This window comes from Paraburkholderia ginsengiterrae, assembly GCF_001645125.1.
Lineage (GTDB): Bacteria > Pseudomonadota > Gammaproteobacteria > Burkholderiales > Burkholderiaceae > Paraburkholderia > Paraburkholderia ginsengiterrae.
The window spans coordinates 1-57,671 of sequence record NZ_LXKA01000265.1 but is presented as its reverse complement, the minus strand read 5'-3'; the positions used below and the strand labels follow the sequence as shown (position 1 = coordinate 57,671).

General features: G+C 62.8%; 50 protein-coding genes (1 of these 50 running past the window's edge). 7 read left to right on the top strand and 43 right to left on the bottom strand.

Annotated features, from left to right (window positions below; genetic code table 11):
• The 12 genes from kynU to A6V37_RS19895 all read right to left on the bottom strand — a co-directional run.
• Positions 1 to 782: the 5' portion of a kynureninase gene (gene kynU, locus A6V37_RS19950; protein ID WP_064266433.1), read on the bottom strand. Its footprint begins 448 nt before the window's first position; 782 of the gene's 1,230 nt are visible here — the first part of the coding sequence; its start codon is at positions 780 to 782; its stop codon lies beyond the left edge, outside the window.
• 103 nt (positions 783 to 885) lie between these two features.
• Complete coding sequence (locus tag A6V37_RS19945) at positions 886 to 1,908, bottom strand: amidohydrolase family protein (RefSeq protein ID WP_064266431.1); 1,023 nt, start codon at positions 1,906 to 1,908, stop codon at positions 886 to 888.
• Positions 1,909 to 1,923: 15 nt separating this feature from the next.
• Positions 1,924 to 2,448, bottom strand: a complete 525-nt coding sequence (locus tag A6V37_RS19940) for a 3-hydroxyanthranilate 3,4-dioxygenase (protein WP_064266429.1) — start codon at positions 2,446 to 2,448, stop codon at positions 1,924 to 1,926.
• A 29-nt stretch (positions 2,449 to 2,477) separates the two neighbouring features.
• The gene (locus A6V37_RS19935; RefSeq protein ID WP_064266428.1) at positions 2,478 to 2,909 is read right to left on the bottom strand and encodes a RidA family protein; all 432 of its coding nucleotides are present in this window, start codon (positions 2,907 to 2,909) and stop codon (positions 2,478 to 2,480) included.
• Positions 2,906 to 3,679 carry a 2-keto-4-pentenoate hydratase gene (locus A6V37_RS19930; protein WP_064266426.1) on the bottom strand — a complete coding sequence of 258 codons (774 nt, stop codon included), beginning with the start codon at positions 3,677 to 3,679 and terminating at the stop codon, positions 2,906 to 2,908. The genes A6V37_RS19935 and A6V37_RS19930 overlap by 4 nt, the downstream gene beginning before the upstream one ends.
• On the bottom strand, positions 3,676 to 4,719 hold the full coding sequence (gene dmpG, locus A6V37_RS19925) for a 4-hydroxy-2-oxovalerate aldolase (protein WP_064266424.1): 1,044 nt from the start codon (positions 4,717 to 4,719) through the stop codon (positions 3,676 to 3,678). The genes A6V37_RS19930 and dmpG overlap by 4 nt, the downstream gene beginning before the upstream one ends.
• Positions 4,720 to 4,741: 22 nt before the next feature.
• The gene (locus A6V37_RS19920) at positions 4,742 to 5,686 is read right to left on the bottom strand and encodes an acetaldehyde dehydrogenase (acetylating) (RefSeq protein ID WP_064266422.1); all 945 of its coding nucleotides are present in this window, start codon (positions 5,684 to 5,686) and stop codon (positions 4,742 to 4,744) included.
• Between the two features lie 11 nt (positions 5,687 to 5,697).
• Positions 5,698 to 6,519, bottom strand: a complete 822-nt coding sequence (gene mhpD / locus A6V37_RS19915) for a 2-keto-4-pentenoate hydratase (protein ID WP_064266420.1) — start codon at positions 6,517 to 6,519, stop codon at positions 5,698 to 5,700.
• Positions 6,516 to 8,006, bottom strand: coding sequence for a 2-hydroxymuconic semialdehyde dehydrogenase (locus tag A6V37_RS19910; RefSeq protein WP_064266418.1), 1,491 nt, complete (start codon positions 8,004 to 8,006; stop codon positions 6,516 to 6,518). Before A6V37_RS19910 ends, mhpD begins: the two co-directional genes overlap by 4 nt.
• A gap of 109 nt (positions 8,007 to 8,115) precedes the next feature.
• Positions 8,116 to 9,093, bottom strand: coding sequence for a LysR family transcriptional regulator (locus A6V37_RS19905; protein WP_064286259.1), 978 nt, complete (start codon positions 9,091 to 9,093; stop codon positions 8,116 to 8,118).
• Positions 9,094 to 9,276: 183 nt separating this feature from the next.
• Positions 9,277 to 9,906: a GNAT family N-acetyltransferase gene (locus A6V37_RS19900; protein WP_064266511.1), complete on the bottom strand. Its 630-nt coding sequence runs from the start codon at positions 9,904 to 9,906 to the stop codon at positions 9,277 to 9,279.
• A 128-nt stretch (positions 9,907 to 10,034) separates the two neighbouring features.
• Positions 10,035 to 10,940, bottom strand: coding sequence for a LysR substrate-binding domain-containing protein (locus tag A6V37_RS19895; RefSeq protein ID WP_064266416.1), 906 nt, complete (start codon positions 10,938 to 10,940; stop codon positions 10,035 to 10,037).
• Positions 10,941 to 11,051: 111 nt separating this feature from the next.
• On the opposite strand from A6V37_RS19895, the gene A6V37_RS19890 reads away from it, so the two are divergent.
• Positions 11,052 to 11,957, top strand: a complete 906-nt coding sequence (locus A6V37_RS19890; RefSeq protein ID WP_064266415.1) for an EamA family transporter — start codon at positions 11,052 to 11,054, stop codon at positions 11,955 to 11,957.
• Between the two features lie 50 nt (positions 11,958 to 12,007).
• Here A6V37_RS19890 and rfbC read toward each other — a convergent pair whose 3' ends face one another.
• The 20 genes from rfbC to A6V37_RS40850 form a co-directional block, all read right to left on the bottom strand.
• Positions 12,008 to 12,559: a dTDP-4-dehydrorhamnose 3,5-epimerase gene (gene rfbC, locus A6V37_RS19885; protein ID WP_064286253.1), complete on the bottom strand. Its 552-nt coding sequence runs from the start codon at positions 12,557 to 12,559 to the stop codon at positions 12,008 to 12,010.
• A 110-nt stretch (positions 12,560 to 12,669) separates the two neighbouring features.
• Positions 12,670 to 13,665 carry a GlxA family transcriptional regulator gene (locus A6V37_RS19880; protein WP_064266411.1) on the bottom strand — a complete coding sequence of 332 codons (996 nt, stop codon included), beginning with the start codon at positions 13,663 to 13,665 and terminating at the stop codon, positions 12,670 to 12,672.
• Between the two features lie 701 nt (positions 13,666 to 14,366).
• On the bottom strand, positions 14,367 to 17,573 hold the full coding sequence (locus tag A6V37_RS19875; RefSeq protein WP_064286252.1) for a multidrug efflux RND transporter permease subunit: 3,207 nt from the start codon (positions 17,571 to 17,573) through the stop codon (positions 14,367 to 14,369).
• Positions 17,574 to 17,586: 13 nt separating this feature from the next.
• Complete coding sequence (locus A6V37_RS19870; protein ID WP_064266407.1) at positions 17,587 to 18,135, bottom strand: GNAT family N-acetyltransferase; 549 nt, start codon at positions 18,133 to 18,135, stop codon at positions 17,587 to 17,589.
• Positions 18,136 to 18,139: 4 nt separating this feature from the next.
• Complete coding sequence (locus A6V37_RS19865) at positions 18,140 to 18,721, bottom strand: GNAT family N-acetyltransferase (RefSeq protein ID WP_064266406.1); 582 nt, start codon at positions 18,719 to 18,721, stop codon at positions 18,140 to 18,142.
• A gap of 4 nt (positions 18,722 to 18,725) precedes the next feature.
• Complete coding sequence (locus tag A6V37_RS19860; protein ID WP_064266404.1) at positions 18,726 to 20,087, bottom strand: TldD/PmbA family protein; 1,362 nt, start codon at positions 20,085 to 20,087, stop codon at positions 18,726 to 18,728.
• Positions 20,087 to 21,523: a TldD/PmbA family protein gene (locus tag A6V37_RS19855; RefSeq protein WP_064266402.1), complete on the bottom strand. Its 1,437-nt coding sequence runs from the start codon at positions 21,521 to 21,523 to the stop codon at positions 20,087 to 20,089. Before A6V37_RS19855 ends, A6V37_RS19860 begins: the two co-directional genes overlap by 1 nt.
• A 17-nt stretch (positions 21,524 to 21,540) precedes the next feature.
• Positions 21,541 to 23,181 carry an ABC transporter ATP-binding protein gene (locus A6V37_RS19850; RefSeq protein ID WP_064266400.1) on the bottom strand — a complete coding sequence of 547 codons (1,641 nt, stop codon included), beginning with the start codon at positions 23,179 to 23,181 and terminating at the stop codon, positions 21,541 to 21,543.
• Positions 23,178 to 24,293: an ABC transporter permease gene (locus A6V37_RS19845; protein WP_064266399.1), complete on the bottom strand. Its 1,116-nt coding sequence runs from the start codon at positions 24,291 to 24,293 to the stop codon at positions 23,178 to 23,180. The genes A6V37_RS19850 and A6V37_RS19845 overlap by 4 nt, the downstream gene beginning before the upstream one ends.
• The gene (locus tag A6V37_RS19840) at positions 24,247 to 25,299 is read right to left on the bottom strand and encodes a microcin C ABC transporter permease YejB (RefSeq protein ID WP_064286251.1); all 1,053 of its coding nucleotides are present in this window, start codon (positions 25,297 to 25,299) and stop codon (positions 24,247 to 24,249) included. Before A6V37_RS19840 ends, A6V37_RS19845 begins: the two co-directional genes overlap by 47 nt.
• A gap of 8 nt (positions 25,300 to 25,307) precedes the next feature.
• A complete protein-coding gene (locus A6V37_RS19835) occupies positions 25,308 to 27,164 on the bottom strand; it encodes an extracellular solute-binding protein (protein ID WP_242665757.1) in 1,857 nt (618 codons plus the stop codon).
• A gap of 222 nt (positions 27,165 to 27,386) precedes the next feature.
• On the bottom strand, positions 27,387 to 30,134 hold the full coding sequence (locus A6V37_RS19830; RefSeq protein ID WP_064286250.1) for a TonB-dependent receptor domain-containing protein: 2,748 nt from the start codon (positions 30,132 to 30,134) through the stop codon (positions 27,387 to 27,389).
• A gap of 381 nt (positions 30,135 to 30,515) precedes the next feature.
• Positions 30,516 to 31,091, bottom strand: coding sequence for a helix-turn-helix domain-containing protein (locus A6V37_RS19825; protein ID WP_064266396.1), 576 nt, complete (start codon positions 31,089 to 31,091; stop codon positions 30,516 to 30,518).
• 146 nt (positions 31,092 to 31,237) lie between these two features.
• Complete coding sequence (locus A6V37_RS19820; protein WP_064266509.1) at positions 31,238 to 32,416, bottom strand: tetratricopeptide repeat protein; 1,179 nt, start codon at positions 32,414 to 32,416, stop codon at positions 31,238 to 31,240.
• 15 nt (positions 32,417 to 32,431) lie between these two features.
• Positions 32,432 to 32,860, bottom strand: a complete 429-nt coding sequence (locus tag A6V37_RS19815) for an ExbD/TolR family protein (RefSeq protein WP_064266395.1) — start codon at positions 32,858 to 32,860, stop codon at positions 32,432 to 32,434.
• A gap of 107 nt (positions 32,861 to 32,967) precedes the next feature.
• Positions 32,968 to 33,390 (bottom strand): ExbD/TolR family protein, encoded by a 423-nt coding sequence (locus A6V37_RS19810; RefSeq protein ID WP_064266394.1) that lies wholly within the window; start codon positions 33,388 to 33,390, stop codon positions 32,968 to 32,970.
• Between the two features lie 12 nt (positions 33,391 to 33,402).
• The gene (locus tag A6V37_RS19805; RefSeq protein ID WP_064286249.1) at positions 33,403 to 34,308 is read right to left on the bottom strand and encodes a MotA/TolQ/ExbB proton channel family protein; all 906 of its coding nucleotides are present in this window, start codon (positions 34,306 to 34,308) and stop codon (positions 33,403 to 33,405) included.
• A gap of 76 nt (positions 34,309 to 34,384) precedes the next feature.
• Positions 34,385 to 35,092, bottom strand: a complete 708-nt coding sequence (locus A6V37_RS19800; protein WP_075643524.1) for an energy transducer TonB — start codon at positions 35,090 to 35,092, stop codon at positions 34,385 to 34,387.
• 926 nt (positions 35,093 to 36,018) lie between these two features.
• The gene (gene uvrA / locus A6V37_RS19795) at positions 36,019 to 41,916 is read right to left on the bottom strand and encodes an excinuclease ABC subunit UvrA (RefSeq protein WP_064286248.1); all 5,898 of its coding nucleotides are present in this window, start codon (positions 41,914 to 41,916) and stop codon (positions 36,019 to 36,021) included.
• Positions 41,917 to 42,094: 178 nt separating this feature from the next.
• Positions 42,095 to 42,238 carry a hypothetical protein gene (locus A6V37_RS40850; RefSeq protein WP_242665760.1) on the bottom strand — a complete coding sequence of 48 codons (144 nt, stop codon included), beginning with the start codon at positions 42,236 to 42,238 and terminating at the stop codon, positions 42,095 to 42,097.
• A 97-nt stretch (positions 42,239 to 42,335) separates the two neighbouring features.
• On the opposite strand from A6V37_RS40850, the gene A6V37_RS19790 reads away from it, so the two are divergent.
• The 3 genes from A6V37_RS19790 (at position 42,336) to A6V37_RS19780 (ending at position 45,291) form a co-directional block, all read left to right on the top strand.
• A complete protein-coding gene (locus tag A6V37_RS19790) occupies positions 42,336 to 42,719 on the top strand; it encodes a cupin domain-containing protein (protein ID WP_423213098.1) in 384 nt (127 codons plus the stop codon).
• 216 nt (positions 42,720 to 42,935) lie between these two features.
• Complete coding sequence (locus A6V37_RS19785) at positions 42,936 to 44,705, top strand: ABC transporter ATP-binding protein/permease (RefSeq protein ID WP_064266391.1); 1,770 nt, start codon at positions 42,936 to 42,938, stop codon at positions 44,703 to 44,705.
• Between the two features lie 130 nt (positions 44,706 to 44,835).
• On the top strand, positions 44,836 to 45,291 hold the full coding sequence (locus A6V37_RS19780; RefSeq protein WP_064266390.1) for a hypothetical protein: 456 nt from the start codon (positions 44,836 to 44,838) through the stop codon (positions 45,289 to 45,291).
• Positions 45,292 to 45,409: 118 nt separating this feature from the next.
• Here A6V37_RS19780 and A6V37_RS19775 read toward each other — a convergent pair whose 3' ends face one another.
• From A6V37_RS19775 to A6V37_RS19755, 5 genes are all read right to left on the bottom strand, one after another.
• Positions 45,410 to 45,910, bottom strand: coding sequence for a DinB family protein (locus A6V37_RS19775; protein ID WP_064266389.1), 501 nt, complete (start codon positions 45,908 to 45,910; stop codon positions 45,410 to 45,412).
• Between the two features lie 175 nt (positions 45,911 to 46,085).
• Positions 46,086 to 46,802 (bottom strand): O-methyltransferase, encoded by a 717-nt coding sequence (locus A6V37_RS19770; protein WP_064266388.1) that lies wholly within the window; start codon positions 46,800 to 46,802, stop codon positions 46,086 to 46,088.
• Between the two features lie 106 nt (positions 46,803 to 46,908).
• The gene (locus tag A6V37_RS19765; protein ID WP_064266387.1) at positions 46,909 to 47,205 is read right to left on the bottom strand and encodes a 4Fe-4S dicluster domain-containing protein; all 297 of its coding nucleotides are present in this window, start codon (positions 47,203 to 47,205) and stop codon (positions 46,909 to 46,911) included.
• A gap of 2 nt (positions 47,206 to 47,207) precedes the next feature.
• Positions 47,208 to 47,516 (bottom strand): hypothetical protein, encoded by a 309-nt coding sequence (locus tag A6V37_RS19760; RefSeq protein WP_064286247.1) that lies wholly within the window; start codon positions 47,514 to 47,516, stop codon positions 47,208 to 47,210.
• Between the two features lie 16 nt (positions 47,517 to 47,532).
• Positions 47,533 to 48,114 carry an RNA polymerase sigma factor gene (locus A6V37_RS19755; protein ID WP_207547589.1) on the bottom strand — a complete coding sequence of 194 codons (582 nt, stop codon included), beginning with the start codon at positions 48,112 to 48,114 and terminating at the stop codon, positions 47,533 to 47,535.
• Positions 48,115 to 48,380: 266 nt separating this feature from the next.
• Here A6V37_RS19755 and A6V37_RS39290 point away from each other — a divergent pair, with 266 nt between their 5' ends.
• Positions 48,381 to 48,731: a response regulator gene (locus A6V37_RS39290; protein ID WP_075643523.1), complete on the top strand. Its 351-nt coding sequence runs from the start codon at positions 48,381 to 48,383 to the stop codon at positions 48,729 to 48,731.
• 152 nt (positions 48,732 to 48,883) lie between these two features.
• Here A6V37_RS39290 and cuyB read toward each other — a convergent pair whose 3' ends face one another.
• The 4 genes from cuyB to A6V37_RS19735 form a co-directional block, all read right to left on the bottom strand.
• Entirely contained in the window at positions 48,884 to 50,353 is a 1,470-nt protein-coding gene (cuyB, locus tag A6V37_RS19750) for a cysteate racemase (RefSeq protein ID WP_064286246.1), read from the bottom strand.
• Positions 50,354 to 50,513: 160 nt separating this feature from the next.
• Positions 50,514 to 50,831 carry a single-stranded DNA-binding protein gene (locus A6V37_RS19745; RefSeq protein WP_064266383.1) on the bottom strand — a complete coding sequence of 106 codons (318 nt, stop codon included), beginning with the start codon at positions 50,829 to 50,831 and terminating at the stop codon, positions 50,514 to 50,516.
• 11 nt (positions 50,832 to 50,842) lie between these two features.
• The gene (locus A6V37_RS19740) at positions 50,843 to 51,766 is read right to left on the bottom strand and encodes a LysR family transcriptional regulator (protein WP_064286245.1); all 924 of its coding nucleotides are present in this window, start codon (positions 51,764 to 51,766) and stop codon (positions 50,843 to 50,845) included.
• A gap of 70 nt (positions 51,767 to 51,836) precedes the next feature.
• Entirely contained in the window at positions 51,837 to 52,745 is a 909-nt protein-coding gene (locus A6V37_RS19735) for a LysR family transcriptional regulator (protein WP_064286244.1), read from the bottom strand.
• A 157-nt stretch (positions 52,746 to 52,902) separates the two neighbouring features.
• Here A6V37_RS19735 and A6V37_RS19730 point away from each other — a divergent pair, with 157 nt between their 5' ends.
• Positions 52,903 to 53,646, top strand: a complete 744-nt coding sequence (locus A6V37_RS19730) for an SDR family oxidoreductase (RefSeq protein WP_064286243.1) — start codon at positions 52,903 to 52,905, stop codon at positions 53,644 to 53,646.
• Positions 53,647 to 53,686: 40 nt separating this feature from the next.
• Here A6V37_RS19730 and A6V37_RS19725 read toward each other — a convergent pair whose 3' ends face one another.
• Both A6V37_RS19725 and A6V37_RS19720 read right to left on the bottom strand, forming a co-directional pair.
• Positions 53,687 to 55,423 (bottom strand): tetratricopeptide repeat protein, encoded by a 1,737-nt coding sequence (locus A6V37_RS19725; protein WP_064286242.1) that lies wholly within the window; start codon positions 55,421 to 55,423, stop codon positions 53,687 to 53,689.
• Positions 55,424 to 55,620: 197 nt separating this feature from the next.
• Complete coding sequence (locus tag A6V37_RS19720; protein WP_064266378.1) at positions 55,621 to 56,187, bottom strand: DUF4142 domain-containing protein; 567 nt, start codon at positions 56,185 to 56,187, stop codon at positions 55,621 to 55,623.
• A 423-nt stretch (positions 56,188 to 56,610) separates the two neighbouring features.
• Here A6V37_RS19720 and A6V37_RS19715 point away from each other — a divergent pair, with 423 nt between their 5' ends.
• Positions 56,611 to 57,567 (top strand): chemotaxis protein, encoded by a 957-nt coding sequence (locus A6V37_RS19715; protein WP_064266377.1) that lies wholly within the window; start codon positions 56,611 to 56,613, stop codon positions 57,565 to 57,567.
• Positions 57,568 to 57,671: the final 104 nt, after the last annotated feature.

Here is a 57,671-nt window from a genome sequence, read left to right as displayed (position 1 = left end):
TCGTGCGTGAAATCGAAGGGCTTCGCATGTCCGTGCCAACCCGTCAGCGGCTGGCGCACCGCCTCGATGTGCCGCGCTGCAACGAACACGAATGCCGGTGCGCCCGGCCCCCCATTCAGATACTTGTAGCCGCACCCCACCGCGAAGTCGGCGCCGCAGCGGTTCAGGTTCACCGGCATCGCGCCCGCCGAATGGCACAGGTCCCACACGATCAACGCGCCGGCCTCATGCGCCTGGCACGTCACGGCTTCCATGTCGTAGCGCTTGCCGGTTTTATAGTTGACGTGCGTGAGCGAGACGATGGCCACGCTATCGTCGATCGCCGCCACGATCTCGTCCGGGTCGACGCAACGCAGCTCGCAACCAGCCATCTCCGCGACGCTCGACGCGATATACACATCCGTCGGAAAGTTGGTGCGTTCGGCAAGAATCACTTTGCGGCCCGGGCGCATGCGCGTCGCCGCCACCAGCACCTTGAACAGATTCACCGAGGTCGAATCAGCGACGATCACTTCGTCCTGTCCGGCGCCGATCAGTTTGGCGATCTTGTTGCCGGTGCGCTGCGGCGCCGGATACCAGTCGGCATCGTTCCACGAACGGATCAGGCCATGTGCCCACTCCTGCTTCAAGGCCTGTTCGATGCGCGTGGGCACATTGGCGGGCATCGCGCCCAGCGAGTTGCCGTCGAGGTAAATCGTATCGGCAGGCAAATCGAAACGCGCGCGGCAATGGGCCAAGGTGTCGGCAGCGTCGAGCGCGGCGCAGTGTTCCCGGGTGATCATCTGAATTATTTTTCCCTGTGTTTTTTTGTTGAAATGACAACGACAACGACAACGAAAAAGCGGCACGCGGCAATGACACGTGACGCGCGTTGTCCGAGCCGGTTTAAGCCGCGCGTGCGACGTTCATCGGCAAATCGAAGAACCGTTGCGCATTGGCGCCGAGAATCTTCACTTTGGCCGTGTCGCTCAATTGCGGATGATGCGCAACGAGATCGCCGATCTTCAGTTCGCCAAGCGGGAACGGATAGTCGGAGCCGAGCAGCACATGGTCCTCGCCCATCGTTTCGACGAGTAACCGCAATGCGCCCTGGTCGAACACCGCGCTGTCCACGTGAAAGCGCTCGAGATACGACACCGGCGGATTCGGGCAGTCCTCGCGCACGATGTCGCGCTGCTCCCACGCGTTCTGCACGCGGCCGAGCAGGAACGCAAAACTGCCGCCGCCGTGCGCAAAACACAGCTTGAGCGACTTCGGAATCCGCTCGAATGCGCCGGACAGTATCAGCGACACCATGCTCAACTGCGTTTCCGCGGGCATCGCCACGAGCCACGGCAGCATCCATTTCTTCATGCGGCCGTCGGTCATCATGTCCCACGGGTGCACGAGCACCGGAATCCCTTCGTTCGCGCAGTGCGTGAGGAAAGTCACGAGGTGTTCATCGTCGAGATCGCGCGGGCCCAGGTGGTTGCCGATCTGCACGCCGCGATGGCCGGCGCGATGCGCGCGCGTCGCCTCGCGGCACGCCAGCTCGACGTCCTGCAGCGGCACCTGAGCGAGCGCCATCAGGCGCTGCGGCGCATAGGCGCAGAGTTCGAGCGCCTGGTCGTTCATGCGCGCGGCCCAATCGTGCGTGGTTGCGGCATCATGGCGATAGCCGAACATCACGGGTGTCGCGCACATCAGTTGAATGTCGACGCCGAGCGCGTCCATCTCGGCAATGCGTGCCGCCGGATCCCACAGCGCGCGATACACCGGCCGGAAGCTCTTGTCGCCGGTCATGATCATGCCGTGTACGCCGTCCGCGTCGATCTTCAGCCAGGGCGCGTGGTCCGCGTCGAGGCGCGCGGCTTCTTCCCGCGTGATGCGCGGAAAGAAGTGGGAATGCATGTCGATTCGAAGTGTCATACAGATTCTGTTGGTTTAAACAGCCTTGCCGGGATGGACATGCCCGCAATGCGCGCAGCGGCGTTTTCCTTCCGACGCATAGAACGCGTTGAATAGCGGTGGCAGATCGGTAACGATGCTCTTGAGTTGCACCTCGACGCGATAGACGAGATGCCCGCAGTCGTCGCAATACCATTCGAAGCCATCCACCACGCCCTCGGGGCGTTGCCGCTCGATCACGAGGCAGACACTGCCTGCTTCGGGCCGCTGCGGCGAGTGGCGTACATGCGGCGGCAACAGGAACACGTCCCCTTCTTTCAGCTCGACGCGTTCGCGCTTGCCGTCGATCCACAGATACAGATATGCGTTGCCGCGCAGCTGATAAAAGAATTCCTCGAGCGGATCGTCGTGAAAGTCGGTGCGATGATTCGGTCCACCCACCACCGTGACGATGAAATCGCTGTCCTGCCACACCTGCCGATTGCCGACCGGCGGCTTCAGCAGATGCGCGTGATCGTCGATCCAGCGCTGGAAATTGAACGGCTTGCCGTACGTGAGCATGGCTGTCTCTTCGTTTATCTGTTACGTGTCTATTGTCTGGGCGCGTATGCAATCGCCTTCATCTCGATCAGCAGATGCGGATGCGGCAATTGATGCACGGCGACGGTCGTGCGCGTCGGCCCGCTTTCATCGAAATACTCGCCATACACGGCGTTGTAGCCGCCGAAGTCGTTCATGTTGACGAGGAACGACGAGATCTCGACGAGGTTGGACAGATCCGCCCCTTCACTCTGAAGAATATCGCGAATGTTCTCGATGACCACGCGCGTCTGCTCACGAATGTCGAGCTGCACGGTGCCAAGTTCGTCCGCCGAGGCGCCCGCAATCGTATTGTCGGGACGGCGCGAGCTCGTCCCGGAGACGAACAGAAAGTCGCCTGCCCGCGTCACATGCGGAAAACGGCCGCGCGGTTTGGCTTTGCCGGGCACGATGCGCCCCTGAATGGTCGAATCGGTAGTCATGAGAGTCGATAGGTCGTGAATTCAGTACTGCCGAGGCCGTTGACGACGCACTGCACGTGCGCGCCGACGGGCAATGGTTGCGCTGCCGTCGCCGCGCCCGCCATGATCAGCGAGCCGGCCGGCAGCACCAGGCCGCTGTGCGAAATCAGGCGTGAGACCTGCACGATCGAGCGCAGCGGGTCGCCGAGAATCGCCGCGGTCGAGCCGGCTTGAACAAGCCGGCCGTCGATCCGCATCGTGACCCCGGCATTGCGCAAACCGTCGAAGCGCTTCGTCCACGGCCCGACCACGAGTCCAGCCGACGAACAGTTGTCGGCGACCACGTCTTCAAGCGTGAATTTGAAGTCGCGATAGCGCGAATCGATGATCTCCATCGCGGGCGCCACCGCTTCGAGATAGGACGCGGCCTCGAGCAGCGTCAGCGGACGATCGATCTCGCGGCTCGTCAGAAAGCAGACTTCAGGCTCCACGCGCGGATGAATGAAGCGATCGAGCGCAACGCGGCCACCGTCTTCATCGAGCATGGCATCGGTCAACCAACCCCAGATCAGGCTGTCCACGCCCATCTGTATCATCTTCGCGCGGCTGGTGAAACCGAGCTTCACGCCGACCGTGCTTTCGCCGCGATGAATGCGCCGCTCGATCGAAGCGCGTTGGATCGCATAGGCCTCATCCAGCGAAAACGGCGCGGACGTGGTGAGCTGTGCGATCGGTTCGGCGTGGCGCGCGGCGTCGTCGATACGCCCAGCAATGGCGTCGAGGGCGATCATGCGGCCGCCTTTTGCGCCAGCTCGCGCGCTTTCAGCATATCCAGCGCCACGTCGACGATCATGTCTTCCTGGCCGCCGACCATGCGGCGCTTGCCGAGTTCGACCATGATGTCGAACGCCGACAAACCATACTTCGCAGCGGCGGCTTCCGTGTGCCGCAGGAAGCTCGAATACACGCCGGCGTAACCGAGCGCGAGCGTTTCGCGATCCACGCGCACCGGCCGTTCCTGCAACGGGCGCACGATGTCTTCGGCAGCGTCGATCAGCTTCTTCACGTCGCAGCCATGTTCCGCCTTCATGCGGTCCACGGCGGCGATAAACACTTCGAGCGGTGCGTTGCCCGCACCCGCGCCCATGCCGGTCAGCGATGCGTCGATACGATCGCAGCCATGTTCGAGCGCGACAATCGAATTCGCCACTCCCAGCGACAGATTATGGTGGGCATGCATGCCCGTTTGCGTCGCAGGATCGAGCACCGCCTTGAACGCGTCGAAGCGTTCGGCGACGTCGCGCATGTTCAGCGCGCCGCCCGAATCGACCACATACACGCATTGCGCGCCGTAGCTTTCCATCAGCTTGGCCTGCCTGGCGAGTGCATCGGGCGATGTCATATGCGACATCATCAGGAAGCCGACCGTGTCCATGCCGAGCGAACGCGCGTACTCGATATGCTGCTTCGAGATATCGGCCTCCGTGCAGTGCGTGGCGATCCGCACCACGCGCGCGCCGGCGTCGTATGCCGCGCGCAGATCGTGAACCGTACCGATGCCGGGCAACAGCAGCGTGGCGACTTGCGCGCGCTTTACCGTGGCGGCGACCGCTTCGATCCATTCGAGATCGGTGTGCGCGCCGAAGCCGTAGTTGAAGCTCGACCCCGCAAGGCCGTCGCCGTGCGCGACTTCGATGCTGTCCACCCCGGCGTCGTCGAGTGCCCGCGCAATCGCTACCGCTTGCGCCAAAGAGTACTGATGGCGGATCGCGTGCATGCCATCGCGCAGCGTCACGTCCGATACGTAGATTTTCTTGTTGCTGCCGCTCATGGTGTTTGTCCTTGCGTCTTCGTCACGCTGTCACGCGGCTCGCCGCGATCTGCTCGGCCGCGGCCAGCGCCGCCGAGGTCATGATGTCGAGATTCCCCGCATACGAAGGCAGGTAGTGCGCGGCGCCTTCCACTTCGAGGAACACGCTCACCTTCAGGCCGGCACGGCGCTCGTTCGCATGCAGCGCGAGCGGGCTCGCCTCGGTATAGCGGTCGAACTGCACGGCCTGCTTCAGCCGGTAGCCAGGCACGTAGCTCGCCACGGCGTTGACCATCGCGTGAATCGAGCTTTCGATGGCATCGGTATCGGCATCTTCATCCGTGAAGCAGTAGACGGTGTCGCGCATCATCAACGGCGGCTCGGCCGGGTTCAGCACGATGATCGCCTTGCCGCGCGCCGCGCCGCCCACGGTCTCGATCGCCTTCGAGGTCGTCTCGGTGAACTCGTCGATATTGGCGCGGGTGCCGGGACCCGCCGAACGGCTGGCGATCGACGCAACGATTTCCGCGTAACGCACCGGCGCCACGCGCGACACCGCATGCACGATCGGAATCGTCGCCTGGCCGCCGCAGGTCACCATATTCAGGTTCGGTGCATCGAGATGCGCGAACAGATTCACGACCGGCACGACGAACGGCCCGATAGCGGCCGGCGTCAAGTCGATCACGGTAATGCCGTGTTCCCGCAGCACCGCCGCATGCCGATGATGCGCACCGGCCGACGTCGCATCGAACGCGATGCGGATCGAGCCGAAGTTCGGCATCCTGACGAGTCCTTCGATGCCTTGCGCCGTTGTCGGCACGCCGAGCCTTTCGGCGCGTGCGAGCCCGTCGGAGGCTGGGTCGATGCCAACCATCGCGCCCATTTCCAGGTGCTTGCCGTGGCGCAGCACCTTGATCATCAGATCGGTGCCGATGTTGCCAGAGCCGATAATGGCGACGGCCTGCTTGTCTTGTTGATCTTGCATGACGCTCCCGGTCACGACGTGGATTCGGATTGGTGGGCAAAACTCGCGCTCACGGAGCCGAGTCCTTCGATATGGGCGGTGAAGACGTCGCCGGCCTGCACGGCGGCCATGGGCCCGAGCGCGCCGGTCAGCACGATGTCGCCGGCCTTCAGTGGCGCGCCGACGCGCGTCATCGTGTTGGCGAGCCAGAGCGCCGCGTACAGCGGATTGCCGAGGCAGGCCGCGCCGACCCCCACGCTCACCTGCTCGCCGCGCCGCTCCATCACCATGCCGCATTGGATGACGTCGAACCCGTCGAGCTTGACGGGCCGGTTGCCAAGCACGAACAGACCGCTGGATGCGTTGTCGGCCACCGTGTCGCTCAGGCGGATATCCCAGTTGGCAATCCGGCTGCCGACAATTTCAATCGCCGGCAGCGCATATGCGGTCGCGCCGATCAGATCGGCGATCGTGTGGCGCTCATGCGGCAGATCGTGTGCGAGCACCAGCGCGATTTCCGCTTCTACCTTGGGTTGCTGCGTACGCGACAGGGCGATCTCCTCGCCGTCGGCGATCGACATGTCGTCGAACAGCATGCCGAAGTCCGGTTGATCGACGCCGAGCTGCGTCTGCACGGCTTTCGAGGTCAGGCCGATCTTGCGGCCCACCAGCCGGCGGCCCGCGGCCAGGTGACGCTCGGTGTTCAGGCGCTGCACCGCGTAAGCGGCTTCGAGCGCGTCACCGCCGAGTTCCGCGATCGCGGTGCGAACCGGTGCGATCGGCGCGCCATCGCGTTGCGCCTGCCACAGCGCGTCGGCAATGTCGCGCGCGGCATTCAGATCGATTCCGCTCATGCGATCCTCACGCAAACGTTGGTCAGCTCCGAATAGAAATCGAGCGAGTGACGCCCGCCTTCCCGGCCGATACCTGACAGCTTGGCGCCGCCGAACGGCGTGCGCAGATCGCGCACAAACCACGCATTGACCCACACGATGCCCGTTTCGATCTGACGCGCGACGCGATGCCCGCGCGCCAGCTGCGTCGTCCAGATGCTGGCGGCGAGGCCGTAGGCGCTGTCGTTCACCCGCCCGATCACTTCGTCTTCGCTGTCGAACGGTGCGATATGGCAGACAGGTCCGAAGATTTCTTCCTTTACGCAGCGCGCGCTGTCGGCAAGACCGGTCCAGATGGTCGGCATGACAAACGCGCCCTGATCGCGCTCGTCGCCGAACTGCGGGACGCGCCCGCCCGTCACGACCGTGGCGCCCTCGTCGACCGCGAGCCGGAAATACGACAGCACCTTCTCGCGATGCCCGCGCGAGATCAGCGGGCCCATCGTGGTGGCGGGATCATGCGGCGCACCGACTTGCAGCGCTTCGGTCTTGTCCTTCAGCGCGGCCACGAAGCGCTCGAAGATCGGCCGCTCGACGTACACGCGTTCGCTGCACAGACACACCTGTCCGGCATTCGTGAAGCTCGACTTCAATACGCCGGCCACCGCGGCGTCGAAGTCCGCATCGGCGAATACGACCGCGGCATTCTTGCCGCCGAGTTCGAACGAGATTTCCTTCACGCCGTCGGCAACGGTCTTCATGATCGTGCTGCCGGTGCGCGACTCGCCTGTAAACGTAATCGCGCTAATGTCCGGATGCCGCGTGAGGAACTCGCCCGCCGCGTTCGGGCCGTGACCGTGGATCAGATTGAACACGCCTGGCGGCAGGCCGATGTCATGCATCACTTCGGCAAGCAGCGTGGCCGAGCCCGGTGTTTCTTCCGAAGGCTTGGCGACCACGCAATTGCCCATGGCGAGTGCCGGGGCGACTTTCCAGGTGAACAGCAGCAGCGGCAGATTCCACGGCGAGATGATGCCGATCACGCCGAGCGGTTTGCGCGTCACGTAGTTGATCAGCTCACTGCCGTCGGCCGCGTGTGTTTCGAAGAACTCGCTGTTCGCGGTGCGGATCAGATCGCCAAAGGTGCGGAAGTTCGCAATGCCACGCGCGATATCGAGCGTGCGGGCCTGCTCGAGCGGGCGTCCGGTGTCGGCCACTTCCGCGGCGACGAACTCGTCGAAACGCGCTTCGATGCCGTCGGCGATCTTGTGCAGCCAGTCCGCGCGCTGCGCCGGCGTGGTGTTGCGCCAGCCGGCGCGCTGCGCGGCGGCGGCGGCACGCACGGCGGCGTCGACCGTGGCGGCGTCGGCCTCGCAAACCTGCGCGAGAACGCTGCCGTCAACCGGGCTGAGATTGGGGAAGGTGGTCGCCGTTGCGACGAATTCGCCGTTGACGTAATGGCGAAGTAACGGTTGAGCGCGCTGTGTCGCGGCCACGGTGGAAGTCACGATATCTCCTGCCCAATTGAAGTGTTGGAAGGAGTCTACGATCGGGACTTCGCACGGCGGTAATCAAAGATTGAGCGTTGGATATGCTAAAGGGGAATACCAGAATCCTTTACGCGGGGACGTCGTGCCCGGGCGCGGCCACCTTGACCGCCTCGCGCAGGCACTCGACAAACGCCTGGCACGCCGCGCTCTGCTCCTTATGCGAGCGCACGGAAAAGCCGACCGTGCCGAACGCCCCGCTCTCGGGCAAGTCCAGAATCCGCAGCAGGCCCGCTTCCTCGAACTGCCGGGCGGCGACGCGCGGCATTAGCGCAATGCGCGGCGTATCGAGCAGCAGGCCGATGTTCGTGAGCAGCGAGAGCGACTCCACGATGTCCGTCGGCAACGGCAATCCCGCCGCGCGAAACAGGTGTTCCGCCGAGAGCCGCGCGGGCGAATCGGGCGTGGGCAGGATCCAGGGCGAGCCCACCAGCTCCGACAGATGCGTCACACCCGCGGGCGCCGGCCCATAGCCTTTGCCGACCACCACGCACATCGATTCGTCGAAGAGCGCCTCGTGGGTCAGCGGAAATGCGCTGGCAATCGGCAGTTCGCGCTCGGGCAGGCGCCCGACGACGATATCGAGGTCGCCGGTGGCCAGCGCCGGAAAGAGATGGGCGGTCGTGCCCTCGCGCACCGTCACCAGCACGTTCGGCGTGCGCGCCTTCAGCATGCCGATCGCCTCGGGCAACAGCCGCGCCGATGCCGAGATGAGCGTGCCGACGATCACGTGCCCGCTGGTGCCGAGCCGGAAATCGTTGAGCTCGTCGGTCATATAGCGCAGCTCCGCCATCAGCGACTTGACGCGGCGGCCGAGCAGCAGCCCTAGATCCGTGGGCACGACGCCGCGATTCGAGCGGGCGAACAACGCGCCGTCGAAACAGGATTCGAGTTCGTGAATGACCTTGGTGACGGCCGGCTGGGTCAGCCGCATTTCATTGGCCGCGCGCACGACCGAGCGCGTTTCCAGCACGCGTTCGAAGATCATCAGCTGATTGAGCTTCAGCTTGCGGATGAGCGAAATCTCGCTGAGCGGATTGGCTTGCATGGCGAAGGAGGCGAAGATCGACAAGCCGCGATGGTAGCAGCACACGCCCCAGTGGCCGATCAGGGGCACCCCTTGGTAGCGATGCGCAGCCCCTGATTGCCGCACGCCACCGAGTGGCGAACGGCCTTGCATGATTTCCTGCGTAGCGCACGTCGGCCCTCCTTCGAGGCCCGTCGTTGCTTGTTACGCCGCCCGTGCAATCGGTGCGCGCACACTCAATCGACGCGACCAGTTGGCGAGCGTGCGCGTCGCCGTAGGCAGCTTGCTCAGGATCGCGCTGTCGTAGCGCTTGCCGTCGAAGCGCATGAAATCGACGATACGGAACCCCTGTCCGCGATAAAACGCGATCAGGTGCGTGGCGGGTTGCGGCGTATCGAGCGCAAGCTCCGCGTAGCCGCGCGTCGCGGCCCAGTGGTCGGCGAATGCGATCAGCAACGTGCCGATGCCGCGCGCCTGCCATACGGGCTCGACCGCGAATTGCCGCAAGGTGGCGATATCGTCGCGACGGTACAGCTCGCAAGCCGATTCACGGTCCGGCGCGTTGAGCGTCATCGTGCCGACGATGCGGCCATCACACGCCACCACGTAGCAATCGCCGCGCGCGGCCCGCAAGCGTGTCGTCTCGACCGTTTGATCCACACACGTGCAATTGAGGTCCATTGCGCCGAGCGGCGAGAATGCCCGATGCAACAACGCCGTCAACGCGACATACGAATCGCGCGCCGGATCGAAGCGGCGCAATTCGACACGGCCGAGGCCGTGGCATACATAGTCGATACGAGCGGGTAGTTGTGTCGTTGCACGTCGTTTCACGTTGAGCACGCCTCGAAGGAAATCCCTTGGGGACTTCGTGGTATCAAGATGCCCAAAGTGTAGATTTGGCGCGGGTGCGTCTCAAGAAAAAATGTCGTAAAAACTCACAGAGGATCGCAGCCCGCGCTTCATCCAAGGGCCGCCACAGACGGCGTATCGCTTTCACACCTGCCAAGATGCAACTCCTCGCAGAGAAACGTCTGCAAGGTGTGCACGGCCGCCGCCTGGCTGCCTGCCACCGGCCGCATGAAGAGCCCGAAATCGGCCGTGGGCGCGTCGGGCAAACCGTCGGCCTGACCGAGCACGCGCATCGACTCCGGGCGAATGTTGCCGTCGAGCAGCACCGACACGCCAAGACCCGCCTCCACCGCCGACTGCACGGCCGGCAAACTCGTGCTGGTGCAGACGATGCGCCAGGCAATGCCGGCGCGGCGCAACGCCGTCAGCACCTGCTGCTGCCACAGGCATGCGCCGCCGAACGCCACCACCGGCAGGGGCGCCTGCGCGTCGCGGCCGAACCCGCGCGCGCCGACCCAGAAGAGCGGCTGAGTCCACGTCAGGAGCGGCGCCGAATCGACCAGCGCGGGATCGCCGACCACCACGTCGAGGCTGCCGTCCGCGAGCCGGTTCGACAACGCCACGCTGGTATCGACGACGATCTCCAGCGCCACTTGCGGATACGCAATCGAAAAGCGCCGCAAGGCGCGCGGCAGGCGGCCGACCGCGATGTCCTCCAGCATGCCGAGCCGCACCGTGCCGGACACCTGCCCGGCGCTCAGCGCGCGGCGCGCGTCGGCGCCCGCGCCGAGAATCGCATGCGCATAGGGCAGCAGCAGATGGCCCGCTTCGGTCAACTGCACGCCACGCGGCGAGCGATCGAGCAAGCGCTGCCCAAGGTCTTCCTCGAGGCGGCGCAATTGCATGCTCACCGCAGCCTGGGTGCGCGCGAGGCGGGCCGCCGCCACGCCCACCGCACCGGTTTCCGCCACGGTGACGAAGGCGCGCAAGAGGCTGCTGTCGAGATCTCGGGTCATCAAGTTTCTTTAAACCGGCATAAGAAATATCAACTTATCTTAATACCGCCGGTGCGGATAAGATAGCTTCACCCAATCATCCAATCCAGATCGAACCGCGGCCAGACGACCATGCAGGACACCACCCTCGCCCCCAAGCTGAATCCGGCGCCAGCCCCTGTTAAAAACAGCCCCAATCCCGCCTCCCGAACCGCGGCCGGCGCCGTGCTGCTGTGCGTGCTGTCCATGTCGAGCGTGCAATTCGGCGCCGCGCTGTCCGCGCCGACCATGGACGCCTACGGCTCGCTCAGCACCACATGGCTGCGGCTGTGCTGGGCCGCCGTGGTGCTCGCCGTGCTGGTGCGGCCGCGCTTGTCCACCTACTCGCGTTCGCACTGGCTGGCCGCCGGCGCGCTCGGCGCGGCCATGGCCGGTATGACCTTGTGCTTTTTCACGGCGCTGCAGCGCATTCCGTTGGGACTTGCCGTCGCGATCGACTTTCTCGGACCGCTGGCAGTGGCGACCTTCGCTACGCGCCGCGCGCGAGCGCTGCTGTGGCCTGCCCTCGCGATTGCCGGCGTGGTGCTGCTCTCGCGCGATCGCGCCGGCTGGATCGGCGAGCCGCTCGGCGTGTTGCTCGCCTGCTGCGCGGCGCTCGGCTGGGGCAGCTATATCGTGTTGATGAAAAAGACCGGCACCCTGTTCGCGGGACTGGAAGGGCTGTCGGTGTCGCTGCTCGCCGCCGCGCTCGTCGCCACGCCGTTCGGGCTGGCACAAAGCGGCCCGCACATCGCCGCGGGACAGATCGCGGCAACGGCCGGGCTCGCGCTGCTCGTTCCGCTGCTGCCGTATGCACTGGAAATGGTGGCGTTGCGGCACATGCCCGCCGCATCGTTCGGCATCCTGATGAGTGTGGAGCCGGCGATCGGCGCACTGGCTGGCTTCATCGTTCTGCATCAGCCCATGAACGGCTTGCAGATCGCGGGCACGCTGCTGGTGGTGACCGCGAGCGTCGGCGCCGTGATGGCGAAGCGCTGAGCGGCATCGCGCCGCTAGGCGCAACGCGGCGGCGCCGCGAGTCATTACGCTCAGGCGAGGTTTTCCGCTTCATAGAGACGCCGCCCCGCGGCGTCCTTCGCGCCCAGAGAAGGCTCGAAATCGATCGGCCACTCAATGCCGATGTCGGGATCGCACCACAAGATGCAGCGCTCGAGTTCGGGAAACCAGTACTCCGTGGTCTTCCACAGGCACTCGGCAAAGTTGGACAGCACCACGAAGCCGTGCGCGAAGCCCGGCGGCACCCAGATCTGCTGATGATTGGCCGCGCTCAGATATGCGCCGCACCACTTGCCGAAATTCGGCGAGTTGAGCCGCACGTCCACGGCAACGCTGAACACCTCGCCCACCACGACCCGCATGAGCCGGCCCTGGGGACGCTGCACCTGATAGTGCAGCTCGCGCAGCACGCCGCGCACGGAACGCGAATGGCGGTCTTGCACGAACTGATAACTTTGCGCGATGTCGTCGACAAACTCGTCCGCGCTAAAGCTTTCGAAGCAGAAGCCAAATTCGTCGCAGAAGACCTCGGGCTCGATGAGCTTCACCTCCGGCAGCGCCGTCGCGATCACCTTGTTGCCCATTGCCGTCATGCTCGTATGAAGCCTGCCAGACGCCAACACGGCCGCCGCGGCGGCCGCTTCCAGCTGTCAAAAAAAGCGCGCCGCCGTCGCCACGGGCGCCCGCGCGGATGCTACGTCTGCGCGGCCTGCCGGCTGCGCGCGCGATATTCCGTGGGCGACTGCGCCATGTGCTTGCGGAAGATCTTCGCGAGACGATCGCCGTTACCCGTGCCGCTGCGGCGTGCGATCTTGTCCACCGGCAACTCGGTTTCGGTGAGGAAGTTGCAGGCCACACGCAGCCGGACCTGCAGCAGGTAATCCGACGGCGTGACCCGCATTTCATGCTTGAAGCGCCGCAGGAAATTGCGCTCGCTCATGGCCGCCACCTGCGCGGCGTCGGCTACCGAAATCGACCGGTCGCTGTTGACTTCCATCCAGTGAGCCGCGGCGCGGATCTTCTCGGCCACGCTGAGCGTGCCGCCTTCCGCCGGCAGCGGGACCCATGTGGCGGCCATGCCTGGCATCACGCGGTCGGCGACGCTACGGGCGATCTCGGCACCGAGATCGCGCTTGATGACCATCAGCGCGCTGCGTGCGCAATCGTTGCGCTCGTCGGCCGCACTCAGCGCGACTTCGTTCGCGACACTGCTGGGATAACGGCTGACCTGCAGACTATCGAGTGTGGTCGGGCAAGCGGCCTCCAACACAAGCCGGCCTTCGCAGATCGCTTCGACTGCCCGGGTGCGCGAGCGCACCGAGCGCAGCCAGCCGAGCAGCCGTTCGTCGCGCGCGGCCGCATGTGCGCCGTAGCCGCCGGCAATGTACAGCACGTCGAAACCGCCGCCAAAGCGCGTGTCGATGCGGTCGGTCCAGATACGAGCTGAAGAGGAGCTGGCGATGCTGCCGCCGTCTATCGAAAGGAACTGCACTTCGTAAGGCTGTTCGTCACCGGCTCGCGATCCCGACAGTTCGTTGGCCGTCTGGAACATCTCGACCACCGTGCCCGGGCCGAGCAGCCAGAATCCGTCGAACAGCAACACGCCGATGCGCCGCTTTGCACTGAGCATATTCAGCGTCGGCGTATGTAACCAGGTGATCCTCGCAGTATCAAGGTGCGTGTGCGGCATGATCTTTCCCTAATGTCGTACGTTGTGAGCCCCGTTTCCCGTTAGCAGCCGACATGAACGGATTGGATTATCGCGGCAGATTTCTCCGACCCGCCACTTAACGTATTATGTGTGATGCTAACGGAATGCTTCGCTATAGTAAATTTGAAAAAAGAAGTTTTCGTCAAGAAATGCAAGGTATGAAGAAAACCGATATAGCGCGTTTCACATGGCAACACGCGACAAGTGTGGTGAAACGGCAATTCATACCGGAAGCACTCTCGGATACAATCCGCAAACCGTTGTGCAGCCTCAATCCTGAAGCGTTCCAGCGGGTCAGTCAAATGCGCCGGGATGAGTCCCGGTTTGTGAGAATCGTAAGCCGAACTGGTGTCGAAAGTGTTTCAAACTTGAACTTCGAACCTCCCGGATAATGACCGATCAATAGACCTTTTATTCGCAAACCGGGAATTTATCTGTTCATCCAATGCAATTTCATTGCGATTTATCGAGCCAATTCAAATTAACAATTTCGAATCGCATTTCTCGAACATTTGAAAAATGTTTCTATATTGAAACATCAGGTTTTTATTTGTATGACTTAACCGGTCGTCTGGTGCGACCGGATTTAAAGATCAGACGATTTAATAACCGCTTGAGCGGCGTCCCCGCTCAAGCGGCGAATCAGCCCGCCGGTTGAGCGTGACGGCGGCGCTGCGCCGTCATGCCATCGGCGATTCGTCGAACGACGCGGTTTCGACCTCGGCACGGCGGGCCCGCCGCGCGTCGCGCTTGCGGCGCAGTTCGGCCAGCCGCCGCCGGCCGTGCGTGAGCGAAGCGACCGCGTGGAACGCGACCGGCGCGAACACCAGCCCGAACAGCGTGGCCGCCAGCACGCCGCCGAAGACGCCAGTGCCGATCGAGCGCCGGCTTTCCGCGCCGGCGCCGCTCGACACCACGAGCGGCACGACGCCGAGCAGAAACGCCGCCGAGGTCATCACGATCGGGCGGAAACGCGCACCCGCGGCTTCGGTCACCGCGCGCGTCAACGGCAGGCCGCGCCGGTACAGATCGCGCGCGAACTCGACGATCAGAATCGCGTTCTTCGCCGCGAGACCGATCACCGTGATCATGCCGACCTTGAAGTACACGTCGTTGGGCATGCCGCGTAGGAGCACCGCGGCGACCGCACCGATCACACCGAGCGGCACGACCATCAGCACCGCGAGCGGGATGGTCCAGCTCTCGTACAGCGCGGCCAGCGCCATGAACACGGCCAGCAGCGAGAGGCCGATCAGGAGCGGCGTGAGCTTCGCCGCCGCGGTTTCCTCGCGTGCGGCGTCGACCCAGTCATACTGGACGCCGACCGGCAACGAAGCGGCAAGTCGCTCCATTTCCGCCATAGCCGCGCCCGAACTGTAGCCCGGCGCCGCGTGGCCGCTCACGTCGAGCGACGGATAGCCGTTGTAGCGCGTCAGCATCACCGGACCGATGGTCCACTTGCGCGCCGCGATCGCCGAAAGCGGCACCATGCCGCCGCTGGTATTGGGCACGGCGAGCTTCAGCAGATCGTCGTCGGTCATGCGCGTGGCGGCGTCGGCGGCGATCACCACGCGGCGCATGCGGCCACCGGTCGGGAAATCGTCGATATAGGTCGATCCGAAGGTGCTGCCGAGCACGTCGGCGATACGTTCGAACGGCACGCCGAGCGCATACGCTTTCGCGCGGTCGATGGTCAGTTCGACGCGCGGCGCGTCTGGCAGGTCTTCGGAGTGCACGGAGGTCAGCACCGGACTCGCTTTGGCCTGCGTGAACAATTGCTCGCGTGCGGCCTTCAGCGCAGCGAGCCCCACGCCGCCGCGATCTTCCAGGCGGAACACGAAACCGTCCGAATGGCCGATACCCGGCACCGACGGCGGCAGTTGCGCCTCCACGTCGCCCTCGATGATCTTCTCGAACTGCTCGTTGAGCCGGTCGCGCAGGGCCTGCGCGTCAGTGTCGCGCTTGCCCCAGTCTTTCAGTTCGACGAAACACATGGCCACGTTCTGACCGCTGCCGGCGAAACTCCAGCCGACCACACTCGTCACATTGGCGATGGCAGGCTCCATGTGCAGAATCTTTTCCACGCGTTGCACCACGGCCTGGGAACGCGCCTGCGTGGCGCCCGCCGGCAACTGCATCATGACCTGCAATTGGCCTTCATCTTCGCTCGGCAGAAACCCGCCGGGCATCTGCCAGTAGAGCACACCGCACACGCCCACCAGCACGGCGTAGACCGCCAGCATTGGGCCGATGCGGCGCAGCGTGCGCGCGGTCATGCCGCGATAGCCACGCGCGGCGTGATCGAAGCCGGAGGTGAAACGGCTTGCCGCGCGCGCCGCGAAACCCAACACGCCCCGGCGCGCATCGCGTTCACGTACCGAATGCGTGTGCGCTTTCAGCAGATTCGCGCACAACGCAGGCGTCAACGACAAGGCCATGAACGACGACACCAGCATCGACGCAATCATCGCCACCGCGAATTGCCGGTAGATGCCGCCCACGCCGCCGGGAAAGAAGGCCATGGGCACGAACACGGCGGTGAGCACCGCGGTCACGCCGACAATCGCGCCGCCGATCTGCGTCATCGCCTTGCGAGTGGCCTCGCGCGGCGGCAGGCCCTCCTCTTCCATCACGCGATGCACGCTCTCCACCACCACGATCGCATCGTCGACGAGAATCCCGATGGCGAGCACGAGTCCGAACATCGTGAACACGTTGATCGACAGCCCGCATACATACATGGCGAGAAACGCGCCCATCAGCGTGACGGGAATCACGACAGTCGGCACCAGCGTGTAGCGCAGGTCGCGCAGGAACAGCCACATCACGAAGAACACCAGCACGACCGCCTCCGCGAGCGTGACCAGCACTTCACGAATGGCGATCTGCACGAAATGCGCGTTATCGAAGGGGATTTCAACGGACACGCCCGGCGGCAGTCCTTTCGACAACTCGGCCAACCGCGCGCGAATCGCATTCGACGTTTCGAGCGCATTGCCGCGCGGCCCGAGCTGAATGCCGACCGTGGCCGCCGCCTTGCCGTTCAGGCGCGAATAAAATGAGTAATTGTCGCGCCCAAGTTCGACCCGCGCGACGTCGCGCAAGCGCACGGCCGAACCGTCCGGCAGCGCTTTCAGCACGATCTGGCCGAACTCCTCCGGCGAGATGAGCTGGCCCTTCACGCTCACCGACGCGGTCAATTGCTGCCCCGGCACGAACGGCGCATCGCCCAGCGTGCCCGCCGTGACGGTGGCGTTCTGCGCGGCGATGGCGGCGTTCACGTCGGCCGCGCCGAGGTTGTATTCGCGCAACTTCATCGGGTCGAGCCAGATGCGCAGCGCCTCGTCGGCGTCCCACAGTTCGGCCGCGCCGACGCCCGGCGCCCGCTTCAGTTCTCGCAACACATAGCGGCTCAGATAGTCGCTCAATTGCACGGAATCGCGCGAGCCATCAGTCGAGGTGAGCGCGACCAGCATCAGGAACGTGTTGGCCGCCTTGAAGACCGTGATGCCCTGCTGCACGACCTGCTGCGGCAAACGCGACTCGACCTGCTTGAGGCGGTTCTGGATGTCGACCAGCGCGAGATCGGGATTGGTGCCGGGCGCGAACGTCGCGTCGATTTCAAGTTCGCCGAGGTTGTCGCTGGTTGTTTCGTAGTACAGCATATTGTCGGCGCCATCGAGACTCTCCTCGATAATGCTGCCGACGTTGGCATCCACCACTTCGGTCGACGCCCCTGGATACGTGGTGGAAATCACGATGCGCGGTGGCGCGAGGCGCGGATACTGCGCCACCGGCAGTTGCGGAATAGCCAGCGCGCCCGCCACGACAATGGCGAGCGCGACGATCCAGGCAAAGACCGGGCGGTCGATGAAGAAAAATGGCACTCAGATCATCCGTTCAGTTTGTCTGGAGCCGCGGCGCATCGACCAGGCGGGCCATATGCAAGCAGTCCGCCAGCACGCCGTCGCGCATGGCAAAACCGCGCGAGCGTCCTTCTTCGACAAAGCCGAACTTGCGATACAGCGCAATGGCCGGCTCATTGTCGATAAAGACCGTGAGCTCGATTCGGCGCAAGCCGAGCGACGCATCGGCGCAATCGATCAGTGCTTGCAGAAGCGCAGAGCCGACACCTCGCCCGTGATACGCGTCGTGCACCGCCACGCCTAAATCCGCGCCGTGCGCGCGGCTCCGCTCGTGAATCCCCAGCCCGGCGTGGCCGACCATGCGTCCGCCAATGGTCGCGCAGACGCTCACGCCGTGCTTGAGGCGCTGTTCGCACCACGCCTTGAGCTGAACGGGGTTGCGGTAGCCGAGCGACAGCGTGCCGCGCCGCACGCCGGGCAGGCTCATGATTTCGGCGAAGGCGTCCATGTCGGACGATTCGAGGGCTCGAACCGTAATACGATTGTCGAGCGCAAGGCCGTCTGGCAACGTTTCTGCGTTCATGGTCCTATTCCGCTGCAAGATGGGTTGCCGAAGGCGGCGACATCCACGGCGCAGCTTCACGCAGCCGCGCCATGAAATAGCAGTCGATCAGCACGCCGCGGCGCAACGCCGCGCCACGCTGGTGCGCTTCGATCTCGAAGCCGAACTTGCGGTATAGCGCGAGCGCCGCGTGGTTATCCGTGAAGACGTGGAGTTCGAGACGGCGCAGACCGAGCCAGTTGTCCGCCAGATCGATCAGTTCGGCCATCAACGCACGGCCGATGCCGCGCCGGTGCCATGCGTCGTGCACGCCAAGGCCAAGCGATGCGGCATGCGCACGGCGCCCCTTGAAAGGGGTGAGCTCCGCGGCGCCGACCAGCGTATCGCCGATCGTTGCCACCAACGCGATTTCCGGGGGCGCGAGTTTCTCGATGTACTCGCGTGTGCTGGCAATCGGCCGAAACGGCACGTGCGGATTGCCGTTCACCACCATCGGCAACTCATGCAAGGCGTGGTATTGCTCTGCGTCCGACACGTGCAACGTACGCAGTGTCAGTCCCTCGGGCAAGCTCTCAGATTCCGGCTTGGTATTTTCGTATCGATCCATAGGCTCATAACGTCAATTCGAACGACCTCACCAGAATGCCGGGCAATTGCATGCCACCCGTGGCACGCTCGCCCCATGTCGAGTCGCTCAATAGCAGTTCGGCTTGTGCGCCGAGTTGTTCCAGTTCGCTGCCGAGCAACCTGTACAGGCTGTCGTCGAAACGCATGGCTTCGAGCGGTGCGACGATCTCGCCGTTCTCGACCCAGAAGGTCGCGAAACGCGTCATGCCGGTGAGGCGGCAATTCATCCGGTCAGAGAAGTTCACGTACCAGAGGTTGCCGATATAAAGGCCGGTACCGAGTTTCGCCAGTATCTCTTCTTCCGGCAGATCGCCCGCGAGCATGGACAGCGCGGCCGGCGACTCGCTTGCCAGCGCGCCATTCGGCGTCAAGCCGTACTCGCGCGCGCTGCGCGCATTGGTGAGGCGCTCGGCGCTGCGGCCGGCTTCGATCAGTGGAACGCTTTCGCGCAGATAGCCGTCGTCGTTGAAGCCGGGGGTGATGCCGAGTGTCAGATCTTCGCTGATCGTCACGCGCGGGTCGACTACGATTTCTCCCACATGCAGCTTGTACAACTCGCTGCGCGAACTCGCCTGGGCCCGCGCGGAAAAGCCGCTCCATGCCGCAACGCCGAGCAGTTCCGAGAGCGCGGCGGGTGCCAGATACGAACGGTAACGCCCCGGCGCCAACGCGCGCGGCGTGCGTGCGAGCACCGCGAGCCGCGCAGCGGCCTGCTCGACTTTGCGCGCGAATACCGTGTCGCTCCAGTCGTCGCCGGCATAGCTCGTTTTGATGGCGCGGCCGCTTGGGTCGTACAGCGACCAGCTGAAATTGAAGTTGTCCACCTCGTACCAGCCGCGGCTGCCGCTCGTCGAGGCAAAGCCGCGCACAATCGTGCCGCCGGCGTAAAAGCCCACGAAATCGAGGCCTCGCGCACATTCCGCGACGACGCGCGTGAGGCTCTCGGGGTCCGGCAACTTGCCGGAGCGCTGCGTGGTGCGCTCCCATTTCGACGTGTCGAACAGCAGATGCGGATCGTCCGCTGCATCGCGCAATCCGTCACGCAACGTGGCGAGCGCGGCGCGCACCTCGTCGAGGTCCTGTTGCAGATCGCCGCACACGGTAAGTGTGGAATAAGCCTGACGTGCGCCGTCGATCAAACGCAAGGTCAACTTGCCCTGCGCCACGCTGCCGGTCTGCCGCACCTTGCCCGCATTGAAGCGGATGAAATCGGACTGCTCGCCGGCAAACGAACTGAGCGTGATTTCACTCCCCTGCTGCAAACGCTCGATAGCCTCGGCGAGCGACGTGAAGTGCCGCTGCCAATCCACCGACGTAGCGGCGCGCGTCGAGATGAACTGGCTCATCATGCGCCTCCGAACACGTCGATATTGCTGAACACGCAAGCCGGCGACGCATGCCCGACACGAATGATCTGCGCCGGTTCACCTTTGCCGCACATGGAGGTGCCGTACACCTCGCGGGTGGCGGCATTGCCCACCGCGCTCAGGCTGCGCCAGAAGTTCGCGGAAATGCCGCGATAGTTCGGCTGCTTGACCACCTGCGTGAGCTTGCCGTTCTCGATCAGGTGGCCGAATTCGCAGCCGAACTGAAACTTGTTGCGATGGTCGTCGATCGACCACGACGTATTGGTGCGCATCAGAATGCCATGTTCGATGTTGCCGATCATCTCCTCCAGTGACTGCTCGCCGGGTTCGATATTCAGATTCGCCATGCGGTCGATCGGCGGACGATTCCAGTTCGACGCGCGCGAATTCGCGACGCCGGACATATGCGCGCGTTGCTGCGACAGCGCGCCGCCGAGCGGACGTTCGAGCACGCCGTTGCGTATCAGATATTGCTTGTGCGCCGCGGTGCCGTCGTCGTCGAACGCATAGGCCGCGGCTTCTTCGCGCAGCTCCGGATCGAATGTCACGTTCAGCAGTTCCGAGCCGTACTGGTACGAGCCGAACATGTCCTGCTTCACGAAACTCCAGCCCGCGAAGTTGCGCTCGTCGCCGAGAATCCGGTCGAGTTCGAGCGGGTGGCCAATCGACTCGTGAATCTGCAGCATCATCTGATCGGGCATGAGCAGCAGATCGCGCTTGCCCGAAGGACAATTCGGCGCGGCGAGCAATTGCAGCGCTTCGTTGGCGACGCGCGCACCCGAACCGTCGAAGCCGAAGCGCGCGAGGATTTCCATCCCGCCCTGTCCGAGCGTGCCGTAATTGCCGCCGAGCGTGCGGACCTGGGTGTCGCCATTGGCATGTGCCGCCACGCTCAACTGCGGCATGACAAAGCGGAATTGCTGGTCGATGCGCACGCCGTCGCCGGTCATGTAAAGCTGATCCGTATGCGTGATCTGCACAGCCGCGACGCGCTCGACAATCTTCGCATCGAGATTCGCACCGGCGCACTCCACGCTGAGGCGGTCGAGCCATTCGGCGCGGCTCGGCAGCGCGTGCTGCGCATTCGGCGACTCATAGTGCCCGCTCGCCACGGGCCGCGCCACTTCGCGATGATCGATCAGCGACCAGGCGGCGCTGGCTTCCGCTCGCGCGGTGGCGATATCGAGCGCCGCCTGCAAGCCCGCTGCCGACAGATTCGCGGTGGCCGCATAGCCGGCCCCCGCACCCACCCAAGCGATCAGCATGGCGCCGCGATCGCGCACGGTACGCAACGGCTGGGCGATGTCGTTGCGCACTTCGTGATCGTCGATCTGTTCGTCGACGATGCGCAGCGACCAGAACGATGCGCGGCTTGTCAGCGTGCGGGCGGCTTGCGCCCAACGTTCGTCAATCATGCTCTTCCCATATGAGTCTACGCAGCATCCACTTGCGACGCGTCGAGCGAGGCCGCCAGCAGCGAACGGGTGTACGGATGCGAAGGCGCGTGCAACACGTCGAGCGTGTCGCCGGCTTCGACAATGCGCCCCGACTTCATGACGATCACACGATGCGCCATGGCTCGCATCACCGCGAGGTCGTGCGTAATGAACAAATAGCTTAGCTTGTACTTTTTCTGCAGTTTTGTCAGTAGATTCAGCACCTGTTTCTGAATCGAGACGTCGAGCGCGCTGGTCGGCTCATCGAGCACCAGCAGTTCAGGCTCGACCGCGAGCGCCCGCGCAATCGCAATGCGCTGGCGCTGGCCGCCGGAGAACTCATGCGGATAGCGCAGCATCGCGTCGGCGGGCATGCCGACTTCCTCGAGCAGGCTGCCAATGCGGCCGCGCCGCGCCTTCGCATCCACGTCCGGCCGATGCACCGCAAGCCCTTCGCCGATGATCTGCTCCACGGTCATGCGCGGCGACAGCGAGCCGAACGGGTCCTGAAACACGACCTGCATACGCGAATACAGCGCCCGGCGCGTGCGCGCCGTCTTCAGCGTGGCAAGCGGCAGTTCGTCGATGTGAATTTGACCGGCCGCTGGCCTCTGCAAGCCGAGCACGGTCGCCGCGAGCGTCGACTTGCCCGAGCCGGATTCGCCGACAATGCCGAGCGTTTCGCCGCGCCGCAAACTCAGATCGACGTCATGCACCGCGCGAAACGTGGAGCGGCCAAACATGGACCGCCAGCCTTTCGCGGAGGTGCGGTAGTCGACCGCGAGGCCCTGCACGTCCAGCAGCGTGGGCGCATCCGCCTCGACGGGCTCGACCGCCCGGCGCGGTTCGCTATCCAGCAGGCGTTGCGTGTACGGATGCTGCGGGCGGGTGAAGAGTTCCTCGGTGGTGTTGGTTTCCACCAGCACGCCCTTCTCCATCACCGCGACGCGTTGCGCGAAGCGCCTCACCAGGTTGAGGTCGTGCGTAATCAGCAACACAGCCATGCCGCGCTCGGCGGCCTCCTGTTCCTGCAACTCGATTAGCAGGTCGACAATTTGCTGGCGCACGGTGACGTCGAGCGCAGTGGTGGGTTCGTCGGCAAGCAACAGACGCGGACGGCACGCGAGCGCCATCGCGATCATCGCGCGCTGGCGCTGGCCACCGGACAACTGGTGCGGAAAACTGTCGATGCGCCGCTCCGGCTCGGGAATGCCGGTACGCCGGAGCAGTTCGATGCCACGCGTGCGCGCCTCGTTCGGCCGCAAGCCCTCGTGCAGGCGCAGGCTCTCTGCAATCTGCTTGCCGATCGTGAAGAGCGGATTGAGCGCCGTCATCGGCTCCTGAAACACCATCGCGACGTCGGCGCCGCGCAGTCCGCGCATCTGCTGCTCGGTTTTCTGCAACAGGTCTTCGCCGTCGAGCAGCATCCGCCCGCTCAATTGCGCATGCTCGACGAGGCGCAGAATGGATAACGCCGTCACGCTCTTACCTGAACCGGATTCGCCGACCAGCGCCACGCGCTCGCCGCGCGCAATCGAGAGGCTGAGTTCGTGCACGGCGACCTTCTCGCCGAAACGCACCGAGAAACGGTCGATTTCCAGCAAGGGCCGGCCGTCTGTTTTCTGCTTCGAGATCATCGCGGACCTCCGCCAAAAGCCGAACCACGCGAGCGCGTATCGAGCGCATTGCGCAATGCGTCGCCCATGAACGTCAACAGCAACAGCGTGATCACCAGCGCGGCGAATGCCGAGATCGAGATCCACCACGCGTCGAGATTGTTCTTGCCCTCCTGAAGCAGTTCGCCGAGGCTCGGCGTGGGCGGCGGTACACCTAGACCCAGAAAGTCAAGGCTGGTCAGCGAGAGAATCGCAGCGCTCATGCGGAATGGCAGGAAGGTAATCACCGGCGTCAGGCTGTTGGGCAACACGTGGTGCCACATGATCTGCCAGTTGCTCAGACCCATGGTGCGTGCCGCCTTCACGTAATCGAGCGAACGGTTGCGCAGGAATTCGGCGCGCACGTAGTCCGACAACGCGAGCCAGCCGAACATCGACAGAAGAATGAATAGCAGCCACAGCGTCGGCTCGAAGATCGATGCGAAGATGATCAGCAGATACAGGTCGGGCATCGAGCTCCAGATTTCACACAAGCGCTGGCCGATCAGATCGGTGCGCCCGCCGTAAAAGCCCTGCACCGCGCCGGTCAGCACGCCGACCAATACACCGGAGACAGTGAGCGCCAACGCCATCAGCACGGACAACCGGAAGCCATACAGCAGCCGCGCGAGCACATCGCGGCCAAACTGGTCCGTGCCGAGCCAGTTGCTCGTAGTGGGAGGTGCCGGATACGGATGGGCGGCGAAGTAGTCGATCGTGTCGTAGTGGAAATGATTCGGCGGATAGATCGCGAAGTTGCCATTCGACTCGAGCCGCGAACGGATATACGGGTCGAGGTAATTCGCTCGTGCCGGAAAATCTCCGCCGAACAGCGTCTCGGAGTAGTCCTTCACAATCGGGAAATAGTACTGCCCGTTGTAACGGACGACCAGAGGCCGGTCGTTGGACAGCACTTCGCCAAGCAGGCTGATGGCGAAGAGCGACACGAAGATCACGAGGCTCCAGTAGCCCAGACGCTGCTGCTTGAAGCGCAGCCACGTACGCCGCCACGGCGACGGCGATGCCGCGTGCGCCACGCCGGACGACTCAGTGGTCCAGGCGGTTGAATTGGATGCGGGGGTCGACGAGGACATAGCAGACGTCAGCAATGAGTTTGGTTACGAGGGCAATCAGCGTGAACAGAAACAACGAACCCAGCACGACCGGATAATCGCGGCGAATCACCGAGTCGTATGACAGTTGGCCCATGCCGTCGAGCGAGAACAGCGTTTCGATCAGCAGATTGCCGTTCAGGAACGCCCCGACGAAGGCCGCCGGCAAACCGGTCAGCAAGGGAATCGCGGCATTGCGCAGCACGTGCTTCCACAGCACGTCTCGCTCCGGCGCGCCCTTGGCGCGCGCGGTCAGCACGTACTGGCGGCCGATCTCTTCGAGAAAGGTGTTCTTGGTCAGAATCGTCACGATCGCAAAGTTGCCCACCACCGAGGCCGTGACCGGCAGCACGATGTGCCAGAGATAGTCGAGTACCTTGCCGAACACGCTGAGGTCGTTGAAGTTATCCGACGTCAGGCCGCGCATGGGAAACACCTGCCAGAACGTGCCGCCGCCAAAGAGCATCAGGAGCAGCACGCCGAGCACGAAACCAGGAATCGCATAGCCGGCAAGCACCAGAACACTCGTGACGGTATCGAAGCGTGAACCGTTGCGCACCGCTTTCGCGATGCCCAGCGGCACCGATATCAGATAGGTGAGCATCACCGTCCATAAGCCGAGCGTGATCGACACCGGAAGCTTCGATTTGATGACGGCCCACACGCTTTCGTGCTGGTAGTAGGACTGGCCGAGATCGAAAGTCGCGTAATGCTTGAGCATCAGCACGTAGCGTTCGAGCGGCGGCTTGTCGAAGCCGAACTGCTTCTTGATCTGCTCGATCTGCTGCGGATCGACGCCCTGGCTGCCGTGATAACCGCCGCCACCCGCCCCCGCCTCTCCGCCACGGCCAGTGCCGTGGCGGAGTTGCGTCATCACCTGTTCGACCGGCCCACCCGGCACGAACTGCGTGACGACAAAGGTCAGGGTCACGACGCCGAGCAGAGTCGGCACCATCAATAGCAAACGTCTGAGAATGTAGGCAAGCATGCTGAGCCTCAATGGGCCGTAGCCGGGGTGGAAGATGCGGTCTGGGCAGGCGGCGCCTTGTCGTACCAGTAATCGATGACCCAGTCTTCGTATTGATAGGACATCGGCACCTTGGACGGATAGCCGAGCGTCGATTTGTAGCCGATCCGCGCGCCCGGTGCGTAGTACTCCGGCACGAGGTAGAACGAGTTGATCAGCACGCGATCCAGCGCGCGGGTTGCCGCTTCCAGATCGTCGAGCGTGTTGGCGGACAGGGCGGAATGAATCAGCGAGTCGACGGCTTTCGAGCGGATGCCCGGATAGTTTTCAGATCCGACTTCCGACGCAGCCGCACTGCCGAAGCGGCGCGTCAACTCCGCGCCGGGAATCGTCACCGGCGGGTAGATGAAAGTGGTCATGTCGTATTCGAAATTGTCGAGGCGCTTCTGGTATAGCGCGCTGTCGATCTCGCGCATGTGCGCCTGGATGCCGAGCATGCCGAGCGCCTGCATGTACGGCAGAATCAGCCGGTCCATGCCGGGCTGATCGTCCATGATCTCGATTGTCATCGGCGTACCGTTGGCGTCGCGCAATGCGCCGTCGCGATAGTGCCAGCCGGCTTGCGCCAGCAGATCGCGCGCTACCCGCAGATTGCCGCGCAACGAATTCGGTGCGATCGTGTCGGGCTGCTTCAGCATCGGGCCGAACACTTCCGGCGGCACGCTGCCTCTTAACGGCTCGAGCAACGCCAATTCCTTCGGGCTCGGCATGCCGGTCGCGCCGAACGGACTCGCTTCGAAATAGCTGCTGGTGCGCCGGTATTGACCGTAGAACATCATCCGGTTCATCCAGTCGTAGTCGAACGCCATGGTCAACGCGTGGCGCACACGCGGGTCCTGGAACATCGGCTTGCGCAGATTCATCAGCATGCCTTGCATCTGCGCGGGACCATCGGCGAAGTCGCCTTTCTTCAACATACCATTGTCGAAGTTCTTGCCGACGTATTTGCGCGCCCATTGCGTCGCGCTGTATTCGACGATAGTGTCCGCGTCACCCGCCTTGAACGCTTCGAGTTGCGTGTAATGGTCGCGATACAGCTTGAACGTAATGCGCTCGAAGCGGAACATGCCGCGCCGCGACGGCAAGTTCGCCGCCCAGTAGTCAGGATTGCGGCGATACGCGATCTGCTTGTCGTTCTTGCGCTCTTCGATCAGATAGGCACCGCTGCTGATCGGCGGCATGGTGGCGATCTGGTCGAACGGCAAGCGCTTTCCATTGGGCTGCATGCCCCACTTCGGCGAGAAAATCGGCAGATCGCCTGCAATCAGCGGCGCGTCGCGCTCTGCCCGCTTGAAATCGAAGCGAATCGTGTTCTTGTCGATCACGGTCGCACTTTTGATCACCGAGAACTGCGCATTGAAAAGCGGCGAGGCCTGCGGACTCGTCAGCGTTTCGAACGAATATTTGACGTCCGCGGCGGTGATCGGGTCGCCATTGGAAAAGCGCGCGGCGGGATTGATATGGAATGTCGCCGAATTCAGGTCGGCGGCCACCTCCACGTCGTCCGCGATCAACGGATACTCGGAGGCCAGTTCATCCCAGCTACGCTGCATCAGCGTATCGAACATCAGATTCTGGATGTCCGGCGCGGGTGCGCCACGCACCAGAAACGGATTCAGTGAATCGTAGGTTTGCAGTTCGTTGTAGTTCTCGAAACTCATCGTGCCGTTGGCCGGCGCGTCGGGATTCGCGTAATCGAAATGCGTGAAATCGGCGGGGTATTTCGGTTGGTCATACTGCGCGATGGACGGGCTGGCCTGCACGGCCACCGGTATCGCACCGAACGCCGCCAGTGCGCCAGGCGCGGCGGCCAATGCGATGCTCATGGCGCGGCGCACCGCGACGAATAAGCATCTGACGGCGTCGTGCGCGCGCAGCGGTCCGGAATTCATCATTCTTTTCATCAGCTCATACGGTGCGCATCGGTTCATTGCCACGGCAGCCGGCCTGCACTACCGCACTATGATGCGTCGCCAAAAAAACACCGCTCCGGTTCCCAACTTGCATGGAACCGGAGCGGCGCACTCTTCAGCCCAATCAGGCAGGCGTTAGAACTTGTAGGTTGCGCCGATCTGGGCGAAACGGCCGATGTACGAATACAGCGACTCGTCGTAGCCCGTCTGATTCAGCGTACCGTTCGCGAAGATCGGATCGTACGGCGGCGTACGGTTGAAGATGTTGTTGATGCCGCCATAGATCGTCCAGTTCTTGATGCCGGTGTACGTCATCATCAGGTTGAACTGGCTGTACGAACCCACTTTGTTCGGCTGGGGCAACAGGTTCTGCGCGTACGGACCCGTGAACTGCCAGGTGAGCGCTGCGTCGAACTTGTGATACGTCCAGTCCAGCGTGGTGTTGCCTCTCCAGCGCGGGAAGCTGCCGCCGAACGGCTGAGTGATGGTGAAGTTGTTACCCGCGCCATTCACCGGAGCTGCACCCGGGAAGCCGATCTTGAAGCTGTCCACATACGCCCAGTCGGCCGACAGGGTGAACGTACCGGCGGTCTTCGTCGGCAGTGCCTGGCGGAACGTGCCTTCAAAACCGTTCGTGTCGAGGTAGCCCAGGTTCGAATACGGAATCACCTTGTACAGGAGGTTGCCGTTGGCGTCCGTGACGATCTGCGAAGGCGTACCCTGGCCGATCACGTTATCCACGCGGATCTTGTACCAGTCGAAGCCCACATCGGTCGTACGCGTCGGCGACAGTTCGAAGCCGATGTTGAAGTTCTTCGTGCGCTCCGGCGACAGGTTCGGGTTGCCCTCCGTGATCGACGTGTAGTTCTGGCCAGTGGCCGGATCCACCTGGAGACCGATCGTTTGCGACTTGCTGTTCTCGACGAACGTCGGTGCGCGGAAGCCGCGGCTGTACGACGTGTACATCGTCAGCGCCTGAACCGGTTGATAACGCAGCGCGAAGCGCGGCGAGAACGCACCACCGACATCGCTGTAGTGGTCGTAACGGCCCGACTGGCTGAACGTCAGGTTGTGGATGATTGGAACGTCGACCTGGTAGTACACAGCCGCAACGTTGCGCTGGCCGTCCACCGTCTGGAGATTCGGGTTGATGACGAGGCCGTCTGCGAACGCCCCACCCGGATTCATCGTTTCGCTCTGGTGCGTGAACTGCGCACCGAAGCCGAGACCCACGTCACCCGCCGGCAGATGGAAGAGTTCCGGTGTCGACAGCGTTGCGTCGACCGTATCGAGCTTCGAGATACCCAGGTTGTTCGCGTCCATGTACAGCCCGTTGAACGCGTTCGGCGTAGCGGCCGGATTCGCGAAATTCAGCGTGCCGTTCTGGTAGATGTCATTCAGGACGGAGGAATTGATCTGGTTCGTGTAGGTGTTCGAAACCGTGCTTTGCGAATGGCTGATCGACGACGCCCAATCCCATTCACCGTTCGGCAGGTTAAACGATCCCTTGACGCCCGTAGACGCGCGCCAGTACACGGAATCCGTCTTCTCCGCGATCGTATTCGGGAAGGCATACGTGAGCGGCGTGGCCACACCGAACGGGTTGTACGGATTGCCCGCCGGCACAGTGAAGTTGAACGGGCTCAGCAGCTTCGTCTGCGGGTTATACACCAGCGCGGGGGCTTGCGGATTGCCGACAACGTTGCCCCACAGACCATCGTTCGTGGTGGTGTGGTTGTCGCTGACGAGGAAGTCCGCGAACGCGGTGGTCTGATCGTTGATCTTGAAGTCAGCGTGAATCTTCGCGTTCAGACGGTCCATCATCGGCGCGATGGACGTGCCTTCGGCGGTGTTCAAGCCGCAGACCGTGCCGGCCGATCCCGCCGTCAGCGAGTTGGTGGCTGCCGGACGCACCGAGCCGCCAAACGGGCAGTTGTTTAGCGCCTGCACCCCGCCGCCAGGCAGGTTCCAGTACGACGGCCCGAGCAGCGAGAACCCGCCTGCCTGATTCGTGAAGTCCTGGTTGCGCGTCGAGTCGCGGTCCGCGAGCGTGATGCCGTTCGACTTGTAGTAGCTGGCCGCCGCCGTCACGTTGAAGCGATCGGAGTTGAGGTCGCCGAAGCCGCCCAGTGCGCTGAACTTGGTCGCGCCCGCGCCGCCGCCGCCGTTGATGGCGCTGCCGTAGCTGCCGTCGAGCGTCAGCCCCTGGTAGTTGTGTTTCGTGATGATGTTGACCACGCCCGCGACGGCGTCCGAGCCGTACTGCGACACTGCACCGGTCTTCACGATTTCGATCCGGTCGATCGAGTTCAGCGGCAGCGTGTTCAGGTCGAAGAACGAGTCGACGCTGTTCGAGAAGAACGCGAACGGCGCCGCGCGCTGTCCGTCCACCAGCACCAGCGTGTACTTTTCGCTGAGGCCGCGCAGGGCGATACCCGCCGCGCCCGCGGCAAAGTTGCCGGCCTGGCCTTCGCTCCAGCTATTGGCGGAGTTGGCGGCGGTGTCGCGCAGGAAGTCTGCAACCGTCGTGGCACCGCTGTTCTGAATTTCTTTCTGGGAAACCGTCTGAACCTGATTGAAGCCGACCTTGTCGGAGCTGCGAATCAGCGAGCCGGTCACTTCAAACTTCTTCAGTTGCTGGACGTTCCCCTTGCCCGTGGTGCCAGCAGCGCTGCCTTCCGCGGAAGTCGCTGCGGCGCCCGATGCGGCTGCCGGAGCCGCAGCCGCAGCAGCGGGTTTGCTTTCCGTCGTCGTCGCGGCCGCTGCATCTCCGGTCGTGGCCGGCTGGCTTTGCGCAAACGCCGGAACGGCGATTGCGGCCGACAACGCCAGTTCAGCCCAGATTATTCTTTTGATGGCCAGCGCCAATGCCCTTTGTTTCATTTTTCCCCTTCTCGCTCGTCAGTAAGGCCACAGCAGTATGTGAAGAGAGGTCTTATGAACCTCTCCACTTGAAAAACGGCGCTTTCGCGCCGCGCTCCGTCAAAGCCGCCCCGTGTTCTTTTCTGCTCGTCAAACCGGCCAACGGCATGCCGGCATATCAATCACAGCCAGATAGACGGAGCTCTTCATGTCGATCAAAATCGGACTACTAATTTATTACAAATTAATATCAAAACACCTTCAAACTAATTTCATCTGCTGTGCTGCATCAGATACGAAGGACAACGCGCAGCCTTTGCAGCTCAAACATCCGGCCGAACATTAAGTAATGCTTACAAATGTGAAACGACCGCTCTCACGAAAAAAACAGGGAGTACGGCACTAGAACAATCTTGGCGTGCCCACCCAAACAAGCACTGCTTCTTCGCGGGCCGTGTTATGCCAGGCGTGCGGTACCGTGGACTCGTAATGAGCCGTGTCACCCGCCTGCAATACGAACGTTGTACCTTCTAGCGTGAGCGAGATCTGGCCGCTCATCACGTACAGAAACTCTTCTCCCGCGTGCGTCGTGACCTCCGATGGGTTCTGCCCCACCGGCATCTTGACGAGAATGACTTCCAGCTGGCTGCCGACCGACAGATTCGTGAGCCGGCCAAAAAGATTGGCGCTACCGTCAAAGCCGAAGTACTTCAAATCACTTCCTCGACGCACCGACTTGTCTTCAGTCGGCGTGTCGACGAAGTACTGCACCGTGACGCCTAAAGCTCGAGCAATACCGACTAGCGATGTAATCGATGGTGTTGCGTGACCCCGTTCAACTTGCGACAGAAAAGGCTTGGAAATCCCGGCGGTTGTTGCCACTTCATCCAGCGTGCGCTTGAGCCGTTGGCGAAGCGCGCGAACTTTGCTTCCTATAGCGACTGCAACGTGTGCCTTGTTATCGAGTGGCAAAACCATAGCAAGACAGAATCCCCTAGTCAAAAATAGTTTGATAAAAGCTAATTAAGTTTCGTCAAAAACAACATCCTCCTAAGAGCACCCTGGCGATAACGGCCAGGGTGTCTTCACGAATCACGCAAGTTCGTCAAGGAAACAGGGGCTGCTTACTTCGACGCGACCAGCACCCACAAGCGGGCGAGATCGGCCGAACCGTCGGCCCCCTTCACGGCACGGAAGGTTTGCACCGCGCGAACCTTGTCGCCGGCCACGTAGTAGGCCTCGCCGAGATGCAGCTGCGCCTGGTCCGGGTGGTCGAGGCCGCCCTTGGCGATCGCGGCATCCATCGCCGCCAGCCCTTGTTTCGCTTGCCCCGCGAACACCTGATTGAACGCGACGTTGACCGGCGCAACAGGGTTCGCCGGATCAGCCGGCGCTTGCGCCCGTTTCGCCGCGAGTGCCTGCAGGCGCTTCTCGCGATCGGCCTGCGCGTCGTGCCCCAGCACGCCCGAGGCAAAGCCCTGATCGATCACCTGTTTGCCTTCGGCCGTGGTGCCCGCCACGATCGAGAGCTGGGTCATCTCCATGTAGTCGTCGACGCTGGTCAGCGAACCGGTGGCGCGGCGCAGACGATACGTGTCGATATCGAGTGCGGACGAATAGCCCGGCTTGTTGCGAATAGCTGCGAACAGGTCGTCCCAGTACGATTGCTTCGGATGGTAGGCAACCAGCTTTTCGAGCGCGCCACGATACGTCGCGTCGTCCTTCGTGCGCTGTGCGCAGGTCGCGAGCAATTGCAGTTGCGATTCGTCGGGCGCGTGGCCGGCATGCACCTGCGCATCGACGCTCGGCTTGAGCACACCCACCACACTCGCGCAATCGTTCGACAGGTAGTAAGACTGAACCAGCAGCGTGCGCATGTCAGGATCGCCGCCACCCGACTTCAGATAGCGCTGCGCAACCTTCGCCGCCTGCGCGTAATTCTTTTCCTGGAAGTAGATGCCCGCCAGCGCCGAGGTGGTGCGCTGTTCGTCCGCACCGCTCAGCTTGCCGGAACTCAGCAACGTTTCGTACGCCTGCGCCGCGACACCGGACTCGCCCGCCGCCGCCGCGGCCGCGCCGCGCATCTCTTCGATCATCGTGCTTTCGTACGGCGTCTTGCCCGGCACGGCCGCTGCCTGATCGATCTTCGCCAGCGCGTCCTTGTACTTGTGCGCGCGGTACAGATCCTGGGCGGCATTCAGTGGCTTGGCCACATCCGGCCGCAAACTATCCGCGGCGTGAGACGCGAGCGGCAGCACGATGGCGGCCGCAATCACCGCGCGCTTGAACCGTTGATGAATCATCTGCATTGCCCTTCCTTATTGCATGTACTGCTCGTTGCCGATCAGGCCGATCTTCGTCGCGCCCAGTCGTTGCGCGGACGCCATGACCTCGGCGACATCCTTGTACGGCACCAGCTTGTTCGGCCGCAGATGGATTTCAGCCTGCACCGGTTCGGCCGCCACCTGAGCCAGCCTCGATTCCAGCGCCGCCCGGGTCGGCACAGGCTGGCCGTTCCAGGTCGTGGTGCCGTCGAAGTCGATATCGATCTGCACCACTTCAGGCTGAGTGAGCGGCGGCGGCGGATTGCCGACGGGCAAATTCATTTTGATGGCATGCGTCTGAATCGGGATCGTAATGATCAGCATGATCAGCAGCACCAGCATCACGTCGATCAGCGGCGTGGTGTTGATGTCCACCATCACATCCGGTTCACTGCCGCCGCCCGACGATACGTTCATTCCCATTTTCGACTCCTGTCGATCGGAGTTGTTGCTTTAGCACCTACTCCGGTCCCATGCAAAGCTGTCGACCAGAGTTGGTGCAAAGCACTTACTCTGGTCCCATGCAACGCTCAGCCGCCGCGTGCGGGCGGCTCGGTGATAAACGAAACCTTGGCGATACCGGCGCGCTCGCACTCGGTAATGACCCGGCCGATGAACTCATAACGCGTGGCCTGATCGCCGCGCACATGCACTTCCGGCTGCGGCGTCTGGACCGACACCGTCTTCAGGCGTGCCAGCAGCGTAGGCGCGTCGACCTGCTTCTCGTTCCAGAAGAAGTCGCCATCGCGGTTGACCGCGATGACGATGCTCTTCGGCGTCGTCTGCAGCGGCTGGATCGTCTCCTTCGGCAATTGCACCGGCACCGTATGCGTCACCACCGGAATCGTGATCAGAAAGATGATCAGCAGAACCAGCATCACGTCGACGAGCGGCGTGGTGTTGATGCTGGAGATGACCTCGTCGTTGTCTTCCTGCCCAACGCTCATTGCCATGACGGACTCCGCTTATTGGACCAGCGATGCTTCGCGAACCGAAGCGCGTGCCGGACGGCGGCTGCCTGCCAGCAGGACCGTGTGCAGTTGTGCGCCGAACGCACGCACACGCTCCATCACCGACTTGTTACGGCGAACCAGGAAGTTGTAGCCGAGCACCGCCGGCACGGCGACCGCCAGACCGATTGCGGTCATGATCAGCGCTTCACCCACCGGACCCGCGACCTTGTCGATCGAAGCCTGGCCGGCAATGCCGATTGCCGTCAGCGCGTGATAAATCCCCCACACCGTGCCGAACAGACCGACGAACGGAGCCGTCGAGCCGACCGTGCCGAGGAACGCCAGACCGTCTTGCAGACGATTCGAGACATTGGTGATCGCGCGCTCGACCGAGGTATCGATCCAGGTGTTGCGGTCGACCGCTTCCAGCAGCGCTTCGTCGTGATGTTCGCCGGCTTCGATGGCCGTTTCGGCGATGAAGCGGAACGGCGACGATTCGTCGAGCATCTTCGCGCCTTCGGCCAGCGACGGCGCGGTCCACAGCTGCTCGTCCGCGCTCTTCGCACGGCGGTTCGCACGGAACTGCTCGAAGAACTTGGTGATCATGATGTACCAGCTGCCCATCGACATGATCACAAGCAGAATCAGCACGAAGCGTGCGACGAAGTCGCCGTTCTTCCACAGTGCGCTCAGGCCGTAAGGGTTAGTGACCGATTCAGACGTGGCCGGCATGGGCGGCGGAGTGGCTTCGTCGGTGGCCGAGCCCGCGGTTTGCGGCGCGGCGGTGGCCGGCGCGGCGGCCGACGCGGTGACGTCGCTGGCCTGTGCATGGGCCATATTCGGCGCCACAAAGGTATCCACCGTGGTTACGGCGATCAACATGCTTGCCGCCAGTGCGGCGAGAGTACGCTTCTTCATGCCTGCTCCATGTTCATTAGTACAACTTCAAAACTAAGACTGATAAATCGCTACCGGTACCGAACAGCCGGTGAAGTCAGTTCAGGTTAAACGAGAACGGAACTTGCACACGGACAGGTTGGCCTTGGGAAACGCACGAAAACTGCTTGACCGCGTTGAATGCCGCACGATCCAGCGAAGAGTCATCTGAAGACTTGGCAACACGTTCGTTCGTAATGTGGCCTTGCGGGTCGACAACGAATTCGATGAGCACATCACCCGTCACGTTGTTTTCCTGTGCTTCCTTCGGGTAACGGATCGACGAACGGATCTGATCCGAGTTCGGACACACCACCCCTACTTCGGTGCTCACCGGCTTGCTCGGCGCGGGCGCGGCCTGCGGCGGAGGCGCTACAGCAGGCGCGGAAACTACCGGCGCGGCCTGGTGCGTAATGGTCGGCTGCGGCGGCGTTTGCACCTGCACCTCCGGCGGCGGCACGAACGGCGGCGGCGGCGGCGCGAACTTGGGCGGCGGCAATTGCACAGTGGGGATAGGCGGCGGAGGCGGCGGCTTCACCGGCTCGATGATTTTCGTTTCGATAGGATGCTGGATGACCTGCACGACCTTGGTGGCAAGGCCATTGATCAGTGCATAGATCAGCACGATATGCAGGACCAGAACGACTGCGATGCCGCCAAAGCGGCGTACTGGATTTTGCTGCTTGCGCCCAAACTCACGCGGGCGGCCTGGCCTTTCCATCCGGGCCATGGCTGCCGGGAATTGCCCTTCGACTTTCGTACCCACCTTTACTCCTCCGGCGTGAGCCGTCCATTTCTCTCAAGCAGTGCGCTTACACATGCCCCGCAGGAAGTCCCCTTTGGGGGGCGCCCCTCGGGAAGTCCCCCTTGGGACCGCAAACAACCTTTACTTCTGGCGATGCCGTCAACCTCGTTCACCGCAAGGCATTGATTCGCAGTCCAAAATTGGTGCGACACTGCCCCGCCCTGATCCGCTCGCACGGATAGGCTTCGGTAGACCGCTGACACGCACTACGCGAGCCGATCGGCCTAACTAGGTAGAACTACTAATAGAATAAATTTGACCCGCTCGCTTTTCGCCTTGCATGAACGCTGAAGACAACCAGATCGATGCTCGTCGCAATGCCAGGAACTTTTTTCGCGACCGTCACATGCGTTTCATGGGAGGCAACGATAGCAGGACAAAAAATGGACGGTCAAACTTTTTTTGATGGCGGCATACTAAGTTTAGAGAGAAAACTCTAACTCTGCCTAAAATCGCGGCGCTTTAAGAGAATTAGCGCTTGCGGAGCAGACAAACATTCGCCGCCTTATGCGTTGAAATCAGGACACCGCCGCCTCATGCGCTACGCATCCGTTGACTCGGAAGCGCTGGCCGGGTGGTTGATCTGGCGCGCCAAAGGCCCGCTGGACGGGAGTTTCGGCGTGTCAGGCCGGTAGCCTTCGCGAATCGCGAGCGGCACGTTTGCCGTGGCAATCAGACGCCGGGGAAAGATCGTCGCCGACGGCAGGAAGATAGCAATAGGGAAAAGCGTTTGAAGCTCTTCTTTAGCGCTATTTACAACACATCCAATAACATTTCAATTAAGCCTTATACGGAATTACAAATTCATTCTAATTAATTACATATAGCCAACAACCCAAATAATGCGAGTTGAAATCGGCGCAACCCGGTTGCGCCGATTTACTGTTTTATCCGTTAGTCCCTTCACTCGCCACGATATTGCCGCCGTTTTGCGCGCGCGCGAGCACCGGCCGCAACGCTGCACCGGTATGGCTGGCGGCAACGCGGGCCAGCCCTTCGGGATCCGTAGCGGCGACGATCGTTCCGCCGCCTACGCCGCCCTCCGGGCCCAGATCGATGATCCAGTCCGCCTCCGCGATCACGTCGAGATCGTGCTCGATGACGACAACGCTGTGGCCGCCATCCGCGAGCCGATGCAGCACGCGGATCAGCTTGGCGACGTCCGCCATATGCAGGCCGACGGTGGGCTCATCCAGCACGTATAACGTGTGCGGCGGCTTCTGCCCGCGCCGTGTCACGTCGTCGCGCACTTTGCTCAACTCGGTGACGAGCTTGATACGTTGCGCCTCGCCACCCGACAGTGTGGGCGAAGGCTGCCCCAGCGTCAGATAGCCGAGCCCGACGTCTTTCATCAATTGCAGCGGGTGCGCAATGTTCGTGATGGGCGCGAAGAATTCGACCGCTTCGTCGATTTCCATGGTCAGCACGTCGCCGATGTTCTTGCCGCGCCACGTGACCGCGAGCGTCTCCGGATTGAAGCGCTGCCCGTGGCACACGTCGCACGGCACCTTCACGTCCGGCAGGAAGCTCATGCCGATGGTCCGCACGCCCTGCCCCTCGCACGCCGGGCAGCGGCCTTCACCGGTATTGAAGGAGAAGCGCGAAGCCGTGTAGCCCCGCGCACGCGCTTCGAGCGTGCCCGCGAACAGCTTGCGGATCGCATCCCATACGCCGATGTAGGTGGCGGGACACGAACGCGGCGTCTTGCCGATCGGTGTCTGGTCGACTTCCAGCACGCGGTCGATGGTTTCCCAGCCGGTGATCGACTCGCACCCTTGCCATGCATGCGTGACGTTCAGCGGCGCGCGTGGCGCCGTTCGCGCGAGCACGCTGGAGCGGCGGTTCTCCGCGGGTTTTGTCTCGGCTGCGGCACGCGCGCGCCTCGTGGCCGGCGACGACAGCACCGACCGCCCAACCGCATCCAGCAGATTGGTCATGAGCACGTCGCGTGCAAGTGTCGACTTGCCGGATCCGCTCACGCCGGTAATCGCGACCAGCCGCGACAGCGGAATGCCGACCGTGACGTTGCGCAAGTTGTGCAGTTTGGCACCGTACACCGTCAGCCAGTTTTCCGGCACCGCAGCCGCGCGTTTGCCCGGCGCGACCACTTCACGGCGCGGCTGCAACGGGTGCGCGATGGGCTGCGCGAGAAACTGCCCGGTCAGCGAGCCGGGCTGCGCCGACAGGTCGGCCACGCTGCCCTGCGCGATCAGCGTGCCACCACGCTTGCCCGCGCCCGGGCCGATATCGATGATGTGATCAGCACGCCGAATCGTGTCTTCGTCATGCTCGACCACCACCAGCGTATTGCCCTTTTCCCCGAGCTTGCGCAATGCATTGAGCAGAATCTGGTTGTCGCGCGGATGCAGACCGATGGTCGGTTCGTCGAGTACGTAGCACACGCCTTGCAGATTGCTGCCGAGTTGCGCGGCGAGCCGGATGCGCTGCGCTTCGCCGCCCGACAGGCTAGGCGCCGCGCGATCGAGACTCAGATAGCCAAGCCCGACCTCCTCCAGGAATTGCAGCCGGCTGCCGATTTCGCTGATCACGTCGCGCGCGATTTCCGCGTCGCGCCCTGTCATTTCCAGCGAGCCGATCCACGCGCGCGTGTCCGACACGGTCCACTGCGCGACGTCCACAATAGCCTGCGAGTCGAACGTGACCGCGCGCGCGGTGGGGTTCAGGCGCGTGCCGGAACAATCCGGACAAGGCACGTGTACGAGTCCTTCCGGTTCCTGTTCCTCCGACGGCAAACTCTGCTCACGGCCACGATTGTCGTCGACGACGATCGTGTCGTCGTACACAGCGCGTTGTTCGCGCGTGAGCGACAAGCCCGTGCCGACGCAGGTCGTACACCAGCCGTGCTTGCTGTTGTACGAGAACATGCGCGGGTCGAGTTCCGGATAGCTCGTGCCGCACACCGGGCAGGCACGCTTGGTTGACAGCACTTTCACCGCGCCGAGCCTGGCCGTGGACTGGCCACCGTTGATGGCGTCGTGCAATCCGTCGAGCGGCGCCAGCAGATGCATCACGCCCTTGCCCGCTTCCAGCGTCTGGTCGAGCGCCTCGCGCAGCGCCGCTTCGTTGTCCGGCGACACGACGAGATCGGCCACCGGCAGTTCGATCGTATGCTCGCGGAAACGGTCGAGTTTCGGCCAGGGATCCACCGGCACGAACTCGCCATCCACGCGCAGGTGGGTATTGCCACGCGCTTTCGCCCACTTCGCAAGGTCCGTGTACACACCCTTGCGGTTCACGACCAGCGGCGCGAGAAAGCCGACATGCTGTCCCTTGTGATCGCGCAACAACTGGGCCGCGACCGACTCGACGCTTTGCGACGTGACCGGCGTGCCGTCGTGGATGCAATGCTGCAGACCGAGTTTCACATACAGCAGACGCAGGAAGTGCCACACCTCCGAGGTGGTCGCCACGGTACTCTTGCGGCCGCCGCGCGAGAGCCGCTGCTCGATCGCGACGGTCGGCGGAATGCCGTACACCGCGTCGACCTCCGGGCGCCCGGCCGGCTGTACGATGGAGCGCGCGTAGGCATTCAGCGATTCGAGGTAACGGCGCTGCCCTTCGTGGAACAGAATATCGAAAGCGAGCGTGGACTTGCCCGATCCGGACACCCCGGTAATCACGTTGAATTTGCCGTGCGGAATATCGACGTGCAGCGCTTTCAGGTTGTGTTCGCGCGCATTGACGATCCGCACCACATCTTCGCCTTCGACCGCCCGGCGCGCGCGCGCCACGCTCAGTGCCTTTTGCAGCGGAATGCCTTGCGACGCCGGTTCGGCCGCCGCTAGCATCGCGCGCTCGTATTGCCGCAACGCTTCGCCGGTGTGCGATTCCGCGCACTGCTGGACCTCTTCCGGCGTGCCGGCGCACAGCACCCGGCCGCCACCGTCGCCCCCTTCGGGACCGAGGTCGATCAGCCAGTCGGCCGCGCGGATCACGTCGAGATTGTGCTCAATCACGATCAGCGAATGGCCGCTCGCGAGCAGCTTGCCGAACGCCTGCATCAGCTTGGCGATGTCGTCGAAATGCAGTCCGGTGGTGGGTTCGTCGAACATGAACAGACGCTTTTCGACGGCCTGCTTCGCACTTCGCGCGCTGCGCGCCTCGCCCGACTCCGCGAGGAAACCGGCCAGCTTGAGGCGTTGCGCCTCGCCACCGGATAGCGTGGGCACCGGCTGACCGAGCTTCACGTATTCGAGACCCACGTCGACGATGGGCTGCAGCACGCGCAATACTTCGGCATCCTTCGCGAAGTAGGTGGTGGCCTCGCTCACCGTCAGTTCCAACACGTCGGCAATGCTCAACGCACGGGCAGGCTCGCCGCGCTCGATCTTCACTTCCAGCAATTCCGCGCGATAACGGCGCCCATCGCAATCCGGGCAGCGCAAGTAAACGTCGCTCAGGAACTGCATTTCGATATGTTCGAATCCGGAGCCGCCGCAGGTCGGGCACCGGCCCTCGCCCGAATTGAAGCTGAACATGCCGGGGCCGTAACCGCGCTGTTGCGCGAGCGGCGCCTTGGCGAACAGTTTGCGGATTTCGTCGAACGCGCCGACATAGCTGGCCGGATTCGAGCGCGCGGTCTGGCCGATCGGCGACTGGTCGACGAAGACGACGTCCGTGACCTGGTCGGCGCCGCGCAAGCTTCTGAATGCGCCGGGCGATTCGGTGGCAAGACCGAAGTGCCGCGCCATGGCCGGATACAGCACATCTTGCAGCAGCGTGGACTTGCCGGAACCCGACACCCCCGTCACGCAGACGAGCCGCTGCAGCGGAATCTCCACCGTGACGTCGCGCAGATTGTGCTCCGTCGCCCCTTCCAGCACGATGCGCGGCGTGGCGGCCTCCACCGGACGGCGCGACCAGTGCGCCGCGTCTGCCACATGGCGGCGGCCGCCGAGGTACTCGCCGGTCAGCGTGCCGGATGAACGGATCGCCTCGGGCGCGCCGTCGTAAATGATCGAGCCGCCGCGCTCGCCCGGCCCCGGCCCCATGTCGATCAGGCGATCCGCCGCCAGCATGACCGACGGATCGTGTTCGACCACCACCAGCGTATTGCCCGCGTCGCGCAGGCGGTGCATGGCTTCGACAATGCGGTTCAGATCGCGCGGATGCAGCCCGATGCTCGGCTCGTCGAGCACGAACAGCGTTTTGGTGAGCGACGTGCCGAGCGCCGTGGTCAGGTTGATCCGCTGCACCTCGCCGCCCGACAGCGTGCGGCTCTGCCGGTCGAGCGTCAGATAGCCGAGGCCGACGTCGCACAGATACTTGAGGCGCGTGCGCACCTCGGCGAGCAGCAGCTTGAGCGCGTCGTCGAGCAATGCGCTCGGCAGGCTGATTTCGTCGAAGAAGCGCCGGATGCGCTCGATCGGCATCAGCATCAGGTCATGCACGGTCAGGCCGGCGAGGGCTTCGAGCTGCTGACGCGTCCAGTCGACGCCGCGTGGCATGAAGCGCTGCGCGGCCGGCAAAACCTCGTCCGCATTCGCCTTGCTGCCCAGGCGCCACAGCAGCGATTCGGTTTTCAGACGCGCGCCGCCGCAGGTTTCGCATGGCGTGTAGCTGCGGTACTTGGAGAGCAGCACGCGAATATGCATCTTGTACGCTTTCGATTCGAGATACTCGAAGAAGCGTTTGACGCCGTACCAGTGCTTTTGCCACTGGCCGTTCCAGTCCGGCGAACCGTTGATGATCCAATGGCGCTCGGCCTCCGTCAGCTCGCCCCACGGCGTGTCGCGGCGAATCTCGGCTTTCGCCGCGTAGCGCATCAGATCGTCCTGGCATTCCTTCCAGGCCGGCGTTTGCATGGGCTTGATCGCGCCTTCGCGCAAGGTCTTGCGCGCGTCCGGAATCACCAGCCCCAGATCGACGCCGATCACGCGGCCGAAACCGCGGCAGACGTCACACGCGCCATAGGCCGAGTTGAAGGAGAACAGCGCCGGCTGCGGGTCGGCGTAGCGCAGATCGCTTTCCGGGCTATGCAGACCGGTGGAGAAACGCCAGATTTGCGGTTCGGCTTCTTGACTCTCCTGCCCTTCGGCAGCTGCGGGCAGTACATAAATATTGACGCGCCCGCCGCCCCGCTTGAGCGACGCCTCGATCGCCACGACCACGCGGGCCTTGTCGACCGAGCGCAGCCGGAAGCGGTCGGCCACCACGTCGAGCAGCTTGCGCTTGCCGGTAGGCGAATCGACCTCGCGCTGCGCCTGCACGCGCGTGTAGCCGCTCGCCGACAGCCATTGCTCCACTTCCTGCTCCGAAGCGGATTCCGGCAGCTCGACCGGAAACGTGACGACGAGCCGCGGCTCGTTTTGCGCGGTGCGTTCGAGCAATTCGGCGTAGATCGTTTCCGGCGAGTCGTGACGCACCGGCAGCGCCGTCTGGCGGTCGAACAGCTCGGCCGCGCGCGCGTAGAGCAGCTTCAGGTGGTCGTTGAGCTCCGTCATGGTGCCGACCGTGGAACGCGAGCTGCGCACCGGATTGGTCTGGTCGATCGCGATGGCGGGCGGCACGCCGTCGACACGGTCGACCTGCGGCCGGTCCATGCGGTCCAGAAACTGCCGCGCATACGCGCTGAAGGTTTCGACGTAGCGCCGCTGGCCTTCCGCATACAGCGTGTCGAACACGAGGCTCGATTTGCCGGAACCGGACGGACCGGTCACGACCGTCATTTCGCCGGTTCGCACGTCGAGATCGACGTTCTTGAGGTTGTGCTGGCGCGCGCCGCGAATCCTGATAATGCCGTTGGCTGACGGCTTGGCTGACAAGTTGGCTGACAATTTTCCGACCGTCTGAATGAGTGGGCCACTCTCACGGACGCCTCGCGACCGCGCAAGTCCGGCGCAAGCGGGCCGGCGTGCGCCCCCTCGGGGGCACACGCTGAAGGCCGGCTTGCAACGGGATACTATACTGTATATTTATACAGTTTTCTATGACGCGGAGCGGTCAGGCTCGCGGATGCGCTTCGGCGAATGCTTTGATTGCGGACGCGAGCGGTGTCACGAGATCGTAGGGCAGGCCGACGCGCAGGCTGCCCTGCAACGACTGAGCGGTCATGTCAGCCCAGATTTCGTCGTTCAGGCGCAGCATCTGCAGCGGGGATCCGTACAGTGGCAGGTACAATCGCCGCGACAGGTGCCGACGGCTTCGGTCGTGCCGCATCCATCAATCCAACCTGGAGCCAATCGTGTCAGTCCATCCATTTGCCGAATCGTTCGACCTCGAAGCCGCGTTCGGCGACGTGTCGGAATACTGGTCGCCGAAAGTTGTCGCACAGGTCAACGACCAATACGTGAAGGTCGCGAAAGTACGCGGCCAACTCGTGTGGCACGACCATGCGCAAGAGGACGAACTCTTCTTCGTCGTGCGCGGGCATCTGAAGATCGAATACGAAGGCGGGCGTGTTGTCGATTTGCCCGCAGGTTCGGTACACGTGGTGCCGCGCGGCACGCTGCACAACCCGGTTGCCGACGAGGAATGCTGGCTCGTGCTGATCGAGCCCGTACAGACAAAACACACGGGCGACGTCGAGTCGCCTTTGACGAAGACGATCGCCGAGCAATTGGGTTGATCGCGCCGGGTTCGCCGCTGCGCTCGGCCTAACACAGCGCGCGACGTAGGCGGCCGGACAGGTTGCCCCTTACAATCATCCCCACGCCCGCAGGGTGCACCTGACCGGGCTCGACACGCGCGCTCGCATCCGCTGCCACAAGACCGCCACACATGCACGAATCGAACAATCGCCCCGTGCACCCGGTCCGCATTCACTGCGCGTTAAGGGGCACTCATGAGCAACCAATCTTCCGGCCTTGCATCCGGGCGACCAGACAGCGTCTCGGCCTGGAGCCTGATCCGACCGTACTGGGTCTCCGAGGAACGTAGAACCGCGTGGGGCCTGCTGATCGCGATCATCGTCATGGACCTGGTTCTGGTCGGCATCAACGCCAGGCTGAACACGTGGAATCGCGATTTCTACAACGCACTGGAAGGCAGGAATGTGCGCGAGTTCCCCCAGTTGATGCTGCTTTTCAGCGGGCTCGCGTTCGCGTTCGTCGGGATTTCAGTCTATAACCGCTACCTGCGCCAGATGCTTGGCTTCCGCTGGCGCCAGTGGCTCACCACGCGCTACCTGCAGCAATGGCTGGGCGACGCCACCTTCTATCGCATCGAGCGCGACCGTCTCACCGACAATCCCGACCAGCGGATCGCCGTCGACCTCGATCTATTCGCCACCACTACTCTTTCGCTCACACTCGACCTGCTCTCGACGCTCGAAACGCTCGTCTGGTTCTCGACCATCCTGTGGAGCACGGCGGGCGCGCTGCAAGTGATGATTGGCGGCACGCCCGTGCAGATTCCCGGCTACATGCTCTGGGCAGCCATCGTCTACGCGATTGCCGGCTCACTCCTGACGAACAAGGTCGGGCACCCGCTGGTGTCGATCAATTACCAGTTACAGCGCGTCGAAGCGGATTTCCGCTTCGGCCTGATCCGTCTGCGCGAAAACGCCGAGCAAATCGCCCTCTACAACGGTATGCGCGCCGAGCAATCCACCGCCCAGGACCTGTTCGGCCGGATTCGTGACAACTGGTGGCGCGTGATGCAGTACACGCGGCGCTACAACTTCGTGCTCAACTTCTACGGCCAGCTTGCCGAGATTTTCCCGATCGTCGTGGCATCGCCCCGCTATTTCGCGGGTTTGTTCAGCTTCGGCACACTGATGCAAATCGGTGACGCATTCAGTTCGGTGAGCGAATCGCTTTCGTGGTTCATCAATAACTACGACACGCTCGTCCAGTGGCGCGCAACGGTGAACCGTCTGCGCGAGTTCAGGCGCGTCATGCAGCTACCCCATCTGAAAGAGTCCGTCTCGCCCGCAACCGAGCATGGCGGCATAAACCTGCACTACGTCGACGAAACCCATCTCGCCACGCACAACCTCACGCTTGCGCTACCCAGCGGCGAAACGCTCGCGAGCGTGCGCGACATCACCGTGAAGCCCGGTTCGCGCTGGCTCGTGTGCGGGCCGTCCGGCTCAGGCAAGAGCACGCTGTTGCGCGCACTGGCTGGTCTCTGGCCGTTTGGAAGCGGCTCGATCGACGCTCCGGTGAACGCGCGCATGATGTTCATTCCACAGCAGAGCTACCTGCCGCCGGGCATCTTGAAGGCTGCGCTCACCTACCCCCTGGCGGCCACCGAATTCAGCGACGAGGAGTGCGGCGAAACGATGCGTCTGTGCCGGCTCGAAGGCTACGCTGACCGATTGCATGAATCCGACCAGTGGTGGCGCGTTCTTTCGCCTGGCGAACAACAGCGGCTGGCGGCCGCACGCGTGCTGCTGCACAAGCCTGACTACGTGTTCCTGGACGAAGCAACCAGTGCGCTCGACACCGAGAATGAAGCACACCTATATCGCCTGTTGACGGAACGATTGCCGAAAGGGGCGATTGTCAGTGTCGCGCACGGCAAATCGCTTGCAGAGTTTCACCAGGAGACTCTCGATGTAGTGCGTGCGGGAGAGCAAACCGTGGCGTATGGACGGACGCCGACGGCGTGAGGGTTTTGACCGCGGGGTAGTCTCCTTATGCGCCGAATCGACATACCTTCGTGAATTGCCGACAATTGAAGATGGCAACGCACACTTTCAATGCCGCTGGTTGATCCGAAGCTCCGCAGGGAGGATTGTCATGACAGACTTGCTCGACGACCGCATTGCCGATCGAATCCTGGAATGCAAGCGCGAACGGTGTGCGTATGAACTCTGGCTTCAGCGGCTTTCGCCTGCAAATGCAATGCTGGTTGGCGTAGGCGGAGTGATTTCTCTGGTATCGGGATTGTCGATCGTGACGAAGGCGACGCTCGTTTCCGCTGACGTTGCCGGCTGGGGAGCCGTGTTGGGCGCTGCCTTAACAGGCCTGCACGCGCGCCTCAAATGCGATGCCCATCAAGCTGAATGTAAAAAGCTGGTCGGTCAGTTCGGCGAAATTCAGACCGAATATGAACGATTGCAAATGATCGGCGATCCGCAGGTTCGGCAAAAGGAACTCCTGTCGCTCGAACACAAACTTGCGGCGATCAGGGCTGGACAGCAAGCAAGACCATCCGAGGGATGCACGAAACGCGCAGTGAAGCGGATCGCGTAGGGCGTGCGGAAGCGCGGCGCAGTCACTTTGGGACGTTCGGCCACGCCGCCTGGCTCGCCGCCACTTACATTAGACGTTGGCCCTCGACCAGAGACCGGCACCGAACTCAATCATGCTGTCAGGAACTCACCGACTGCTGCCGCAGAAACACCGGCATATCGGTGGATGGTGGGAAAATGTCGAGCGTGTAAAGAATGGCCGCTGCGTGACCACGATGGTAGGTGGTGTGGTTGACGACATGTAAAACCATGTCCCGACGAGTCATGCGTCCTGTACCACCACCAATGAATTCAAACTGGACGATTTCTGCCAGCTCGGCTTCCGTAGCTGCGTCGGCGTAGTTCACATACCACTCGTCAATGCTCCGCTGGTTGGCTGCTAATTCTTCGAATGCAGGCCAGTCTTGGGGATTGCGTGTAGTCAGATTGTGCGGTTTGCCAAGCAGATGACACTGCCAGACGTAATCCATTGCATAGGAATGGTTGAGCGTCCCGATCAGACTGCGAAAGCTGATTGGTCGCGGTGCTGTAAGCTCCGCAGCGGGAAGGGAAGCCACGACCGACAGAAATACATCGTCCGCCCAGGCTTTGTAGCGCGTAAGAGTTTGTGTGTCTCTCATGAAACCTCCAATCTGTGTTCAGCAGATAGATAGTCTTTTATCTGCCGTCTGATTCTGGCCTTTGGTCGGCCGAAGCTCGTGCGCTGGCCAGGCCAAGCGGGTCATGCGGTTTTTGTCGCCTCCAGATTGTACGGCACATGAACTGCGTAGCAGACGCAGTCCACTCCTCACCAGATCAAGAAACGACGACTGTAAATTCGACCCCTGATTCAAACTCCAGCGTCGTGGTGGAAAAGCGCGGATTGCCGTCGAGGTAGTGCTTGTATGGCCGGACGGCGTCCTCGGCTGTGTACATGTTGTCGGCGAGAACGATAGATCCCGGGCGTAGCAGGCGTTCAATCCGCTTGAACAGATTCAGATAGGTGTTGGCCCATACGTCCATAAACACCATGTCGAAAGTGCCGTCCAGTTCGGAAACGGTCTGGAATACATCGCCCTCCCGCAGGTCGACATAAGCGTCTACGCCCGCCGCTCTGACGTGGGCCCGAAGATATGCGCACCTGGCAGAATCGAGTTCAGTCGCTACAACCATGCCACCGCCTAACGTGCGAAGGGCGTCGGCGAAATACAGCGTAGACACGCCGCAGGAACTGCCAAGTTCGAGGATGCGAGCCGGTTTGTGCGAAAGCACCATGTTGCGCAAAAACCTTCCCGTTTCCGCTGACACAGCCAACGATAGAGGCGTGCCTTGCGAGAATTCGAAATCTTCGGTGGATAGCCCGAGCGTTTCGAAAAAGCGTCCACGCAGTCGAGGGGCGAGCGTGTCGTAATCCTCCGCGAGCGTCAGAAACTCGTCGCTCGATCCCTGGAACTGCGCACGTGCGCGGGCTATCACTTCTGTCTGGCTCTGTTCATGAAGACGCTGCAGAAGAACCGTGGTTGATGAAGCCATGTGCGCTCCTTGACGAGTTCAATAGTGCCGGTGATGTACCCAACGACCGGCCACTACGTTGTCGCGGCCGGTGCTGTGCTTCCGCCATCGTCGGCAACGTGTGACGCTATGCCGTTCTGGCCAGCTTGATCGCGCGTTCAGGGCACGCCGTCACGCAAAGGCCGCACGACCGGCAAGCGTCGGCGTTCGGCGTGTAGGCAACCTTCATTCCGTGCACGCGTTGCTTGAGGCGATGCATCAAATCGAGGCCGCGATAATCGGCGTCGTCGATGCGCCGGATCTCAAACACATTCTCGGGGCAAACCGTGAGGCAATCGCCCTTGCCTTCGCAACGTTTCAGGTCGACGACTGGCGCAATCACGCCGGGTTCCTGTTTGCAGTCGGCCGGTAGATTCTCGCGCATGGTCACTCTCCCTCGCGCGGGGTATGGCGCGATCGCCATGCCGTCTGGAAATGCTCCCGTTCTTCGGGCGTCATCGCTTCCCATTTGCGCCAGTGACGCTGTCCGCGCCAGCCGCCGTGCCCACGGAATCCGCCAAACAGGATGCGGCTCAAAACCAGCAAGCCCAACGCATGGATGAAGTCGATCGAACGGGCACCAACGAATAGCGCCGGAATCACCCAATTCCACAGAGTCATGACCACTAACCCGAGCACGCCGATAGCGACCACCACAAGCAGCAATTTGCCCACACATCTGATTCGAAACTTCATCCGTCGACTCCTCTATCTAGATACCCAGTTCGTCATATATGGCCTGCAGCCGGGCGCGCAAATGCAGGACCGCGTAGCGCTTGCGCGCGAGCAGCGTATTGAGCGTGACACCGCTTTCCGCCACCATGTCCTTGAAAGACCGCCCCTCCAGCTCGTGCGCGATAAATACCTCACGTTGATTCGCAGGCAACTCATCGAGCGCCTCCTGCAAGGCCTTGAGCAATACAGTGCGAGCGTAGAGGGCCTCGGGACCTGCGTCGTGCGCCGGCAGGGCGAGGTCGAGGCGATATTCACTGCCGGCGTCGTCCTCGTCCTCAGACAGATCGGTCAGCGGCTGCTCTCTCTTCTTGCGAAAACGATCGATGATGCGGTTGCGTGCGGCACGGAAAAGCCACGCGCTCGCTTGTTCGATCGGAGCGGGGAGCCGGTAAGCCTGCACAAATTCGTGGAACACGTCCTGCAGGATGTCCTCGGCATCATCCGGATCGCGTATTCGACGCCGGATGAAATTGATGAGCCTCGTCCGCTCACGCACCACGGTCGCGGTGATGTCGCTGTCTCGGTCGGTCATCGTGTGCGAGGTGGGTGGCGGTTCCATGCGTCTGAAGACGTTTCAGGAACGCGAATATTGTGGCGAGCGCGAAAAAACTCTTGCTGAGCAACTGGCGGTTCGCTTGAAGCCGTAAAAGTCGTTGCAGCGCGAGATTTTAGTATCAGCCTCGCTGGGAACGAAAATTGCACCTTCTTAGTTACTGCTGTATGGGGTGACGAGGTTTCCTGGCCTCCCGCGTGCAATGAAAATGACTTTGCATACCCGGAATGGGACTCTTTGTTGCGTCTTGACGCCGGTTTTCCGGGTTAATCATGCCAACTGTCCTGCTGGTCGATGACGATCCATCTTTGCTTTCCGCGCTTCATGCAATCCTGCGGCAGGCAGGTTTTTCCATAGATATTGCAATTGACGGAGCGGTTGCACTGAGCGCGGTACATGCGAAAGTTCCAGATGTCATAGTCTCGGACAACATGATGCCCGTGATGAGCGGTATTGAGTTGTGGCGCACGCTGGCGACACATCCCGTCTACTCGCGAATACCTTTCCTGCTGCTATCGGCAATTGACGGCTTTCCGAGCGACGTACACCCCACCGCATTTCTTCGAAAGCCCTATTCGCCTGCCAAGCTTCTCGCGCTTATCGAGGGATGGACCGGTCCCTGAGTAGCTGCTTGACCCTCAGTTCATCTGCGCCCAAACATGAACCTGCAAAAACACGAGTGCTAGTCGAGTGGCTTGCAGAGATATTCGCGAAGCCACCGTGGTTTGGCGAACCTTAAGGGTCTCTCATAAGGATTACACGGCGCGCCCCACCCTCACCCATACGCACGCTCCACCTTAACACTCCGTCCCACCGGCAGCCCGCCACTGTCGCCGAGCGCGTACGCCACGCACCTTCGCGCCAGCACCTCGGTCGGATCGACAAGCCGCACCACCAGCCCGCCCGCGCGCGCCAGCGTCGCATCGCGCAGCAGCAGCGGCAACTCGGTGCACCCCAGCACGATCACCCGCACGCCTTGCGCCACCAGATCGTCGATCGCCGCGGCCAGGTCGTCGCAACATTCACCCGTGGTGAATCCCGCCTTGGCGCCCTTCGGCCCATAGATCGCATTCATGAGCCGCGCCTGAGCCGGCTCATCCGGCGCGACCTGCACGAAACCGCGTGCCTCGAGCGCCTGCTCGTAGACACCGCTCGCCAACGTGCCCGAGGTCGCCAGCACACCGACTTCACGCAAGCCCGCAAAGGTCTTCAGCAGATAATCCGCGGTACAGGTCAGCATATTGACGATCGGTATCCCCAGCGAAGGCTGGATCCGATCGACGAACGCATGCGCCGTATTGCACGGCATCGCGATCAGATCCGCCCCACCCTCTTCGAGCGTCCTGCAAGCGGCATACAGCGCAAGCGTCGGGTCGTCGCCGTTGCCGAGCAGCGCGGCGGTGCGGTCCGGGATCTGCGGGTTCTGCTCGACCATGATCTTGAGATGGTCCTGATCGCACACGGCCGGCGTGTTGCGCACCAGCTTGGCCATGAAATCGACGGTCGCCGCCGGGCCCACGCCGCCCAGCACGCCGACCTTGAAACGCCGCTCCGGCTGCGCATATTGAGCTGCCGCGACATAGCGCGCATAGACCAGGTTGGCGTTGACAAGCGGCACCTCGAGCTTGCCGAGCGCGCGCGTGACCAGCGCGATTTCGGCGAGTCCGGGCAGGATGATCTCGGCGCCTTGCGCGACGAGGTCCGCGCACGCCGCGCGCAGCAACTCGACCGGGCGGCCATGGAGACGGCCGCCCTTGATACCTTCGTCGCTATAGACGGCGCTCGTCACGCAGTCCACACCCGCGTCTTGACGCGGATGCAGCACGTCGAACCGCGCGGCGTCGAAGTAACGCTCGAAGAGGCCGTTGTGGCGAATCGCGTCCGACGTCAGCACACCGACCCGGCGCACCAGCGGAAACGCCTGCCGCACATGCGCCAGCAGCGCCGTCATGATGTTGGCAACCGGCACGGCGACATTCGCCGAAAGCTCGTCGATAAAAGTGTGGCTAAGAAAACACGGCAAAACGATTGCGTCGACACCGCGTTTTTCGAAAGCGCGCATGGTGTCGAACACATGAATCTTGAACTGGGCGTTCGCCGCGCTCTGCGAGGCCGGCCCTTGCCAGGACCGTGGCTCCAGAACGAGATCGAATGGCCGTGCCGCGCCGGTTATCCGGCTCAGGACATCGGCGCTGGCGAGCTGGGCCGCGCCGGTTACTACGCCGAGCGAACGATAGCGGTTCATGATGACTTCCCCGTCATTTTTACTGGCCGCCTTGGTGGCGGCCTTTGTGCGACTGAGGATGACACTATGTCGGCCGACTATGACGTGGGGTTAACCACGAAGCCGCATTTCATTACGTTCGCTCGTGGGGCGGCGGCACGGCCACCCGTGAGGTCCAGGCTCATTCGCCGGCTTCGCGGCGCCCCTCGTAAGCCGTCAGCAGCCTGTGGGCAATCATGTCGATGGCCGGCTTGACGAGCCCGTTCTTGTCGGTCCAGACCTTGGGTGTCAAGGTGCCGCTCAAGGCGACGCTATCCGCGTCGCTCAACGCGAGCAGCGCGGCCTGCACGCCGTCGTCGAAGGCAATCACGTTGACGAAAATCGTATCGCCGTCATTCGTGACGGCCCGCACCTTGCAGGTCACGAAACGCTTGCCGTTCTGTCCCGTGCGAATCTGCGCCTCGCCATACAGCCGCCCGCCCACCAGTCCTTCTATCATCGCCTTGCTCCTCAATTGCCAATCGTCATATCCACCCCGCGCACGAGGCGCCTCGCGAGCCGCGGTTGCCGCAGCTGTTCGAGCCACCACTGCAACGCGCGCCCCTCGTGCTCGCCGCGCCATCCAACGTACAACACATTCGGCTCGCGCGGATCCGCGGTTGCCTTCTCGATCAGTTCGCCCCGCTTCAATAGCGACGCCACCCGCTCGCGCGGCCGCCAGCCCACGCCGAGGCCGTCCCGTTGCGCCAGAATCTTGGCTCGCATGGAGGGGACGGCAAGCGACGCCTGTCCGCCGATCACCCCGTAAGCGCGGCCCGCCATCGTACGCGATGAATCGGCCACCACCACCGCGCGATGTTCGAGGATCCGTTCGCGGCCGAGCGGACCTTCGACGGCCGCGAGCGGATGGCGGGGCGACACCGCGAACACCCACTCCATCACCCCCAGTTCGAACCAGCGCAGGCCAGGAATCGCCGGCGGCTCATTCGTTGCACCCACAATCAGATCGGCGCGGCCGTCGCGCAGCGCTTCCCATGTTCCGCTCAGGACTTCGTGCGTGATGCGCAGCTTGACGCCGGAATCGAGCGCATCGAACGCGCGCACCACCGGCATTAGCAGTTCGAATTCGAGAACCTCGTCGGTGACCACCCAGAGGCGGTCCTCCCAACCGCTCGCGATCTGCTTCACACGCTGGGTCATGCGCGACATATCGAGCATGAGGCGCGCCGCTTCGTCGGCCAGCAATTGACCGGCGGGCGTGAGTTGCAGCCGGTAGCGGCGCCGGTCGAACAGCAACGCGTCGAAACGCGTCTCCAGTTGCCGCGCCGCGTGCGAGATCGTGGACGGCGCCTTGCCGAGCCGCACCGCCGCGCGCGACAGGCTGCCGGTCTCGCGAATCGCATCGAGCAAGGCCAGTTCTTCTTCGGACAACATGTTCCATTCCTTCGAACGGGTTCGCCGCAACGATGCTACGGCAAGCGCCCGGTGCTAGTCCACCGGTTAGTCACGGCTCGCCACCCGGTGGCACGGCCGCTTCGAATAGTTCGCGCAGCCACTGCGCAAACACGCGCACGCGCGACGACAACTGCCGGTTCTGCGGATACAGCACCGACACAGGCATGGGCGGCGGCGGAAAGTCCGCGAGAATGCGTTTGAGCCGCCCCGCCGCCAGATCCTCCGCGACCCGGTAGTGCGGCACCTGCACGATGCCGAGCCCGGCGACCGCCGAGCCGGTATAGAGCTCGGCGCCAGTCACCGAGACCGCCGACGGCAGCACCATGGCCGTGACCTTACCGCCGACGCTGAACTCGAGCGGCATGGCCTTGCCGGTCGCGCTCGACACATAGTTGACTGCCCGGTGCGTGGACAGCGCCGACGGATCAGCGGGCTCGCCGTAGGCCGCCAGATACGCCGGACTCGCCACCGTGACCTGCGGCAAGTTGGCGACGCGCCGCCCGACCATCGACGAATCCTGCAGGTACCCCGTCCGCAACACGCAATCGATCCCCTCGCGCACCAGATCGACGAACCGGTCATCCTCGCCGATGGTCAACTCGATCTCCGGAAAGCGCGCAAGAAACGCCGGCAGCGCGGGCACGACGAAGTAGCGCGCCAGCGTGCCTTGCAGATTCAACCGCAGCAGCCCCTTCGGCGCGAGGTTCGAAAACGAACCCTCCGCTTCTTCCATGTCGGCAAGCAACCGCACGCAGCGGCGGTAATACGCCTCGCCGTCGTGCGTGAGGCGCACCGTGCGCGTGGTGCGCTCCAGCAGCCGCGCGCCGAGGCGCTGCTCCATGCGCTTCATCAGATTGGTGACGGTGGCGCGCGGAATCTGCAGATCGTCCGAAGCACGCGTGAAGCTTTGCCGCTCGGCGATCCGCACGAAAACCCGCATTTCCTCGAAACGATCCATGTTCGGTGCCTTGTTCCGTTGCCGCGGCGGCCGCTGTGGACGTCACGGCAATTATTAAAGCAAATGGAATGATAATAACCAATTCCGGCTGATTATCTCAATGCGGAAAGCGCCGATGATTCGTCTCACCCACTCACCGCATTCAAGGAAACGAATCATGAACACCAACGGAAACGCTCAAATCGCTATCGTCACAGGCGCATCGCGCGGCATCGACGCGGCAGTTGCGCGCCGTCTCGCGAAGGAAGGCTTCGCCGTCGCGATCAACTATGCGTCGAGTTCCGCCGAAGCCGACGCGCTCGCCGCGGAAATCACGTCGGCCGGCGGCCGCGCCCTTGCGGTGAAGGCCGACGTGTCGAATGCCGGCGACGTGCGCCGCATGTTCGAGACCGTCGAACAGCAACTCGGCAAGGTGGACGTGCTGGTCAACAACGCCGGCGTGCTCAAGACGATGCCGCTCGCCGACACGAGCGACGCGCTGTACGACCAGACCTTCGACATCAACGTGCGCGGCACCTTCAACACCTTGCGCGAGGCCGCCGCGCGCCTGAACAACGGCGGGCGCATCGTCAATTTTTCGAGCACGGTGCTGGCGTTGAAGCTGCCGGGCTATGCGATCTATAGCGCGACCAAAGCGGCTGTCGAAGCATTCACCCAGGTGTTCGCGAAGGAATTGCGCGGCCGCAACATCACCGTCAATGCAGTGGCGCCGGGGCCGATCGCGACCGCGCTGTTCTTCGACGGCAAGACCGAAGAACAGATTGAGACCTTTGCGAAAATGCCGCCGCTGCAACGCCTCGGCCAGCCGGACGATATCGCCTCGGTGGTCGCGTTCCTTGCCGGTCCGGATGCGGGCTGGGTCAATGGTCAGATTCTGCGGGCCAACGGCGGCATTGCTTGATGACGCTGTGCCGCGCCGGGCGCATCAGGCATCGCGCGGTTTAATCGCCGTGGAAATGCGTGGCGCTGACCGCGCCGCTCAACGCGTCCAGCGCGCCGCGCGCGGCTTGCATCACGCTGTCCCAGTCGCCCAGCGCCGGCTGCCGGAACAACCTCGCGCACGGATACCAAGGCGTATCGGTGCGCTCCAGCAACCAGCGCCAGCAGGTGTCGAAGCGGTTCAGAATCCACACGGGCTTGTCGAGCGCGCCGGCCAGATGCGCAGTGGACGTGTCGACTGAAATCACCAGATCGAGGTTGACCACCAGGGCCGCGGTATCGGCGAAGTCGCCGAGCTCTTCCGTGTAGTCGATCACACGAGCGCGCCACTCGCTGTCCGCCAGCTGTTGCGCCGCCGGTCCTTTTTGCAGGCTGAAGAACTGCACGTCCGGCACGTCGAGCAGCGGCGCGAACCGTTCAAAGGTCATCGAACGGCGCGCGTCGTTCTTGCGCAGCTCCGCGACGTGCGGACGGTTGCCGCCCGCCCACACGAGGCCGACTTTCAGCTGGCCGTCCGCTTGCGCGTGAATCCGCTCGTGCCATCGATGAGCCGCTTCGGCATCGGCGAATAGATAGGGCGTAGCCGATGGAATGGTATCGAGACGCGTCTTGAATGCGAGCGGCAGACTCAGCAGCGGACAGTGGCAATCGAACGGCGGCAGCGGCTGGCCGGCTTCGATCAACTGGTCCACGCCTTCGAGCGTGGCCGTGAGCCGCATCAACTCGGACGGCACCTCAAGCACGACCTTCGCGCCGAGCGTCGACACGAGCGCGGCATAGCGGCAAAACTGCAGCGTGTCGCCCAGACCCTGCTCCGCATGCAGCAGGATCGTCTTGCCTTCGATTGAAAAATCGCCCCGCCAGAGCGGCTCGGCAAAATTGCGACGGCCTGACTTGATGCGGCTGCGTTCCCAGCGCCATTCGTATTTCCGCCAACCGGCTTCGAGCTGCCCCATTTGCAGCAGGCACAGCGACTCATTCCAATGCGTTTCCGCTGCCGTGGGGTTCACGGCCAGCGCGCGCTCGTAACTCGACAGCGCCTGCGCGTGCTGGTTGAGGTCGATCTGCGTGAGGCCGAGATTGTTCCAGGCATCGGCGAACGCAGGAGCCAGTTCGAGCGCGCGACGGTAGCTGCGCTCGGCGTCGTCCGGCCGGTTCAGATCGCTGAGCGCATTGCCGCGATTGCTCCACGCGTCAGGGTAATTCGGTTGGAGTGCCAGCGCGTGATCGCAGCTTGCGAGCGCGTCGGCGGGACGGCCCAGGTCGCGCAGCACGCACGCGCGCTTGTTCCAGGCCGAGGCGAAATCGGGCATCAGCGCGATAGCGCGATCGAAACTGCCGAGTGCATCGAGCGGCCGGCTCAAACCCGCCAGGGCGTTGCCACGATTGTTCAGTGCGTCGGGGAATCCAGACTGCAAGGCCAGCGCGCGATCGGCACTGGCGAGGGCTTCGTCGAAACGCTGCAGCGCATTCAACGCGTAGGCCAGATTCGAATGAATGGGCGCCTGTTTCGCGTTGATAGCGAGGGCCTTGCTCAACAACTCGACGCCTTCTTGCAGACGGCCCGCCTGCAGCGCCAGCGCACCCAGCAATTGCAGTGCATCGAAGTGGCGAGGCCTGAGTTCGAGAATCTCGCGATAGAGTTCTTCGGCCTCGGTGAATGCGCCGTTCTGCTGAAGCGCGACGGCTTGCCGAAGCATGTGATCCAACTGTTGCGGCAGATTGGCAGCTTTGCTCATGCGGAGCACTTTGACGGAATGCGCGTGAAAATCGTGAGAGCTTTCGAGGCGTGCGTGTGATGCAAGCGGTTTCGTTCACCTTGCATCGCGCGAGATTATTCGCGCAGCGGGTTCGAAAGAGCGAAGCCGATTATCGCCGAAAACAATGCATTCCAACTGCCGCGCGTCACGCCGCAGCGTGACGCGCGCAAAACACCTTACTGTGCGCCGGTCGGCAGATGCTTACGCTTGGCGAGTTCTTGCGCCATGGCGTAGTGCTCCTGAATGGTCGGCAGCGCTTTCTTCGCGACATCCTTCAACTGCTCGTCGCGGCCCGAAGCGATTTCCGCCTGGAATGCCGAGAGCGCTTTCTGCTCGCCCGCGAGTGCGACCTGTTCGATATAGGCCTTGTCGAAATCCGCGCCGCGCAGGTTGTTGATGCTCGCGAGCACGGCTGTGTCGGGATCGTTCTTCGGCACGTCGACGCCGCGCGGGCTGGCTGCGCGAAGTGCATCGGTGATTTTCGCGTTGTCGTTCGACACACGCTCGGCGAAGGCCTTCACGTCGCGATCGGTCGAGCGCGACGTCGCGATGCGTGCGGCATCGCGCTGCGTCGCAACAGCCTTGGTGCCATCGGCGATAAATGCCTGGTCGGCGGCATGCAGACGGCCGGCATCCGCCGCGGCGGGTGCTGCCGGTGCGGTCTGGGCGCTGGCCGCCGTGGCGACGACGAGAAGGCTGGCCATGCAGGCGCTGGTGAGGGTGGCGAGAGGCAAGCGAATCATACGTTCTCCTTGAGGTGGAAGCGAAACGACAGCGATGCGTGTGCGCTTTGGATACGACGAGGCTTTGCGCTGACTGCGGTCACACCTTGCAGTCAGCTTGCGAGCCGCTCATGGCGCCACGCTTTTGTTGCAGTGCATTCTAGGAGGCACTCTGCTCGCTATGTGATACGACGCTGTCGCTTCTGTAACCTTAGGTAACCTTCATATGAATGTCTTGCCGGACCTGTATTGGGCTTCTAGCGTGATGTCCGACTTCGCGCCGTCGAATGCGCCAGCGTGTTATGCGGAGCATGCGAGTAAAACGATGCGGGATAGCTGAACTTTCCACGCGCCGCGCCGATAACAGAAAGGAAGGACACGCGCCAGGGTCGAACTTAACGATGGCATGGCGCATCACACACAGCGCAATCCTGGAGAGATTCGATGGCAGTAGATCATCGCGCGAACGATGAACGCAGCAACCTGACGAGTTCCAACAAATTCGAGTTGCTGTTGTACCGGCTTGGTTCCGTGCCTGGCGGCGATGCACACGAGCTTTACGGCATCAACGTATTCAAGGTTCGTGAAATCTCCACGATGCCCGCCGTCACGCCGATTGCCGGCTCGTCGCCATTCGTGATGGGCGCGGTGGACATTCGCGGCCAGATCATTCCCGTGATTGATTTACCCCGGCTGATGGGCTGCGAGCCGACACGCGGCCTGAACATTTTGCTGGTGACGGAATTCGCGCGATCGACGCAGGCGTTTGCCGTTGAGGAAGTGGACGACATCGTGCGGCTGGAGTGGAACCAGGTGTTGTCCGCCGAGGGAGCCGCCGGCGGCAATCTGGTGACCAGCATTGCGCGCATCGACGGCAATACAGGTGATTCGCGGCTTGCTCAGGTGATTGACGTGGAGCAGGTATTGCGCGATGTGTTTCCGTCGCAACATCCGAGTGTCGATCCTGCTTCCGTGGGCGATGCGTTGGGGATTCGGCCGGGTGCGAAGATTCTTGCTGCTGATGATTCCGGGTTTGCTCGCAAGCTGATTGAACAGGCTTTGAGTGCGATTGGCGCGGATTACATTATGGTCAAGACCGGGGAAGAGGCCTGGCAGACCATGCAGACGGTTGCGCGTGAAGCGCAGGCTAATGGGACGCGGGTGAAGGATCGGATTGCGCTGGTTTTGACCGATCTTGAGATGCCGGAGATGGATGGGTTTATGCTCACTCGCCAGATTAAGGCCGATGATCGGATGCGGGATGTGCCTGTCATTATTCATTCTTCTCTGACTGGGGCGGCGAATGAGGCCCATGTGAAGAATGCCGGGGCGAATGGGTATGTGGCTAAGTTTGCTGCTGCTGAGTTGGCGGGGGCTATTCGGGAGGCATTAGGCGGGTGAGGTTTTATTTGCCTGCGCGGCGCTTTTGGTTGTGCTCTTATGGTGTTGGCCTTTCCTTGAGTTCACGGTGGTCTATTAGCGTTGCCCCTGTGCGGGGCGGCACC

What these genes read in the sequence shown, in the direction of transcription:
- A6V37_RS19850 (WP_064266400.1), bottom strand. Translation starts at nt 23,181, where the DNA reads ATGATCTCGAAGCAGAAAACAGACGGCCGGCCCTTGCTGGAAATCGAC.
- A6V37_RS19745 (WP_064266383.1), bottom strand. Translation starts at nt 50,831, where the DNA reads ATGATAGAAGGACTGGTGGGCGGGCGGCTGTATGGCGAGGCGCAGATT.
- dmpG (WP_064266424.1), bottom strand. Translation starts at nt 4,719, where the DNA reads ATGAGCGGCAGCAACAAGAAAATCTACGTATCGGACGTGACGCTGCGC.
- A6V37_RS19815 (WP_064266395.1), bottom strand. Translation starts at nt 32,860, where the DNA reads ATGGGAATGAACGTATCGTCGGGCGGCGGCAGTGAACCGGATGTGATG.
- A6V37_RS19920 (WP_064266422.1), bottom strand. Translation starts at nt 5,686, where the DNA reads ATGCAAGATCAACAAGACAAGCAGGCCGTCGCCATTATCGGCTCTGGC.
- A6V37_RS19785 (WP_064266391.1), top strand. Translation starts at nt 42,936, where the DNA reads ATGAGCAACCAATCTTCCGGCCTTGCATCCGGGCGACCAGACAGCGTC.
- A6V37_RS19870 (WP_064266407.1), bottom strand. Translation starts at nt 18,135, where the DNA reads ATGAACGCAGAAACGTTGCCAGACGGCCTTGCGCTCGACAATCGTATT.
- A6V37_RS19905 (WP_064286259.1), bottom strand. Translation starts at nt 9,093, where the DNA reads ATGCAAGCCAATCCGCTCAGCGAGATTTCGCTCATCCGCAAGCTGAAG.
- A6V37_RS19895 (WP_064266416.1), bottom strand. Translation starts at nt 10,940, where the DNA reads ATGACCCGAGATCTCGACAGCAGCCTCTTGCGCGCCTTCGTCACCGTG.
- A6V37_RS19715 (WP_064266377.1), top strand. Translation starts at nt 56,611, where the DNA reads ATGGCAGTAGATCATCGCGCGAACGATGAACGCAGCAACCTGACGAGT.
- A6V37_RS19765 (WP_064266387.1), bottom strand. Translation starts at nt 47,205, where the DNA reads ATGCGCGAGAATCTACCGGCCGACTGCAAACAGGAACCCGGCGTGATT.
- A6V37_RS19940 (WP_064266429.1), bottom strand. Translation starts at nt 2,448, where the DNA reads ATGCTCACGTACGGCAAGCCGTTCAATTTCCAGCGCTGGATCGACGAT.
- A6V37_RS19755 (WP_207547589.1), bottom strand. Translation starts at nt 48,114, where the DNA reads ATGGAACCGCCACCCACCTCGCACACGATGACCGACCGAGACAGCGAC.
- A6V37_RS19945 (WP_064266431.1), bottom strand. Translation starts at nt 1,908, where the DNA reads ATGACACTTCGAATCGACATGCATTCCCACTTCTTTCCGCGCATCACG.
- A6V37_RS19880 (WP_064266411.1), bottom strand. Translation starts at nt 13,665, where the DNA reads ATGCCGCACACGCACCTTGATACTGCGAGGATCACCTGGTTACATACG.
- A6V37_RS19770 (WP_064266388.1), bottom strand. Translation starts at nt 46,802, where the DNA reads ATGGCTTCATCAACCACGGTTCTTCTGCAGCGTCTTCATGAACAGAGC.
- A6V37_RS19855 (WP_064266402.1), bottom strand. Translation starts at nt 21,523, where the DNA reads ATGATTGACGAACGTTGGGCGCAAGCCGCCCGCACGCTGACAAGCCGC.
- A6V37_RS19725 (WP_064286242.1), bottom strand. Translation starts at nt 55,423, where the DNA reads ATGAGCAAAGCTGCCAATCTGCCGCAACAGTTGGATCACATGCTTCGG.
- A6V37_RS19935 (WP_064266428.1), bottom strand. Translation starts at nt 2,909, where the DNA reads ATGACTACCGATTCGACCATTCAGGGGCGCATCGTGCCCGGCAAAGCC.
- A6V37_RS19890 (WP_064266415.1), top strand. Translation starts at nt 11,052, where the DNA reads ATGCAGGACACCACCCTCGCCCCCAAGCTGAATCCGGCGCCAGCCCCT.
- A6V37_RS19740 (WP_064286245.1), bottom strand. Translation starts at nt 51,766, where the DNA reads ATGTTGTCCGAAGAAGAACTGGCCTTGCTCGATGCGATTCGCGAGACC.
- A6V37_RS19860 (WP_064266404.1), bottom strand. Translation starts at nt 20,087, where the DNA reads ATGAGCCAGTTCATCTCGACGCGCGCCGCTACGTCGGTGGATTGGCAG.
- A6V37_RS19805 (WP_064286249.1), bottom strand. Translation starts at nt 34,308, where the DNA reads ATGAAGAAGCGTACTCTCGCCGCACTGGCGGCAAGCATGTTGATCGCC.
- A6V37_RS19720 (WP_064266378.1), bottom strand. Translation starts at nt 56,187, where the DNA reads ATGATTCGCTTGCCTCTCGCCACCCTCACCAGCGCCTGCATGGCCAGC.
- A6V37_RS19735 (WP_064286244.1), bottom strand. Translation starts at nt 52,745, where the DNA reads ATGGATCGTTTCGAGGAAATGCGGGTTTTCGTGCGGATCGCCGAGCGG.
- A6V37_RS19820 (WP_064266509.1), bottom strand. Translation starts at nt 32,416, where the DNA reads ATGATTCATCAACGGTTCAAGCGCGCGGTGATTGCGGCCGCCATCGTG.
- A6V37_RS19760 (WP_064286247.1), bottom strand. Translation starts at nt 47,516, where the DNA reads ATGAAGTTTCGAATCAGATGTGTGGGCAAATTGCTGCTTGTGGTGGTC.
- cuyB (WP_064286246.1), bottom strand. Translation starts at nt 50,353, where the DNA reads ATGAACCGCTATCGTTCGCTCGGCGTAGTAACCGGCGCGGCCCAGCTC.
- A6V37_RS19840 (WP_064286251.1), bottom strand. Translation starts at nt 25,299, where the DNA reads ATGCTTGCCTACATTCTCAGACGTTTGCTATTGATGGTGCCGACTCTG.
- A6V37_RS19845 (WP_064266399.1), bottom strand. Translation starts at nt 24,293, where the DNA reads ATGTCCTCGTCGACCCCCGCATCCAATTCAACCGCCTGGACCACTGAG.
- A6V37_RS39290 (WP_075643523.1), top strand. Translation starts at nt 48,381, where the DNA reads ATGCCAACTGTCCTGCTGGTCGATGACGATCCATCTTTGCTTTCCGCG.
- rfbC (WP_064286253.1), bottom strand. Translation starts at nt 12,559, where the DNA reads ATGGGCAACAAGGTGATCGCGACGGCGCTGCCGGAGGTGAAGCTCATC.
- A6V37_RS40850 (WP_242665760.1), bottom strand. Translation starts at nt 42,238, where the DNA reads ATGCTGCGCCTGAACGACGAAATCTGGGCTGACATGACCGCTCAGTCG.
- A6V37_RS19930 (WP_064266426.1), bottom strand. Translation starts at nt 3,679, where the DNA reads ATGATCGCCCTCGACGCCATTGCTGGGCGTATCGACGACGCCGCGCGC.
- A6V37_RS19810 (WP_064266394.1), bottom strand. Translation starts at nt 33,390, where the DNA reads ATGGCAATGAGCGTTGGGCAGGAAGACAACGACGAGGTCATCTCCAGC.
- A6V37_RS19835 (WP_242665757.1), bottom strand. Translation starts at nt 27,164, where the DNA reads ATGAGCATCGCATTGGCCGCCGCGCCTGGCGCACTGGCGGCGTTCGGT.
- A6V37_RS19865 (WP_064266406.1), bottom strand. Translation starts at nt 18,721, where the DNA reads ATGGATCGATACGAAAATACCAAGCCGGAATCTGAGAGCTTGCCCGAG.
- A6V37_RS19830 (WP_064286250.1), bottom strand. Translation starts at nt 30,134, where the DNA reads ATGAAACAAAGGGCATTGGCGCTGGCCATCAAAAGAATAATCTGGGCT.
- A6V37_RS19825 (WP_064266396.1), bottom strand. Translation starts at nt 31,091, where the DNA reads ATGGTTTTGCCACTCGATAACAAGGCACACGTTGCAGTCGCTATAGGA.
- A6V37_RS19730 (WP_064286243.1), top strand. Translation starts at nt 52,903, where the DNA reads ATGAACACCAACGGAAACGCTCAAATCGCTATCGTCACAGGCGCATCG.
- A6V37_RS19775 (WP_064266389.1), bottom strand. Translation starts at nt 45,910, where the DNA reads ATGAGAGACACACAAACTCTTACGCGCTACAAAGCCTGGGCGGACGAT.
- A6V37_RS19780 (WP_064266390.1), top strand. Translation starts at nt 44,836, where the DNA reads ATGACAGACTTGCTCGACGACCGCATTGCCGATCGAATCCTGGAATGC.
- mhpD (WP_064266420.1), bottom strand. Translation starts at nt 6,519, where the DNA reads ATGAGCGGAATCGATCTGAATGCCGCGCGCGACATTGCCGACGCGCTG.